Raw genomic sequence first — 57,671 nt, 5'->3', positions numbered from 1 at the left:
TTCCCCACTTGCGCTTCATTGGTGAGAGTGCCTGCTTCCAAATAGCCAAACCCAAAAGCGATTAAGGCTCTGAGCATGGAGATATTTTTATCAAAACCGGCGGCTAATCCTAAGGGGTTAGGGAAATGCAAGCCTAAAATTTCATTTTCAAGCTTTGGGTTTTTATAACCCCATTGAGAATCAATCAAACCACACAAAAAGGGCGATGAAGAAAGCATTTTTAAAATTTTACACACTTTTTCATGCGCGTCTTCAGCGTCTAGGCTAAAAAGATATTTTTTTAATAACGAATAAAGCATTTAAATCCTTATCTTTTATGATTTGAACGATAACCCTTAAAAGGTTTTAAGGGCTTGTTTTTCAAAATAATCCTGCGAATTTAAAGGATCGTTAGGGTTTGAAACTTTAATATAACGGCCTTTAGAATTTAACTCGTAGCGTTTTAGGGTGTCTTTCAATTGGATTTCTAAAATATGCAACAATTTATTAGCGATCTTTGGGTTTGTGGCCGGGACAAGCAATTCCACGCGCCTTTCTAAATTTCTGGGCATTAAATCCGCGCTAGAAAAATAGATATTCTCATGTTTAAAATAATAAATGCGCGCATGTTCTAAATATTTCCCCACAATAGAATACACCCTAATATTTTCACTCAATCCCTTGACTTGGGGCTTTAAACAGCAAATCCCTCTAATAATGAGATCAATTTTAACCCCTTTTTGAGAGGCTTGATAGAGCCATTCAATGATTTCGCTATCCACTAGGGCGTTGGCTTTTAAAATGATATAGCCTTCTTGTTGGTGATTCATTTCATTTTGAATGAGTTCAATGATTTTAGGCTTGATCTGTTTGGGCGCCATAAAAAGCGTTTCTAATGCGCTATTAGTGGCACTGCTAGTGAGCAAGGAATGGAAAAGCTTGATAATGTCGTTAGCGATTTCATTTTTAGCGCTAAAAAAACTCACATCGGTATAGACTTTAGCGCTCAAAGGGTTGTAATTGCCCGTGCTTAAATGAGTGAAATGGCGTAATTGGTTGTCCGCTTTTTTAGTGATCACGAGCATTTTGGCATGCACTTTGAGTTTGAAAACGCCATAAACGACTAACGCACCCGCCCTTTCTAAAGCTTTTGCCCAGTGCAGATTGCTTTCTTCATCAAAGCGCGCTTTTAATTCCACTAAAACGCTCACTTGAATCTTGCTCGCCGCTTCAATCAAGGCTTTGACAATGGGGGAATGCTTGCCCACACGATAAAGCGTCATTTTGATAGAAAGGGTGGTCGGATCGCTAGCGGCTTGCTCTATTAAATCAATTACAGGCTCAAAACTTTCATAAGGGTGGAATAGCAACAGATCTTGTTTTTCTATGGATTTGAAAAGATCGTTTTCATTGAAATGAGGGTGGATTTTGGGCGTGAAATTGGGCGATTTGAGCGCTTTAAAGTCGCTATGATTGACTAACTCCCACAAATCCCCTAAATTGAGCATGATTGCGCTTTTATAGACATGCATGCCGGTGAGCTTGTGCTTTTTGTAAGAGTGGGTTTGAAAACTCCTTAAAGACGCTAAAAGGGTTTTTAAAAGCTCTTGACTCCCTTTTTGGGTTTGCAAGCGCACGATTTCGCCTTGATTTCTTTTCCTCAAACTCTTACTCATCAAATCCGCATAATCATGCGCTTCATCTTCAGTGATGGCAATATCCGCATCGCAAGTTACCCTAAACGCCATGCAATCTAAAATCTCATGCTCTAAAAACAATTCTTCTAAATGCGCTTCTACGATTTCTTCAGCCAGCACAAACAAGCCTTTTTCTAACTCTACAAAACGGAAGATAAAAGAGGGGAGTTTGATGAGCGCATAGGAGGTGGTTTGGGTTTCTTTGTCTTTAATGCGGGCAAAAAGCGCGAAAGTCAAATTCGCTAAAGGCGGGAAAGTGTGCGAAGAATCCAACTTAAAAGGCAAGACTAACGCATAAAGTTGCTCTTTAAAATAAGTTTTAGCCTTCGCTTTTTGCTCTAAATTCAATTCATTATAGGGGGTGATACAAAGCCCTTTTTTAAAGAGTAGGGCTTGGATTTTTTGGAATTCTAACTCCCTTTCTTCAATTTCATGCGCTAAATAATGCTTGATTTTTTCTAGTTGCTCTTCAGGGCTTGTGCCATCAATGCCTTTAGAGGCGATTTTATGCTCATAGAGTTGTTTAAGCCCGGCCACTCTTATCATGTAAAATTCGTCTAAATTCGTGTCATAAATGGCTAAAAATTTCAAGCGTTCTAATAAAGGCAAGCTCTCATCTTTGGCTTCGTTTAAAACCCTTGTGTTAAAAGCTAACCATGAAAGCTCTCGGTTAAAGAAACGATTCAATAGAAATCCTTTCAATCATCATGTTTAAAAATTGATTTTGTTTAGTGTGATTATATAATGAATTGATAATGATTGAAGCTTTTTTAAAAAGTCATGGTCGGAGTAGCGGGATTCAAACCCACGACCTCACCCACCCCAAGGGTGCGCGCTAATCAGGCTGCGCCATACTCCGCAATCAAAAAGCGAGATTGTAGCACGAGTTTGCTTAGTTGTTGTTTAAAAACTCTTTTTTGTAAAACTTCATTTTTTGAATAAAACTTCATTTAACCCTAAAAGATCGCTTAAAATTTTTTTTAGCGTTTTTTGGGTTGATTGTTTCTATAATAAACGGACGCAATTAGTAATCTCTTGGTTTTCTCTTTGGTTGCGGTATTTGGAGTATGTTAGGGTTGGGGGTAACAGTGGGTGGTTACCTCAGAAAAGGAGATAACCTAACATGAGATTAGTAATCATAGTTTTAATGGCACTCGCAACGCCATTATACTAAAATTTTGGCTCTGGTGCAAGAGCGCTAGGGTCAAATCTTACTAGCGGATTTGACTCAAACTTTTAATTTTTGAAACTTCTTTTTCTTTAAAAAATTTCTTTTGATGACAAAACTTCTCTTTCTTGTAACAAGGGTTTTTACCCCTTAAAAAAGTTTTGTTCTAAAATTTTTCATTGGGGTTTGACTTGTTGCTTTAAAAGTAGGGGGAGTAGGAAGTCCCTGAGCGCGGTTAGGGTTTGGGTTGATTGCATGTTGGATACAAGTAATTTAATGATATTTTCGCATGTTTTTGAGTATTGCTTGATTATTTTATGGTTGAAAGGGATTTGAATTTTTAAAGTATCAATAGGGCTTAAATTTTGTTGAGATGATCCTATAGCGTTTCTCTGCAGTATGGCTGAGAATAGGGGATTTCTTATCAAAGAATAATAAAAGGGGTTTAGCTCTTTTTCTTTTGGTAAAACTACGCCGACACGCTGATTTAAAATACAATTTTTTGAAAACATTAATGCACAGCGTCCAATATGTCCTGTTAATGTGATTAAAATATTTGTTGGCTCTAATAGGCAATATTTGGGGAGTTTTTTCGGTAAAAATAAAAGGTTAGTTGTAATACTTAAATCAACTAATGAATGTTGAACATTTTTATTTGTGATTAAAATATAATCATTTTTGTTGTTGCTGTATGTATTTGATTGGAAAGAATAACCGCTAAAAATATCCACTAATTCCCCTAGCGTTTTAACTTCAAAATCGTTGGGGATAAGGCGGTTTAATTCTTTAGAGAATTTCATTTTCCCGCCGCTAGTTTGGTAGGGTTTGTTGTTTTCATCTAAAAAATCAAAACGAACGAAGTATTGCTCATAAAGAAGTTCTAGGATCTTGTGTAAAAGCTCATTGATTTTGTGGTTGTTTTCTATTTTTTGATCTAAAACAGAAAGCGTGCGAGCGATTTTTTGTTGTGTTTCTAGTGGGTAAAGTTTGATTTTAATATTAAGAAAATCTAAGGGCGCGATAGAGGGGTAGCTAGAAGTCCCACATTCTGCAATGCGTTGCAAGTAATGAATAATTTTATTGATTAAATTAAGGACTTGTTTATGTTTTTCTTCTTCTACGCATTCAAAAATCTTTTCTCTATATTTTCTTGCGGAAATTCTTTAGATAAATTCCAACCACTATTCAAGTATTGAGAGTCGTCCACCTTAGCATTACAGCTAGTCAGCGTATCTTCTTTGATATTGTGTAGTTTTACTCGTTTCAATAAGTCTTCATCGCTTAATAAAGGCTTTGCCATTAAGGGAGCAGTAGCACCTAGTAAAACCCCAGCTAATAAGCTTATTTTTAAAGTTTTATTCAAACCATTTAATTTAATCATTTTTCTATTCCTTTTAACTTAACTTGAATTGTAATCATTATAGCATAGAAATTTAAAGAAATACTAATAACAATTAAATATTAAGTTATTTTGTATGTATTTAGTAGAATTTGGTTATTTTAATTACTCACTATATATTATCTTAACAAGCAATAACAATCTTTTATAACTAATTTTGTTTGTGTTATAATTTGGTTTAACAATTATTTTAAGAGACACTATGCAAGATTTACAAGATTTCAAAAACGATATTACGCTCATTCTATCCAAAGACAGACTAGAGACTTATGACAACCTAGAGCAATACAAAGAAAATTTAAAGCTCATTAGTCTAATCACACCTAAAATCTCTAATTTAGAGATTTACTTACGCAACGCACTAGATTATTGCCTAACTCAAATTAAAGGGAATGAGTGGGTGTTTGATGAAGTTTCTTTAATCCCCTTAATAGAAGAATTGAAAGACAAGAAAAAAGAAATCACGCATTCTTTGGTCTTGTCTAAAATGTCTTTAGAAGCGGTGATTAAGCTTATCTTTTTTTACAAATTAGAGGGGGTAGCATTAGATTTGAGAGCCTATAGTCTTAAGGCTTATTACAAAGATAATAAGGATACTTTGCTTATTAAGGGTAGAAAACAACATCTTTCTAATTATGCTAAAGCCTATATTGCTTTAAACTTACTATGGACAATTAGAAATCGTGCGTATCATTGGGAAAATTTACTAAAGCTAAGGGCAAACAACCGCCCACGCATTACAACACGCTTTATCAGAGAATGAGAAAAGCCTACAAGTAAAAGTTTTAACTTTGGTATCATGCTTAACAAAATTGTTTCATTTTTAGATGATTTAATCAAAAGTATTGGAAACAAAGACTTGGAAAAACTAAGTAGTCTATAAGCTATAAGAAAGTGGGCTTCGGTCAGCCCTACGAATGTAGGCGTATTATAGCTAAACAATCATTATAAGTCAAACCAAAACCAACACAAAATTTGCTAAACTACAATCAAATCAATTTAGGGAGGATAAAAATGTCATTTGCCCCTATGTTATTAGCTACAATCAATAACTCTATTGGCAATAAAGATAAGCATGTGAGTTTAGAGTATCTTATAGGGCTTTTTATGGATAAAAAAACAACTAATCTAAGCAATACTGACAAGTATATTATAGGCACAATTCAAACAGAGGCACTAGAGCAAGAAATAGAATGGTTTTCACAAGACTATCACATTCCTATGGAGAATATTTTACATGTCCTTTCTATCAATCCCTATCAATGAAAGGAGCCTTAGTTTTATCAAAAACAACTTTCAAGCTCAAATTCAAGCCCTAGAACAATTTTATCCCATTATTAAAAATGCTTTGAATTTAGGGCTTAATCCTAGTAGTATTAAGTTTGGAGGAGGCACAGCTTTGAGCATGTATTACTTCCAGCATAGATTAAGCTTTGATATTGATTTGTTTGTCAATGATGCTCAATGTTTGGGATTTTTTAGCCCTAAATTATGGATAGATAATTGCAGTCATTTTGATAGCACAAGATACATAGACCAACATAATCATATAGGCGTAACGAATAAAGACAACATTAAAATAGATGTTTTAGTGGATTATGCTAGTAATGAGGGATATGTAGATAATTCTAAAAAGATTTTTGCTTTTGATATTTATATAGAAAGTTTAGAAAATATTATCGCTAAAAAGATTACTTTTAGAAAAACTGATAATAAAACAAGAGATATTTTTGATATAGCAGTGGCTTTGCATAATGACAATAATTTATTTGACAAGCTTTTAAGTTCTCAAAAAATAACTAAGCAAGACTTACTAACTCTTCAAAATTCTTTGCAAGAGTTAGATAAAAAGCGTTATAGCATAGAAATAGATATGGTAGAACCCATTTCACACTATAAAGACCTTTCTTTAAGTGCTTATGATTTTTTAATAGACAAAATAGACCAAATTAAAACAGCGACTTACTCAAATTCCCATGACAACGCAGATGATTTAGACAATTCCAATGAATACACCCCCACACCTAAGCGTAGACGATAAACAATCTTGTTAAGTAGGTATTTAATAGCTTTAGTTAATCTATCAGTATTTAATAGAATTTAGTTATTTATATTGTTAATCAAATATATTCTTAATGAGTAACAATAATCTATAATTACATTGTTTTTAGAATATTTTGTAATTTAAGCTAACTCTATAAAATCTCAATGATTTTAACAACCCTTATAAAACTAATCATTTTTAATTAGGAATAAAATATTAAATAGTTAATTAAAATTATCTAATGCTAGATTATTTATCTTAATAAGATTATTTAAACTAATTACACTAAACTACCTAATCAATTTTAACCACCTTACTTCTTGTTCTCTATCAAACTATCAAACACAAGAGCCACTTTCTTGTTATGCTCTTGTGTGGTATGAATATAAATCTTAGTAGAGAGTAAGGAGCTATGCCCTAACGCCCTTGAAGTTAAAACTAAGTCTTGGGTTTCTTGATAAATGAGTGTTGCAAAACTATGCCTAAATAGATGTAAGCCTGTGCCATATTGCTTATAGTGTTTGATTTGAGCTAATTTAAAGATTAAGGGGATAAAGTTATAAAGCGTTAAAGAATTTTGTGCTTTTTGTTTGTCTTTTTTAAAAAGATATGCCCCATTAAAATATTTTAGTCTATATTCATCACTAAGCCAAGCATTCAAGCTTGCTTCTAACAAACTCTTTTTAATATAAGCTTTTCTCTCTTTTCTACCTTTACCTTGAATTAAAATAGAGTAGTTTTGCTCTTCTACTTGAATGTGTTTTAATTCTATGTTTAACACTTCGCATTTTCTAAGTCCCCCAAGTATTACAATAAGTAGAATACACTTATTGCGTTTTTCAAAGCTTGTAGTTGGCTTATAGTCTAAGAGTGTTTTTAAAAAACTCTTTAAGTCTTTATCGTTTAAATGTCTGGGTAAGCTTTCTTTGGTCTTAGCAAAGGCTAGGTTTTTAAGCGTAAAATCAAAGCCATAACGCCTTTTTCTATCCAAATAATCAAAGAATTGTCTTAAATACATCACATACTTAGCCATAGAGCTGGGTTTTCTATTTTGAGCGAGTTCAAAGAGAAAGTTAATCACTTGCTCTTCGCTAAGCATTCTAAAACTTCTTAATTTGAGATTATCTTTAAAATAGTTAAAGAATAAAAACAAGCCTTGCATCATTATAGTGTGTTTAATGCCTTGATTATAAAGAATATGACAGAGTTGTTTTAATTGCTCTATATTATGACATTTTAAGATTTTATCTTGTGTGTCTAGGATTAAAGCCATATCCTTCACATCTTGAATGGGCGTGAAGTTTTTAGCCTTAGTGTATAAAAAGGCTTTGAGATTACAAAAGAGTTCTCTCTGAGATTTAGTGAGTTTGTTATGTGGCATATTGCTCCCTTATTAAAATATAAAAAGAAATCTTAAAGAATGAGAGTTTTATGTTTTTTAGTTTGTTAGGTTCTAAAAGCGGTATTTTTAAAAATTTTGCATGGCTCCTTAGAGATTTGAAATTCCGCCTTTAAATCTAAATCTCTAAAAAGTTCCGCTTTTAACTAAGGCATAAAAGCAAAATTTCGCCCCCTTAAAAGTAAATAATCAAATACATAGTTATTTGCATTACTCACTAAATACAAAAATTGAATTTATCAACGATTAAATAGTTTTTGAAAGTAAGCTTTAAGCGCTTTTTAAGGTTAAGAAGTGCGTGTTTATGGGTATTAGATATGAAAGCGGAACTTAAGTTCCGTATAGTTATAAAAATATTAAGGGAAAGAAAGGTTTACCTTTCTTTCCTAACCTATTGAGTAAACATGTTATTAGTAAATATCATGTCATGAGGGGGATTTCTTTTTTTTAAAAAACTTGATTAAATTAGACAACTAGGAACTTGCTAAAGGAAAAAAAGAAAAATCAAAAAAAAAGAACTTTTGATTAAAAGAGACAAACTGACTGAAAGAGCCATAAGGTTAGTTGTGGCTAGGTTTAGTTTAAGGAAAGTTTTTAATTTCTTTTATTAGTAAAAATAAGAACAAAATCAAAATAAAAGAAAAATAGGAATTACCTATCAATGACATGTTAGTTGTGGGAGGAATGATTAGTCAAGGCTTATGTTATTTAAGTTAGGTTGTAAGCGGTTTGTCTCATTAGCATTTAGGATTAGAAAGGTTTTTGTTTAGAGTGTGTAGGGTTAAGGTTTGTTTCTAGCTCTTAGTATTAAAAGAGTTAAGTTTGATTTGATAGTAGGTTCAAGGGTTAGGTTTAAACTTGCTTTATGATTATGTTTAAGAAAATTTTAAGGTTTTAAATTTTTGCGTGCTACTTAAGAAAAATTTAAGCTCTACAAGGCGTTTTAAAGCGTTTTTGTTTTTAGGTTAATAGTTTGTCTTATCTTATGGCTTTATTTTGATTGTGGGGCATTTTAGAGTGCTTTATTTGTATATCTGTTTAAATAAGCTAATTTGTGAAAAGAACAAGAATAAACCCCTTTAATCAAAGGGTATATTCTTTATTAAGAACATTAAAGGCAATCATCGCTTGAGAGCATTATCTATTACGCCCTTTAAAGTTTGTGTTGTCATTTTGTTTTAATCCAGCATGAGCTTTAGGGTCATCATCAAGCTCATTAGAGTGCAAGGTGTTAGCTTGTTGTTTGGCTAATTCTTTAGCTTTTTCTTTTTCTAGCATAGCTTGATAGTGTGCTTTAGCTCTAGCTTGTTCTTTTTTACCAAACTCAATCCAAGGCTCATCGTTATTAGGCTCTTTTGTGATAGCTTGAATTTCTTTTTGCTCTAGCTTAGTATCTTTAGCGTGTTCTAGAACTTTTTCAAGGTTTAGGTTGTCATAGTGGGTTAAAAACCTATTAGCTCCTATGATTTCATTACAAGTATAGAGAATATCCCTAGAAATTTTAGAAAATTGTTTAATTTGTTTGAGAAAGCCTTGTTTTTCTTTTGGAGACAATGAAGTTTCTCTATAATGTTTTGAAGATTTCACATAATGTTCTTTGGCTCTTTCAAACTCTTCTTCTTTTTGTTTTAAATCTTGTTCTAAAAAAAGTAATCTCTCTTTGGCTAATAAAAGCATGGTGTTTTGATAGTCTTGTAGTTGCTTACTCACTAGCTCATAAGTGTTATCATTAAGCTTGTAAGTGGGGTCATTTTGCTTAGTTTTAAAGCTCTCTAGCATGAATTGATATTTTCTAGCACTAAAATAAGCGTTTTTAAAAGTTTTGAGAGTGGGGCGTTTATCTTTAGAAAGTTCTAAGGCTTTGGCTAAAAGAATAGGATTAGTTAGAGTGTTGTATTGGGTGTTTTGCTTGGTTTTAACTTCATTTCTTAGCTGGGCTAATAGTAAGTGTGAGTTTTTATCTAAAAGGCGTTTGTCTAGGTGTTCAAGCTTATTTAAAAGCATTTCTTTTTTCTTTAAAACAGAATAGCCCTTAGTCTCTCTTTCAAAGTCTCTGTCTAAACCATTGAGAATAGCAAAATTCTTAAAGGCTGAATGGTTTTGTTTTTTATCTAATTCTTTTTGATAAAAGCCTAAGAGTTCGTATAGCTCGTGTTTGTTAGTGTTTTTTAAGTGTTCGCTTACTGGTTTTCTCTTATCTATCCTGTCAATATCTAGCTGTTCTTTTTCATCATCGCTTGTGTCTTTGTGATTAAACAGAGCGATTTTAAATTCAGAAATCTTTTGTTTTAAAGGGGTGCTGTGGTTATTTTGAATGTCTAGGGCTTTTGCTTTGTTTTTATTTTTGAGTTCTTGTAAATACTCGCTTTGTAAAGCCTTGTTTAAGTCCCACTCATCTTGTGGGGATTTGATTTGTTCTAAGGCTTTTTCTTCTTTTTCCAAGTCTTGTAATTGTTGTTTGATATTGTCTAGCTCTTTAAGTTTTGGCTCATTGACATACAAGTATTCTTCGCTCAATAAGTGGTCATTCAACCTATAAGCAAACTCACTTCTTAATTCATTAAAAAATTCTTTACAATCTTCATGCCCCTTAAAACGCAGTCTTCTTCGTGTGAGCTGATTAGTCTTATTGATAAAACAATGGATATGGGCATGGTCTTGATGAGCGTGTGGCACAAGGGCAAACTTGTATTCAGGCAATCTTATTTTTAAGCTCTCCCAAGTAGAATGTAAAAGCCCTTGCATTGTCTCTTCATCTGGCTTATCTTTGATAGAAAAAACTAAGTGCATAGTCTCGTTATAATCTTTAGTCAAATCAAAGTCATTGAGCCAACTCTCTAAGATGAATTGCTTATCGCATTCTAAAAACATTTCATTGTAAGCTGTTTCGCTATTTTCTAAAGCATAATTTAGGGCATTTTCTAAGTGGGAGCGTTTCATTTGCCCTATGTTTTTAATAAGCACAGGACTAGCTGTTTTTGTGCCAACTAGATTAGATTTAATAAACTTTGAGTTAGGGTTAAATTGATTGAACTTAATGAGCAATCTTTTATCTACTTTATCGCTATCACTAAATCTAGGCTTTTGCATATGCTTTAAAATATCATCTAAGAAAGATAAGTCCATAGGGCGACTATCTAGCTTAGTATCTAATATAGCCCTATCTAGCATACAAACCCTTTAAGACTTAACAATATTGCTAAATTTTTATCTAATTCGCACACTTTCAAGCTAAACTTCTTTCCCTTACTAACAAGGCATTTAAAACGCCCAAATTTTATTCAAGCTAACGCTAATTTAAGAGCTAGACTTTTGATTTTAAATCTAGCGATTTTTCAATTCTTTGTAGCATAGCACAAAGAATTGAAATTAGAACTAAATCAAAAAGGTGCAGGATAACACCATGTGTGCGTACACATATGGTTAAAACTTCATATTCAAGGGACTTGGAGCTAGATTTTTAAAAAATAAGGGTTTTTGCTAACTTTTTGCCTAAAAAGTTTTTAAAAAGTGCTTTGATAGATGAATTAAATTTTTAATCTAGTAAGAGAGAAAAATTTCATTCAAAAGCTTTAACCCCATTACTCAATTTTTTAGGCAAGGGATTGTTAGAAACGCTATAAAAACTTAGAGATTTTTATTGAAAGAACTTGTAGTCAAAACATTAAGAACTAGATAGCCATATGGTAAGAACTTAGTAGCCTATAGAATGAAAACTTTATAGCACAAGCAAAAGAACTTACAGCCTACCAATAAGAACTTGCAAGCTAAATGCTATGAACTGACAAGCAAGTAGTAAGAACTTGTAAGCAACAATTAGGGAACTAAGGGCTACACGATAAAAACTAAAAGCCACAAGTTAGAACCTAATAGCTCACATTAAGCAAAGAACTAAGGGGAAAATAGATTAAGAACTTATCTGCTCTAATGATATGAACTAGGTTGCTTGTATGATTAAGAACTAGGAGCAAAACACCATTAAAACTTACTAGCAACTCATATAAGAACTACCAGCCCATTTCATAAGAACTCACATCAATATTAAAGGAATGAAATTATTCTTTAAGCTTTTGTTTAAAAAATTTATGCTACATTTTCAATGATTTTTTAATTGACTTAGATTGAAACTTAGAGAACACTTAAAACTTACATTCTTTGCTTTCCTTAAACTCTATTTTAAAGTCTAAAAGAGCGATGAGGTCTTCTAAAACGATTAAATCGTTTGGGTTTTTAGGCTCATTGATATTTTTTAACGCATGGAGGTGTTTGGCTTTTTGATGAAGCATTGAAGAGATTTTGCTGATCTTTTCAATATCAATTTTTTCTTTTAAGGAAAGGATTTTTTTATCATTAGAAGTGCGGATTAAATTGTAGTTTATTTTAAGCGTGTTAATGGCACGTGAGACTTTTAAAAGCTCGTTCATTGCACTCATACTGACAATGGCGCTAGTCATGGCCTCTATATCATCAATGGGGTAATTAAAAAGATCATCATAGGCGTTTTTAATGTCTTTTTCTAAAGTCTCACGATCCGCAAACATGTCTTTGAGATTATCTTTGATATTAGAATCGCTTTGATTGAATTGGTTTAATTCTTCCAAGTAATCATCAGTCGTTTTGTCGTAATTTTCTTTAATGCCTACAAAATCTATAAGGTAGCCAAAAGACATGTTGTTATAGGAGCGATTCACTCTGGCTAGGGCTTGGAGCAAATTGTGATCTTTTAACTCTCTGTGGATACAAAGGCGTTTGAGATTGGGTAAATCAAAGCCGGTTAAAAGCATGTTAAACACAAAGACTATATCCGTATCTTTATGTTTAAAAGAATAAATCTTTTCTTTGACTTCTCGTTCGTCATGCAAAATCAGGCTGGATTGGAGTTTTTTTAAAATTTTCAGGTTAGGGTTTTCTTGTAAGACTTTTTCTTGGACTTCATTAAAAAGCAAATTGGCTAATTTGGCTTGTGCGCTTGAAAAACAAACCACCATAGCCTTTAAATTTTCATCATTATTTACACGCCTAAAATTCAATAAATCTCTGATGATATAAAAGAGCATTTCTTTAATGTATCTTTCATGATTAAAAATCGTTTCTTTTTTAACCTCTACATCTTCAATAGTGATGCTTTCTTGTAAAAGGCGATAGATTTCTTGTAGTTTTTCTTTGTAGCTTGTTTCAATGGTTTCTAACTGGAGTGTTAGGGTGTGTCTGTCTTTAATGGATTCTGTGTAAGAATAGGTGTGCAAGTAGTTGCCAAAAGTTTTTTTAGTGGCTTTATCTTGCGCGTTGTCTTCTAATAGGGGCGTGCCTGTGAGGGCGATTTTAATCGCTGTTTTGTCGCATTCTATCAAATTAGCATAAAAACAACCTTTAGGATCGTAGCTCCTGTGGGCTTCATCTATGATAAACACCCTTTGTAAATCGTGGCTGTTTTGAATGGATTTTTGCAAGTCTGTTTTAGAAATAATTTCTTTATGAGCGCTATCAGAAGAGTCTTCATTGGGGGCTTTGAATTTTTGGATATTCACAACGATGATTTCATCATTCCCTTGAGGGTTTTCAAACACGCTAGAGTTTTTTAATTTTTGGCTCAAATCCTCTTTATTTTCTGCCTCATGCGCTTGAAGGCCTCTTTTTAAAAACTCGTTTTTGGCTTGCTCTAATAAATCCAACCTATCCACAATAAAATAAAATTTAGTCTTTTTCCCTAGCGGGCTAAAAAAGTCTTTTATGAGTTTGGTTAAATGATAGGTTAAGGCGGTTTTACCGCTGCCTTGCGTGTGCCAAATGATGCCTTTTAGGGGGTCTTTGGGGTTATTTTGATAATGCTTTTGCAATTCTTTTAAAACATTCAAGCTCGCAAACATCTGCGCATAACGCCAAATGTGTTTTTTAAACTCTGATTTTTCTTTTAAGAAACTGATGCCGTATTTTAAGATAAAGCAAAGCCTTTTTGGGGAGCAAAACGAAGTTAAAAGGGCGTTTGTGGGGGTGTCTTTAGGGCTTTTTGGGCAGTCGGTGTTTTTAAGGTTAAATTCGTTTAAGACGCTTTTTTGAATTTCTTCAAGCGATTGATGGTTTTGATCATTTTGATCATTTTTTCGGGGGGGGGGGGTAATATCTAGCTTATCAGCTTCAACAAAGCGTTGGAAAATGGGCGAATAAGAAGCGCTATAAAACGCGCCTTGATCGGGGTTGTTTCCATCATAGGGCAAGTTATCGCTAAAGAGCCAAATTTGTGCAAGGTTATAAAAAATCTTGTTTTCAGGGTTTTCATAGCGTTTGATGTGGCGATCTCTTTCTTCTTTAATGCCTTGTCCGGCGTAAGGCTGTTTAACTTCTATATTCACCAAAGGCAAGCCATTGATAAAAAGGGTGGTGTCAGGCCTAAAGGATTTATAGGGTAATTCAGCCATCATTTCACAAAGATTGTTGTTAGGGTTATCAAAGTCTATGATTTGATTCTCGCTTTTGAGCAAGTATTCATAAAAGCTTTTGCCTAAATCATTATAATTCAAGCGTTTTTTCATTTCAGTAAGCGAATCTTGTGCGTTTTTAGTGGGGTTTAATCGCTCAAACGCTTGAGTGAAACTATCTGTTAAGATATTAGTGGCCGTGTCTAGGTTAGGCTTAGAATTGGTGGGGATAAAATCATAGCCCAACTTGGCTAAATGCATTAAGGCAGGGACTTGAACCCTTGTGATTTCATTGTGTGGCATGAGCACCCCTTTGATTGTTGGTTGTTATTATAATGTAAAAATAAAAATCATGGTTGTTTGAGTCGCATTTGCAATAACAAACAAGCTTTTTTAAGGAATTGTTTTAAGGTGTTTTGAGAGTGGTTGGTAAAATGCGTAAGCTCATTTTCGTTAAGATGCAATGAAACGATCAATACGCTTTGTAAGATATGAGCGATACTCCCTTCAAATAAAATGCCTATAGTGGGGGTTTTAGCGCTTGTTGTTTGGCAAAACCCATTCAAGCTATCCACCCATTCAAATATTTCTTGCTTGGTTTTGCAAGGCGTGTTTAAACGCATGAAAAAATCCTCTTTAAAACTGATCAGATTTTTTTGCAAATTTTTTAAATCTTTAGCATGGTTACTTTTAGGGCTAAACATGCTTTTAATGCGAGCGATAGCTTCTTGTTTGTTGGAATGTTTCAATTTTACTTGAGAATAATTGAGGCTAACGGCATGCTTGATTTTAGCCCCATAACTTAAATTATAGACTTTTTTAGGCTGGTAATAATTAAGGGCTTCTTCAATCCTTTCTTTAGAGAGCAAAAAAAGCGAGTCGCTAAAAGTTTCATAACCTTTAAAATTACCCTCTACGCTGATTAAAGACGAAGGGTCAATTTCTTTTTCATTTTCATAATAGGAATTTTGAGCGTGCTTTTTAAACCCTTTGATATAAGCGCAATCTAAAGCACACAGATAAATTTCATCGCTCATCAAACTCGCTAAAGCCACCCCGGCATTGCCCACAAAAGGCGCTGCGTATTCTATATTTAAAGGGCTTATATACGCGCAAGCGCTCCCCCCACGCATAAACATTAACGCTTCTTTGGCCACATTAAAAGCGTTAGGATTGAGCATGTTAGCCCCTATTAAGGGGGTGTCTTCTAGAGGGGCCTTTTCTAAAACCTCTTTAAGATAGTCTATGCGCTCCACCTCTATTTGAAAATCCACTTTGATGCCATGCGTTTTTAAAGGCTTTAAAGCGGTTCCGCATGAAAAAATAATGAAATGATCTTCATTTTCTTTTAAAAAATCCAACAATAAATCCAGGCTTGGCCCATTACCCACCACGCAAATGGGGGCGTTAATCTTTTTAGGTTTGGTTTTTAGAGTTTGGTATAAGGGTAAGTTTTTAAGCGTGTTTTTTAATCCTAGCAATTCATCTTCAAAACTCCCCCAACCCCTTAAAGCTTGTTTGTAATAGCTTTGAATGTTTTCTCGCATGCGTGAATTAAAAGCGCTTTTATAGGGCATGATTTCTAGCTTTAAAAAAGAATGCGTGATAGGGCGTTTCAAAAAATCCATTTTTAATTCATTGGGGTTAAAAAACCCTTGAATAAAGAGTTTAGCCCCTTTTATAATCAAATCTTCATAACGCGCAAAATAACAGCTGATTTTAAATAAATCTAAATTTTCTTCAAACAAATAAAGCGAATGGAAGCGGTAATTTTGAGCCTGTAAAATAGCCAAAAACAAGCCGTCTAAAACGCCATAAATCATGGTAGGGGGTAAAAATTTCTTTAAAGAGCAAGGCGTTTGATGGTTATTTAAAAAGTTTGAGATCGCATGCGTGGCTTTAAGGGTTAGGGGGAGTTGGTGGTTGTTTTGAGTTTTTAAATAATGTAAAGAGAGGCGGTTATTGTCTAATGACCATCTGGGATTATTCAGGGGGTTAGAAGCCATGTTAAAAGCGATTTCTATCATTTGATTTTTAGGGTAGCTTAAAGCGTTTGTGGGCGTGTGTAAGAGATTGAAGTGGTTTTTTTCAAAAAGCAATTGGTAATTTTTAAAAGGCGTATTGAGGGCGTTAAACAGATTGGGGTGATAGGATTTGAAAAAAATTAAATTGTCCCTAAAACGCTTTGAAATTTCTTTTTCTAAAAAGGGCGCATCAAAAGATTCTAGGGCTTTTAAAAAGGGCATTCAATAGCCTTTTTCATAAGACCCCTTAGGAGTCTTTTAAATCATTTTCTAAAAGTTGGGAAGCGAGGGCGATCTTTTTCAAAGAGGTAAAATCTTGTTCGCTGTAGCGTTTGTTGTCATTCATTTTATGGTAGTAGGGAGCACTTAAATCCAAGGCTTTTTCCTCTAAATCTTGCTTGGTTATATTGGTTTGGATTTCAAAAAGATTTTTTGCTTCTTCTAAAGACATAGGGATTTCTATTGAATTGAAGCGTTCAAAATTATCATAAAGATCGTTAAAATCTTGATTGTCTATCTGCAAAAACGCCCCCACATCTAAAAACAATTCTTTTTCTTTGCTATCCAAAATCCCATCAGCATAGGCTAATAACATAAGAAATTCCACTAATTTCAGGCGTTTGGTGTATTCCCCATGCGTGTGGTCGGCGATTTCTTGGCATAAGGATTCAAAATTTTCTTTTTTATCCACAGGCTCATTGAGAAGCTCTTTGGCTAAAGTTTGCTGCTCGCTGTTTAAGGGCTGCTCTAATTCATTGATAAAAAGCGTCCTTAAGGCGTTATCTAAAGCGTTTTTTTGAATGTCTAAAAACTTTAAAAGACGCATATACGCGCCCGTTTGGGTTTGCTTGAATTTGTCTAGGGGGCTAGATTGCACCAACAAATAGGGGTCATTTTTCAAGTCGTATTCTTCGGTTTTGGTTTTAGGGTTTAGGGGGTTTTTCAAATATTCTTTGAGGGTGTTGTAAAAATAAAACAACACAACCGCCGCAACAATTAATAAAATGATTTCCATTTTTTTCCTTTATGAGTATTTTTTCATTTGTTCTTTAAGGTCTTGTTTTTGCCTGCTCTCTCGCTCTTTTTTGGCTTGATAAAGACGCATTTGCTCTTCTTTTTGCTTGTCTTGTAAGATCATTTTCCTCTCATGGTTTTTTTTAAGCCGTTCTATGTATTCTTCTCGTTTTTCTGGGTCTTGAAAACTCACAGGGCGGATGAAAAAAACAAACAAAATCAATACAAAAATCCCTATGGCGACAATCTCAGAACCTTCGCCATTGAAAGCATACCAAAGCCCCCCATCAAAGAAGCGAGTGCGAGTTTTAAAAAAGCGTTCATCTTAAATGAAAGTAACCTTATGATAATGCGCATCAAGCCCTAAAGCTTGCGTGTTTTTTTCCCCCATAGCCATTAGCGCGATTTGAGGTAAAAATAAAGTGGGGGTGTTGTCATTATCTCTTTTATAAATCTTTGAAGCTTTTAAGCTTAAATTTTCAAAAGCGTGAAAAAGCCCTAAAGAATGTGCGATTAAAAAATCTGCCCCCAAATCAATCCCTAAATAGCGTAAATGCGCGCACTGGAGTAAACCGCTTATTTCATTGACTTCTAAAAGAGGGGCGTAATTTTGAAAGGACTCTAAAAAATGGGGGGCTTTTAAACGGATTTTATTGAAAAAATGATCGCTTTGTTTGATGCGAGAAAATTCAGCCCCTAAAAATGCATCAAAAGGGCTTTTCAATTCCCATGCCAAAAACTCATTAACCCACTCATTGAGGTAGGCCATCTCAATATCTTTTTCATAAACGAGTTGGTATTTTTTTAATTTTTCATTGACAGAATCGATGATTTCAGGGTTGTTGTCTAAAACTTCTTTAGCATGCAAGATATTCAAATACGCATCTTCTTCGCAAAAAATGAGCGAAACGCCATTGGCTTTGGCTAGAGCCAGATTATACGCACAGGCCGTGAGAAAATCATGCGTGCTTATGATCTTCCCATAATAACCCCCATCATAACAAAAAGGCAGATCGATGACTTTTTGCCCCATTTTTTCTAAATAGAGCTTAGCGCTTTTGAGGAGCGATTGCGCGTTTAAATGCTTCGCATAAGCGTTAAAGAGCGCGCAAGTTTTAGGGGGGTTGGGCGTTTTTGGGGGGTTAGAAGGGTATTGAAAAAGGCTTAAAAGGTTTTTAGAAAAATCTTTCCATGGCTTGATTTTAGAATTAGTGAGCATTTCTTGCAATTCATAGATTTCATGGTCAATATTATCATCGTTTTTATAAAGGTAACGCGCCACGCTTAAGAAATTCATCACGCCGCTTTCAGGTTGAGAAATCATCTCTAACAACCGGTTGCGCTCTGTGGGGTAGCGCTTCATTAGCCATTTAACATACAAGAAAAAGCCATCGCCCAGATATTTAGGGTTGGTTTGGGGGTTGATAAAATTGATTTGGATAAACTTTTCTAATTCTTCTTTTTCGCCTTTAGTGATGTAGGGGACTTGCTTGAAAAAATCTTCATAGTTTTTTAAAACCGCCTTTTCATCAATCATTAAATCTTTTAAAGCGTATCGTTTGGATAGGGGATCTAGCACCCATTCTTTAGAAAAAAACGCCACCAAATCGCTCACTTTAGCGTCTTCAAACACCGCAATTTGGTTGATTTTAAGCGCGATGTTTTCATTATAGCTCACGCCTTTGAGTTGCTTTAAAAGATCCAAAAGGTATTGATCTTCTTGGTATTCTAAAAAATAAGACTCATAAGCTGGATTGTAATCTTTGTTGGTTTCAAAACGAAAGACCTTTACATGCAATTTCAAAACGCTCATTCATTAATCCTTTAGCTTTTGTGCAGATTTTCTAAAATCGCACGGTTTTTGGAATTGGAAAAAAGAGCCTCTTTAGAATCCAACCATTCTTTAGACTCTCGCTCGTCCTTTTTTGGCTCTTGTGTGATTGGCTCTTCTTTTTGAAACAATTCAAGCGAATCGCAACGATTGAATAAAACGATATTTTCATTTTTTTCTTTGATAAGGATTTGAATGATGCCAGGAAGTTTTACTTGAACCACGCTGCCAATATTATTAGGGCCAAACCCGGCTTCAAACTGCACGCTTTGCGCGTCAATCATCAAACTCTCTAAGGTATATCCGGCTAAAACAAACAGCACCAACGAGCCGAATTTTTCATGGATTTCTTTAGGGAGCTTGGGGGAAAAATCAATCGCATCCCTTTCGCACAAAAGGTTAAAACTCAAATGGTTTTTGGACAGAAATTGCAAGTATTCAATGCAATGCTTGTTGTTTAAAAGCCTTAATTCTCTTTGCATGCGAGCAACCTTTCAAATTCTTCTAACAAATGACGCACCTCTTGCATGCCAATTTCCCAAAATTCCTTGCTATCAATGTCAAAGCCAAACATGGACACTAATTCTTTAGGGCTTTTTGACCCTCCTAAGCTCAAAAATTCCGTGTAAGTTTTGACAAACTCTTTAGCGTCGCTTTTTTTATAAAGCCCATAAAGCGCTAAAGTTAAAAGCTGCCCGTAACTATAAGCGTAGCAATAAAAAGGCGAATGGATAAAATGGGGGATATAGCTCCACCACAAATGGTAGTTTTTAGTGAGTTTCACGCTCTTTTCAAACATTCTTTGGTTTTCTTCAAACCAGATTCGATCAAAATCTTTAGTGTCTAATTCTCCATCCATTTCATGGATTCTTCTTTCAAAATTCGTCATCACCACTTGCCTAAAAAGGGTAGAAAAAATATCTTCTAGCTTGCCTGCCAGCATGAAAAGGAGTTCATCAGATTTTAAACCCTTTTTCAAATGCTCAAAAAACAGCATTTCAGAAAAGACAGAAGCGGTTTCTGCGGTGGTTAAGGGTGTATCCATGTTCAATACGCCTTGTTTTTTGGACAATTCTTGGTGGATCATATGCCCAAATTCATGAGCGATAGTGAAAGCGTCTCGGCGGTTTCCTGTGTAGTTTAATAGCACATAAGGGTGAGCGCTAGGCACCCCGCCATGGCTAAAGGCCCCGCCTTGCTTAAAGTCTTTGGGGTGTGAATCCACCCAACCCTCTTTGATCGCTTTAGAAGCGATTTTGTGAAATTCTGGGCTAAAGGCTTTAAGGGTTTTAAGCACTTCTTCTAAAGCTTGAGAGTAAGTCATGGTGGTATTTTCATCGCTTAAAGGGGCGTAGCGGTCGTAATCTTTGAGTTTATGCCCTAAAATTTGCGCTTTTTGATGGTAGTAACGATGCACTAAAGAAAAATTAGCGTTCACGATCTCTATCATGCTATCCACGCTCTCTTGCGAGATCTGGTTGTCAATGTGGCGGAAACTCTCTTTTTTGTCGTATTTTCTTAGCCTAGTTTCAATGAGTAAATCTTTACGCACCATGTTTAAAATGTAAGTGAGTAAAGGGCGGGATTTTTCTAACGCTTTGCTGAAAGCTTTTTGAGATTTTTTACGGATCTTGCGTTTGGGGTTGTGCAAGAGGGCTAAAATTTCTTCCTCGCTTAAATTTTGCTCTTCAAAAGGGATTTTCAAAGAAGAAAAATGCTCATCAAAAAGACGGCTAAACGCGCCCACTCCCACAGGTGAAAGGGCTAGGGCGATCTTTTCTTCATCTAAATTTAAGGTGTGCTTTTTCTTTTCTATGAGATTGTTTAGATAAAAAGCATGGTCTTTGCATTTTTTAATGAAAGCGAGTTGTTTTTTGGCGTCCAAATTTTTAAATTCAATTTCAAAGAATAAAAGGTGTTGTTGGATATTCGCGCAAGCCATTTCGCATTGCGAATAAAACCTCGCTTCTTTAGTGTTCCTAGCAAAGAGTAATTGAGCGTAAGCCATCACCCTAGAGATTTTTTCTGACAAATTTTCGTAATGTTTAAGAGCGTTGGCAAATCCTGTAGCGTCTAAATTCTTAAGGTTATTTTGATAAGCGTTTTCAAATTCTTGTGCTTCTGTTTGTAAGGTTTTTAAAAATTCTTCTGCGCTTTCTTTATTTTCAAATAAAGCGCTTAAATCCCATTCTTGCTCTTTCATGAAATCCCCTTTTTATATTAATTTGGAGTTAAAATATGCTTGTATTTTAACATAACACTGACAATACAAGCAAACTTATCATTTGGTTTTTGCGCCATTATTTTTTAGCCGGCTCATTTTCTTGGCTCTTTTGGTGCAAAATAAATTGAGCGATAGATTCTAGGTATTTTAAAATAAAAGGGGTTGCTAACATAGAAAAGACCACCATGAGAATAAGGAGTTGGTGGATGTCATTTTGAGCGACACTTAAGATATTTTTTTGGTGCAAAAAACCAAGAATCCCTTTTTTTTCTTGCAAATTAAAGAGCTGGTGCGAGCCTGAATTTAAAAAGATCACGAAAGAAAACTCCCCGATTTGCGCTAAAGAAAGAGCGGTTTTTATGGCAGTTTTAGCGTCTCTAAAAAAACGCAAAAGCGCATAAATGATAGCCGTCTTAAAACCCATCACTAAAATGAGTAAAAAGATGACGACAAAGAACTTCTCTATAAAGAAATTCACATTAATTTGCATCCCTATCGTAATGAAAAAAAGGGCTAAGAAGAGGTTTTTCAATTGCGCGAATTCTTCTTGGACATTGATTTTATAGCGCGATTTAGAAATGGCCATGCCCACAATGAACGCTCCTAATGACATAGAAAACCCAAAAAAATGGCTCAACCCCGCCGCGCTGCAAACAATCACTAAAATCGTGCCTATAAAAATTTCAGGCAAGCGCGTGTCTTTTGCTTGCTCTAAGATGAGATTAGCCCCTTTTTTTCCAGGCAATAACAAAAGAACTAAAATAATCCCTGCGGAAATAAGGGTTTTAAGAATGAGTAAATTAACATTAGAATCTTTACTGCCTAGAATAGTGAGAATTAAAAGCATGGGAATGGCGGCAATATCTTGGAAAATCAAAATCCCCACCGCGCTCTTTCCCATGGGCGTGCTAAGCTGTTTGGAATCTTCAAAGAATTTCAGCACAATAGCGGTTGAAGAGAGCGAAAGCCCCATGCCTAAAACAAGGGAAAAAATGGGTGAAAGACCCAAAACAAAATACCCCACTAAAAAAGCGATTAAAGCACACAAAACGACTTGTAAAAGCCCAAAAACCAGCACTTCTTGTTTGATGGATTTGAGCTTGTCAAAATTAAACTCAATGCCTATCATAAACATTAAAAAGACGATACCAAATTCACCAATATCAGACAACAAATTAAAATCATTAATTTTAAAAAAAGCCGCTAAGACCGTTCCTGTGCAAATGTAGCCAATGATAACCGGCATGTCTAATTTCTTTAAAAAGATTCCAAAGCCTACAGCAAGCCATAAGCCAGCAATAACAATATAAAGTGTGCTGTTTTCCATAAAAACCTTTCCCCGGTAGAATCAATTTGTTTTAAAGAAATAAAAGCGAAACTATCCTATTAAATTGAGCCATTAAATAACACTATTAAATAAAATAATATCTATCAAATATATATAAGCAATTTATTATTTAAATCTTACTAAACCCGCTTTCAAACGCCAACACCAAACACCCTATTGAGTAAAATAAAAATTGAAACGCTAGGATTATACTGCACTAAAACAAACTTTCTATTTATGAAAAAGATTTTTGAACCCCAACCTTTTAAGAGTTGGCTAGGGTTTGATTTGATGAAGAAGAGCGAATGAAAGAATAAAAATTAGAAAGTGAAGACATAATCCACATACCAAGAATAGTAGCGGATAAGCCCTACATCTTTGCTGCCCTGATTAACCATAGGGAATTTCACGCCCGCTTCAAACGCGCTGCGATCCCCAACACGCATTCTTCCGCCTAAATTCCATAAGAACTGGAATCTCGTTTGATTGACATCATAAGGGAACATCCAAGTGTTTCCGGCTAACTGAACGCCACCAATGAGACCTAGAGCGAATTTATCCAAAGGAATGAGATTGACGATCAAATCGCCACCGCCGCCATAGGTGAGCAAATTGGTTTTGGTGTGTTCAGTCCCTGAAGTGTTAAACCAATCTAAAAAGCCATACACCCTAGCCCCAAACCATTTATTGGCAAAGCCTACAAAACCTAATTTGAAATTCAAACCATAAAGATCATTGCCATGGCGCCAATCAGAGTAATTGCTGTTATAAGGACCATAACGACCTTGCTGATAACCCGCACCCATGAAAAACCCATTCACTTCGCCAGCCAGCACTAAACTCGCGCTCAAGCTTAAAATACAAGCAATTCTTTTAATCATAATAAATCCTTCTTGTTGAATTAAAGTTACACCCTAAAATCGGTTATTTTTCTAAAAGATTTAATTTTTTATCAAAGATGAGGGTTTTAGAGCGGAAATCTTGGTTAAATATTAATAAGTGGGATATACCTACAAAACCATCTCAAACTTTTAAAATACAAATTTTTAAGATACAAATAGGTATAATCAATAACTTCAATCATTTAATCAAAGGGAGTTCTATGAAAAATACTTTCAAAGCGTTTGTCTTTTTAATCGTATTTTTTTCAAGTGCTCTGTTGGCACAGGATTTAAAAATCGCTGCTGCTACTAATCTTACACGCGCTTTAAAAGCCCTTGTTAAAGAATTTCAAAAAGAACACCCAAAAGACGCTATTAATATTAGCTTTAATTCTTCAGGCAAACTCTACACTCAAATCGCTCAAAACGCCCCTTTTGATTTATTCATTTCAGCGGATATTACTAGACCCAAAAAGCTTTATGATGAAAAAATAACCCCTTTTAAAGAAGAAGTCTATGCTAAAGGCGTGTTGGTTTTGTGGAGTGAAAATCTAAAAATGGATTCTTTAGAGATTCTTAAAGACCCTAAAATTAAATATATCGCTATGGCTAATCCTAAACTAGCCCCCTATGGAAAAGCCAGTATGGAAGTCTTAGAGAATTTAAAACTCACTTCCAGTCTTAAATCTAAAATCATTTATGGCGCTTCTGTTTCTCAAGCCCATCAATTTGTCGCTACTAAAAACGCTCAAATAGGCTTTGGAGCGTTATCCTTGATGGATAAAAAAGATAAAAATCTCTCTTATTTCATCATTGATAAAGCCCTTTATAACCCTATTGAACAAGCCTTGATCATCACTAAAAATGGGGCTAATAACCCTTTAGCCAAAGTTTTTAAAGATTTTTTATTCAGCCCTAAAGCTAGAGCTGTCTTTAAAGAATACGGCTATATTGTGGATTAAAACGCATAAAAAAGGCGAGCAATGGATCATGAGTTTTTGATTACCATGCGTTTGAGCTTTTCTTTAGCTTTGATTACCACCCTTATTTTACTCCCTATAGGGATTTTTTTGGGCTATTTTTTAAGCCTTAAACGCAATCTTTTAACGAGCTTAACAGAAACGCTTGTGTATATGCCTTTAGTTTTACCCCCAAGCGTGCTAGGGTTTTATCTCCTTTTAATCTTTTCGCCCTCTTCTTTTTTGGGAGCGTTTTTACAAGATGTATTCAATGTGAAACTTGTTTTTAGTTTTCAAGGGCTTATTTTAGGGAGTGTGATTTTTTCCTTACCCTTTATGGTAAGCCCTATTAAAAGCGCGTTAATTTCCTTGCCCACTTCTTTAAAAGAAGCCAGTTATAGCTTGGGTAAGGGGGAATATTACACCCTTTTTTTTGTCCTGCTCCCTAACATCAAACCCAGTGTGTTGATGGCTATCATTACAACTTTTACGCACACTATAGGTGAATTTGGCGTGGTGATGATGCTTGGGGGTGATATATTAGGGGAAACAAGAGTGGCTAGCATTGCGATTTTTAACGAAACTGAAGTGCTCAATTATTCTAAAGCCCACCAATACGCCTTAACGCTCACGCTCATTAGTTTTAGCCTTTTATTTGTTACCCTATTTTTGAATAAAAAACAAAGCTCATTTTTATGATAAAAGCGCGGTTTAAAAAACGCCTTTTAGGATCTAGGGGCGCGTTTGATTTGAATATAGACTTAGAAATTAAAGAAGCAGAAGTTGTCGCTTTATTAGGAGAATCGGGAGCGGGTAAAAGCACGATTTTACGCATTTTAGCGGGGCTTGAAGCAGTGAGTAGCGGCTATATTGAAGTCAATCATTCAGTATGGCTAGACACTCAAAAAAAGATTTTTTTAAAACCGCAACAACGAAAAATCGGCTTTGTGTTTCAAGATTACGCTCTATTCCCTCATTTAAACGTGTATCAAAACATCGCCTTTGCTCACCCTAAAGATAAAAATAAAATCCACGAAGTGTTACGCTTAATGCGTTTAGAAAATCTAAGCCAGCAAAAAATCCTCAAACTCTCTGGCGGACAAGCCCAACGAGTCGCTTTAGCAAGAGCTTTAATCGCAGCCAAGAATTTATTGCTTTTAGATGAGCCTTTAAACGCTTTAGATAACGCCTTAAAAAACGAAGTGCAACAAGGTTTGCTTGATTTTATCAGGCGTGAAAATTTAAGCGTGTTATTGGTAAGCCATAACCCCAATGAAATAACCAAACTCGCGCGAACTTCCCTCTTTTTAAACAATGGCGTTATTGATCCTAATCAAGAAAATCTGCCTTTTTCAAACCGCTTATTGATAAAACCTCTCTTTGAAGATGAAAATTATTGCCATTATGAGGTTATTCCTCAAACGATCAGTTTGCCCAAAGATTGTCTGACCCCAACTTTTAAGCTTGATTTCAATCAGGGCAAAAAATTTTAGAAATATTTTCATTTTTCTCTTAAAACCCCTCTTATTTTTCAAAAAATACAAACTTTATGCACCCATTTTAGAGAGCCAATCTTTTAGTTTTTTAAAAACTCCTCTATTCTTTTGAGGCTCTCTGTTTTGCCTAAAATAAAAAGCGCTTCTTTAAGGCCTATCCCGCCCCCCTTACCCAAAAGGGCTAATCTTAAAGGCTGCATAAAATTACCCGCTTTAATCTTTTCTTCTTCAATGATTTTGTGCATGGCGTTTTCTAGCGTGCTTTCATCGTTGAAATTGGCTTTATTCAATTCTAGTTTAAACTTTTCTAACAAGGGCATAACGAGCGCTTGATTGAGCTTTTTAAAAACCTTTTCTTCATACTCCACAGGAGCGATTAAAACCTCATCTATCTTAAGGGCTAATTCTTTTAAGGTTTGAGATCTTTCTTTGAGAGCGTTTAACAAGCAATCCAATTGAGTGGGGTTTAAATGCGAGAGATCGCTAAAACTAAAAGGCTTTAAAAGTTCTAACAACTTTTGCGCGCTTTGGTTTTTTAAATAATGAGCGTTGAGCCAATTAAGCTTGTGCCAACTGAAGCAACTGGGCGAAGAATTTAAATCTTTAGGGTCAAACCATTCTAGTAATTCTTGCATGCTAAAAACCTCTTTATCGTGATAGCTCCACCCCAAACGCGCTAAAAAATTCACTAACGCTTCCTTAAGATAGCCCATTTCTTGATAGTCCATCACATTAGTGGCCCCATGGCGTTTGCTTAGTTTTTGCCCTTCTTCATTCAAAATCATCGGCACATGGAAAAAATTAGGGATTTTAAAATTTAAAGCCTTATAGAGAACGATTTGTTTAGGGGTGTTAGAAAGGTGATCATCGCCTCTAATCACATCAGTAATCCCCATTAAAGCGTCATCAATAATAACCACAAAGTTATAAGTGGGCGTTCCATCGCTCCTGGCGATAATAAAATCGTCTAATTCGTTAGTATTCACTTTCACTTCGCCTTTAACCCCGTCATTAAAACCAATGATTTCATTTTGTGGGACTTTAATCCTTACCACAGGCTCTATACCTTTAGGGGGCGTGCCTTTAAAATCACGATAACGATTGTCATAGCGTGGGGTTTCTTTCCTGGCCTTTTGCTCTTCTCTCAAAGCGTCCAACTCATCTTTACTCATGTAGCAATAATAGGCTTTGTCTTCATCTAAGAGTTTTTGGATATATTCTTTATAAATTCCAAAGCGTTTGGATTGGTAGAGGATTTCTCCATCGTGTTCTAGTCCTACCCATCTGAAAGCCTCTATAATGGCGTTAGCCGCTTCTATAGAGTTACGGCTCAAATCCGTGTCTTCAATGCGTAAAAAAAATTTTCCTTGATTGGCTCGTGCAAAAAGATAATTGAAAATGGCTGTTCTTAAGCCTCCTATGTGGAGATAGCCAGTGGGCGATGGAGCGAAGCGCGTAACGATCAAACTCATTATTCTAACCTTAAAAATAAAATACTCTTATTGTATTCAAAAATGGCTTAAAAATGGTTTCACTTTTTTCTATTAAAATTAGTGTATGATTGAGATTATTTTTGATTAGGATCAACCATGCAAAAAACCTTATTTTCTTTTTTATCTTTATCTTTATTTTTATCTTTTTGTATCGCTGAAGAAAATGGGGCGTATGCGAGCGTGGGGTTTGAATATTCCATTAGCCATGCAATCCAACACAATAACCCCTTTTTAAATCAAGAACGCATCCCAATCATTTCTAACGCTCAAAATAAGATTGATAAACTCAATCAAGTCAAAAATGAAATCACAAGCATGCCTAAAACCTTTGCATACATCAACAACGCTTTGAAAAACCATTCTAAATTAACCCCTACTGAAATGCAAGCTGAGAAATACTACCTCCAATCCAGCTTTGAAAATATTGAAAAAATCGTAATGCTTAGCGGTGGCGTTGCATCTAACCCCCAATTAGTCCAAGCGTTAGAAAAATACAAGAACCCACCACTAACCCTTTAGAATTTGAAGAAAACTTAAAAAATTTAGAATCGCAATTTATTCAATCTCAAAACCGCATGCTTTCTTCTTTATCTTCTCAGATCGCTCAAATTTCAAATTCCCTAAACGCGCTTGATCCTAACTCTTATTCTAAAAACATTTCAAGCATGTATGGGGTAGCTTTGAATGTGGGTTATAAGCATTTCTTTACCAAGAAAAAAAATCAAGGATTCCGCTATTATTTGTTCTATGACTATGGTTACACTAATTTTGGTTTTGTGGGTAATGGCTTTGATGGTTTGGGCAAAATGAATAACCACCTCTATGGGCTTGGAATAGACTATCTTTATAATTTCATTGATAATGCACAAAAACATTCTAGCGTGGGTTTTTATGCAGGCTTTGCTTTAGCGGGGAGTTCGTGGGTAGGGAGTGGTTTGAGCATGTGGGTGAGTGAAACGGATTTTATCAACAATTACTTGATTAATTATCAAGCTAAAATGCACACGAGTTTTTTCCAGATCCCTTTGAATTTTGGGGTTCGTGTGAATATGGACAGGCATAACGGCTTTGAAATGGGCTTAAAAATCCCTTTAGCGATCAATTCCTTTTATGAAACGCATGGCAAAGGGTTAAACACTTCCCTCTTTTTCAAACGCCTTGTGGTGTTTAATGTGAGTTACGTTTATAGTTTTTAGGAGGTTAAATGCCTTCAAACGCTCTTTGTATTGAAGAAATCGCTCGCCTAGTCAATGTTTCTCATAGCAGCGTGCATAACTGGATCAAAACCAATCTTTTAGAGAAACTAGAGATTGATCATAAAATTTATGTGAAAACGAGCTCTTTTTTAGATTTTTGCCGCAACCATTTAGGGAAAAACAAGCTCAACAAATACGCTAACAAATCCTTAAAAAGCGCACACAACCATCAAGAATTGATTTTAAAATACCTAGAAATGTTAGAAAATAGCTCTGATTTAGAAAAGTTGGGTTCTCATTATGAAGAAGAGCTTTCTAACACCACCAGAAATTTAGAAGGCATTTACTACACTCCTAATAAAATAGTAGAACAACTTTTCACTCTCCCTAAAGATTTTGATACCTCCCAAGCGATTTTTTGCGATCCGGCTGTGGGGAGTGGGAATTTTATCATGCATGCTTTAAAACTGGGTTTTAAGGTTGAAAATATCTATGGCTATGATACAGACGCTTTTGCTATCGCTTTGACTAAAAAGCGTATTAAAGAGCGTTATCATTTAGATTGCCCTAATATTATGCAAAAAGATTTTTTAAATTTAAAACACACCCCACAATTTGATTGCATTTTCACCAACCCGCCATGGGGTAAGAAATACAACCAAAACCAAAAAGAAAATTTCAAACAGCGATTCAACCTCTCTCAAAGCCTAGATAGCGCATCGCTCTTTTTTATAGCGAGTTTGAATTGTTTAAAAGAAAACGCTCATTTGGGGCTATTATTGCCCGAAAGTTGTTTGAATATTGATGCGTTTAGCAAAATGCGAGAAATGGCTTTAAAGTTTCAAATTAGAAGCCTGATTGATTTTGACAAACCCTTTAAAAATCTAATGACTAGGGCTGTGGGTTTGGTGCTTAAAAAAACCCCTAACAAGGATCAAAAAATCTCATGCTTTTATCAAAATAGCAAGTTCAAACGCTCGCCTTCTTCTTTTTTCAACAACCCTAAAAAGATTTTTAATATCCATTGCTCTCACCAAAAAAATAAAATTTTAGACCACCTTTTTTCCCTTCCTCATATCACTTTAAAAAATAACGCTCATTTTGCTTTAGGGATTGTTACAGGCAACAATAAAGAAAAATTACACTCCAAACAAGAAAAAAATACCATTCCTATTTTTAGGGGTTCAGATATTTTAAAAGACAGATTAAAAGCCACTAGCCAATTCATTAACGCTGATTTAAAAGACTGCCAGCAAGTCGCTCCCTTAAGCCTTTATCAGGCTAGAGAAAAAATCGTGTATAAATTCATTTCTTCAAAGCTTGTCTTTTTTTATGATAATAAGCAACGCCTTTTTTTAAACAGCGCGAACATGTTTGTTTTAAAAGAAAATTTCCCTATCAACGCTCATGCGTTAAAAGAATTGTTAAACAGCGATTTAATGCAATTCATTTTTGAATCGCTTTTTAAAACGCATAAAATCTTAAGAAAAGATTTGGAATGTTTGCCCCTATTTGCGCAATTTATTAACGATAATTTTGATGAAAAATTTTATTTAAAAAATTTAGGGATAGAAAAAAAAGACCCTAAACATTTCACCATCAGGAAAAACCATGCATGTTGCTTGTCTTTTGGCTTTAGGGGATAATCTCATCACGCTTAGCCTTTTAAAAGAAATCGCTTCCAAACAGCAACGACCCCTTAAAATCCTAGGCACTCGTTTGACTTTAAAAATCGCCAAGCTTTTAGAATGCGAAAAACATTTTGAAATCATTCCTGTTTTTGAAAATATCCCCGCTTTTTATGATCTTAAAAAACAAGGGGTTTTTTTGGCGATGAAGGATTTTTTATGGTTATTAAAAGCGCTTAAAAAGCACAAAATCAAACATTTGATTTTAGAAAAACAGGATTTTAGAAGCGCTCTTTTATCCAAATTTGTTTCCATAACCACTCCAAATAAAGAAATTAAAAACGTTTATCAAAACCGCCAGGAGTTGTTTTCTCAAATTTATGGGCATGTTTTTGATAACCCTTTATATCCCATGAATTTAAAAAACCCCAAAAAGATTTTAATCAACCCTTTCACAAGATCAATAGAGCGAAGTATCCCTTTAGAGCATTTGCAAATCGTTTTAAAACTCTTAAAACCCTTTTGTATTACGCTTTTAGATTTTGAAGAACGATACGCTTTTTTACAAAATGAAGCCGCTCATTATCGCGCTAAAACCAGTTTAGAAGAAGTTAAAAACCTGATTTTAGAAAGCGATTTGTATATAGGAGGGGATTCGTTTTTAATCCATTTGGCTTACTATTTAAAGAAAAATTATTTTATCTTTTTTTATAGAGATAATGACGATTTCATGCCTCCTAATGGTAAGAATGAAAATTTTCTAAAAGCCCATAAAAGCCATTCTATAGAACTAGATTTAGCCAAAAAATTCCGCCATTTGGGGCTATTATAATATTGTGTTATACTTCTAATTTCAATTTTGCTTGTTAGGACATTCATGAAAAATATTAGAAATATCGCTGTAATCGCGCATGTTGATCATGGGAAAACCACTTTAGTGGATGGCTTACTTTCTCAATCTGGCACATTTAGTGAGAGGGAAAAAGTGGATGAAAGGGTGATGGATAGCAACGATTTAGAAAGAGAAAGAGGGATCACTATCCTGTCTAAAAACACCGCTATTTATTACAAAGACACTAAAATCAATATCATTGACACTCCCGGGCATGCTGATTTTGGGGGCGAAGTGGAGCGCGTTTTAAAAATGGTGGATGGGGTGCTTCTCCTAGTGGATGCACAAGAAGGGGTCATGCCTCAAACTAAATTCGTGGTTAAAAAGGCTTTGAGTTTTGGGATTTGCCCTATTGTGGTGGTGAATAAAATTGATAAGCCTGCCGCTGAGCCGGACAGAGTGGTGGATGAAGTTTTTGACTTGTTCGTAGCGATGGGGGCTAGCGATAAGCAATTGGATTTTCCTGTGGTGTATGCCGCCGCACGAGATGGCTATGCGATGAAAAGTTTAGACGATGAAAAGAAAAATTTAGAGCCTTTGTTTGAAACGATTTTAGAGCATGTGCCAAGCCCTAGCGGGAGCGTTGATGAGCCTTTGCAAATGCAAATTTTTACGCTTGATTATGACAATTATGTAGGCAAAATCGGTATCGCTAGGGTGTTTAATGGCTCGGTTAAAAAGAATGAAAGCGTGCTGTTGATGAAAAGCGATGGGAGTAAAGAAAATGGCCGTATCACTAAGCTTATAGGTTTTTTAGGGCTAGCTAGGACGGAGATTGAAAACGCTTATGCGGGCGATATTGTAGCGATTGCCGGGTTTAATGCGATGGATGTGGGCGATAGCGTCGTTGATCCCACTAACCCCATGCCTTTAGATCCCATGCATTTAGAAGAGCCTACGATGAGCGTGTATTTTGCCGTCAATGATTCGCCCTTAGCCGGGTTAGAAGGAAAGCATGTTACCGCTAACAAATTGAAAGACAGGCTCTTAAAAGAAATGCAAACCAATATCGCTATGAAATGCGAAGAAATGGGCGAAGGCAAGTTTAAAGTGAGCGGGCGTGGGGAATTGCAAATCACTATTTTAGCTGAAAATTTGCGCCGTGAAGGGTTTGAATTTAGCATTTCACGCCCTGAAGTCATCATTAAAGAAGAAAATGGCGTTAAATGCGAGCCTTTTGAGCATTTGGTGATTGACACGCCCCAAGATTTTAGCGGGGCTATCATTGAAAGATTAGGCAAAAGAAAAGCCGAGATGAAAGCGATGAATCCCATGAGCGACGGCTATACAAGATTAGAATTTGAAATTCCTGCAAGGGGGCTTATCGGCTACAGGAGCGAGTTTTTAACCGACACTAAGGGCGAAGGCGTGATGAATCATAGCTTTTTGGAATTCCGCCCTTTTAGCGGGAGCGTGGAATCGCGCAAAAATGGGGCGCTAATCAGCATGGAAAATGGCGAAGCGACCGCTTTTTCCCTTTTCAATATCCAAGAAAGAGGCACGCTTTTTATCAACCCCCAAACGAAGGTTTATGTGGGCATGGTCATTGGCGAGCACAGCCGGGATAATGATTTAGATGTCAATCCTATCAAATCCAAGCATTTAACCAACATGAGAGCGAGCGGGAGCGATGATGCGATCAAACTCACCCCACCTAGGACTATGGTGTTAGAAAGGGCGTTAGAATGGATTGAAGAAGATGAGATTTTAGAAGTTACCCCCTTGAATTTAAGGATCAGAAAAAAAATTCTAGACCCCAACATGAGGAAAAGGGCGAAAAAATAGGTAATTTGTATAAAGTAGCCGATATTTTTTGTGGTGCTGGAGGATTGAGCTATGGCTTTTCTGTGCATTCTCATTTTGAATTAATATGGGCTAACGATATAGACAAGGACGCTATTTTAAGCTATCAAGCCAATCATAAAGAGGCACAAACCATTTTATGCGATATTGTGCAACTTCATTGCCACAACTTGCCATGCGTTCCAATTGATATTCTACTAGGCGGACCACCATGTCAGAGCTATTCTACCCTTGGCAAAAGAAAAATGGATGAAAAAGCGAATTTGTTTAAAGAATATTTGCGGCTTTTAGATTTAGTGAAACCAAAAATATTTGTTTTTGAAAATGTGGTGGGTTTAATGTCTATGCAAAAAGGGCAATTGTTCCAACAAATTTGTAACGCTTTTAAAGAGAGAGGTTATATTTTAGAGCATGCCATTTTAAACGCCCTAGATTATGGTGTGCCTCAAGTAAGAGAGAAAGTGATTTGAGTAGGTGTGCTTAAAAGTTTTAAACAAAAATTCCACTCCCCCAAACCCATAAAAACGCATTTTTGCAACCAATTATATTGATCCACCCTATCTTTTTTATTGCCTTCTGCTAAAAGTGATCCCATAAACTTCATTCCTGATTTGAAATAAGGGATCAGTAGGGGCTTCTACGCCTTTAGGGAGATCGGCTGGGAAATACACATCTTTATTGCAACCCATTCCTTCGTATTTTTCAACTTTCAAGGTCCCTACTAATAATTCCTTGTGTTTGCCCTTCCAAAGCGCGGTCGTGTCGTTGGTGGCATCATTTTGATTCGCAAACACCAGATACATTTGGTATTCTATGGGCTTAGTTTTAAGGTGTTGTTGGAATGAAGAAAGCAAATAATTTGAATCTTTTTGCTTTAATTCTTGGGGGTTAAGATACTTAATGCCGTCTTTAGGCACAAATTTCCATCTCGCAGATAATAATTTCTCTTTCTTATCTTTAAACTTGAACGCATGCACGCTATAATAAGGCGTGTTAGCCACGCTTGAGCTGATCCCTATCGTTTTGGTGTAAGCGGCAAAATTCCTATAAGAGGGGACTTCTTCATAAAGCTTTTTGATTCTTGATTCATCCACCTTGCCATTTTTAGGGATTCTCATCTCAAAAAATTGGGCGAATTCGTTAGGGTTTTTGGCAAAATTGATTTCTGTATTGAGCATCACCATTGTCCAGCTAGCGTTTTGATTTTCCAATTTTAACGCCATTCCCCTAACCTTGCTTTTATCGTCCATCGCCACGCCCCCTAAAGAATACCTTACAGACGCAGGGATTTCTTTTTCATTGAGTAGTGGCACATCTAAATCCTCTCTTGTTTGCGCATTAGGGAGGAACACGCCTTTAGCGCAAAATCCCTTAGTGTGGTTGATTTTCATTTTAGGCTCTTTGGCGTTGAGTTTGTAGAAAATGTCAGCGATCTCTTCAGCGCTCACTTCATGGGCTTTTAAAAAACCCAAACTCAAAACCAAACCCAAGCTCAAACCAATTTTTTTCATTTTTTTCCTTATTGTTATTTTTTATATAAAACAATGCCTTTAATTGTATCAGTAAATTCCCTATTGAGCCTTAAAAAAGCCTTTTTTTCAATATCTTATTAGGTCTTAAAAAATTATCCTATCCATTTGCATGCTCATTAGCAAGCTTTTAAGGATAAACTTGTGTTTTAAATTTTGTGATTTTTAAGAAAAATTAGCTTGATTTTAAACTAAATCTATATTCTTTTATGCTACAATTATTTCTACAGAGTAATTTATCTATTCTCAGGTAAAGTAAGGAAGAGGAATGAAATTAAAGAAACGAAAAGTTGCGGCTGCATTGCTAAAGCGTTTTACCTTGCCATTATTGTTCACTACGGGTTCATTAGGGGCGGTTACTTATGAAGTGCATGGAGATTTTATCAATTTTGCTAAAGTGGGTTTTAACCATTCGCCCATTAACCCTGTTAAAGGTATCTATCCTACAGAAACTTTTGTTAACCTTACAGGTAAGCTAGAGGGTTCTGTGCATTTAGGTAGGGGATGGACCGTGAATTTAGGCGGTGTTTTAGGCGGACAAGTTTATGATAGCACTAGGTATGATAGGTGGGCAAAGGATTTTACTCCCCCAAGCTATTGGGATAAAACTTCTTGCGGCACGGATTTTATGAGCCTTTGTATGAATGCGACTAAAATGTGGCAACAATCAGGGCCAGGTGGTATCATTAACCCTAGAGGTATTGGTTGGGAGTATATGGGTGAGTGGAACGGCTTGTTCCCTAACTACTATCCGGCTAACGCCTACTTGCCTGGTGGCTCAAGGCGTTATGAAGTTTATAAAGCGAATTTGACTTATGATAGCGACAGAGTCCATATGGTCATGGGGCGCTTTGACGTTACGGAGCAGGAGCAAATGGATTGGATTTACCAATTGTTCCAAGGGTTTTATGGGACTTTCAAGCTTACGAATAAGATGAAGTTCTTGCTCTTTAGCTCTTGGGGTCGTGGTATCGCTGATGGTCAGTGGTTGTTCCCTATCTATCGTGAAAAGCCTTGGGGTATTCATAAAGCGGGTATTATTTATCGCCCTACAAAGAATTTAATGATTCACCCTTATGTGTATCTCATCCCAGAGGTAGGTACATTGCCTGGTGCTAAAATAGAATACGATACCAATCCTGAGTTTAGCGGTATGGGCATGAGGAACAGAACGACTTTTTATGTGTTGTATGACTATCGTTGGAATAACGCTGAATACGGCCGTTACGCACCCGCTCGTTATAACACTTGGGATCCGTTCTTGGACAATGGTAAGTGGCGCGGTTTACAAGGTCCTGGTGGTGCGACGCTCTTTTTACGCCACCATATAGACATTAACAACTACTTCGTGGTTGGTGGTGCTTATCTCAACATCGGTAACCCTAACATGAACTTGGGTACTTGGGGTAACATCATCGCTGTGGATGGTATCGAACAATGGGTTGGCAGTATCTACAGCTTAGGGTTTGCAGGGATTGACAACATTACCGATGCTGACGCGTTCACTGAGTATGTTAAAGGTGGAGGTAAGCATGGTAAGTTCAGCTGGAGTCTCTACCAACGCTTCACTACCGCTCCAAGGGCATTGGAATATGGTATTGGTATGTATCTAGACTATCAATTCAGCAAACATGTTAAAGCGGGTCTCAAACTCGTGTGGTTAGAGTTCCAAATTCGTGCGGGTTACAACCCTGGAACCGGTTTCCTTGGGCCAAACGGTCAGCCGCTCAACTTGAATAATGGTTTGTTTGAGTCTTCTGCATTCGCGGAAGGTCCTCAAGACATGGGTGGCATTAAAAAGAGTATTACCCAAGACAGGAGCCATTTGATGACACACATTAGTTATAGTTTCTAAGGGAGTTCCCCTATCTCTTAGATATGCCTTTTTTGCATTTTTATTTTAATATCTTTGGGAGTTAGGGTTTTGGAAATTAAGAAATATTTTCTTTACACTCTCTTTTTTTTGCTTTTTTCTGGTCTTTTTTTATCCAAACTTCAAGCTTATAAATTCAACATGAGCATTGTTGGAAAGGTGAGCAGCTATACCAAGTTTGGCTTTAACAACCAAAGATACCAGCCTTCTAAAGACATTTATCCTACAGGTAGCTACACTTCTTTGCTCGGCGAATTGAATTTGAGCATGGGGTTATACAAGGGTTTGAGGGCAGAAGTGGGGGCGATGATGGTAGCACTTCCCTATGACTCTACCGCCTATCAAGGCAATAATATCCCTAATGGCCAGCCCGGCTCTAGGACGGATCCTTTTGGGGCGGGTATCTTTTGGCAATATATTGGTTGGTATGCGGGACATAGTGGTTTGCAAGTGCAAAAACCTCGTTTAGCCATGGTGCATAACGCTTTTTTGAGCTACAACTACAAAAAAGACAAATTCAGTTTTGGCGTGAAAGGGGGGCGTTATGATGCTGAAGAGTATGATTGGTTCACTTCTTACACTCAAGGGGTTGAAGGCTTTGTCAAATACAAAGACACCAGATTCAGAGTGATGTATTCAGACGCTAGAGCTTCAGCGTCAAGCGACTGGTTTTGGTATTTTGGGCGTTACTATACAAGCGGTAAGGCTCTAATGATTGCTGATTTGAAATACGAAAAAGACAACCTAAAAATCAACCCTTATTTTTATGCGATTTTTCAAAGAATGTATGCACCAGGCATTAATATCACTTATGACACCAACCCTAATTTCAACAATAAGGGCTTTCGTTTTGTAGGCACTTTCGTGGGGTTTTTCCCCATTTTTGCCACTCCGGCTAATCAAAATGATATTATCCTCTTCCAACAAGTGCCATTAGGCAAGAGCGGGCAAACTTATTTCTTCCGCACCCGTTTTTACTATAATAAGTGGCAATTCGGGGGTAGTGTCTATAAAAATATCGGTAACGCTAATGGTGATATAGGTATTTATGGGGATCCTTTGGGGTATAACATTTGGACGAATAGTATTTATGACGCAGAAATTAACAATATCGTTGGCGCTGATGTTATTAACGGGTTTTTATATGTAGGCTCACAATATAGAGGGTTTAGTTGGAAAATTTTAGGCCGTTGGACGGATAGCCCAAGGGCTGATGAAAGGAGTCTCGCGCTCTTTTTGAGTTATTTTTCTAATAAGTATAATATTAGAATGGATTTGAAACTAGAATATTATGGCAATATCACCAAAAAAGGCTATTGTATTGGGTATTGTGGCATGTATGTTCCAGTTGATCCTAATGGGCCTGGCACGCAACCTTTAACGCACAACGTGTATTCTGACAGGAGTCATATCATGTTTAACATTACTTATGGTTTTAGGATTTACTAGCCTTTTATCCTTATATTTTTGATTGGCCTTTTTAAAATATTGAAAGGCTTCGCTCCAATCAAATATTAATACTCAAAAAGTTTTATTTAACTTTATTATTAAATATTTAATATACTAGAACAAAACACCACACTCCGCGCAGTTTTTCAATAAGCTAAACGAGTTTAAGAGCGATGTTTTTACCACACCCAAGGCTAAAGAATACATTGACATAGCGAGCGGTTTTCATAAGCTTTTTAAAAACGACGCTAAGATCGCCGAGAGCTTAAAGCCAGCCACAACGAAAAATTTAAGCCAAGGTTTAGCGACCACTTTAAGCGGAGCGTTAAAATACCAATGGACTAAATTTACGCTAGGGACTTTATACCGCAACGCGCCCGATCGCATTCTAGGCGTGAAGTTACCTAAAGCTTTAAACGAAGCCACCGCAGGTGCAGCCTTAAAGTATCACCTAAAAAGAGCGCTTGAGAGAAGCCACTCTATAAGCGAGTTTAGCAAGCAGTTAGAACTAAGCGTGCAAAAATCACACTTTAGCAACAACACGCTTAAAATCATTGAAGAGCTTAACAATGGCGTCAAGCAAGCGAGCGAAGAAATCAAAGAAGCAAGCAAAAAGAGCGCAGAAATTAAACGAGATTTTAGCGATACGAAATTAAGTAATGATGAAATCAAAGAGCTATTAAATAACGCAGAAATCCCTACAAGCGGGAGAGATGCGATCACTTTTGGAACTAATAACCTAAACCCTGAAATGGTTGAATTTCTACACAAAAACAACAAGAAAATGATTATAGAAAAAGCCTCTAACAAAGAATTAGAACTTTTAAAAGATGCTAACTTTAAGCAAAACATAAGAGCGAGTTTAGATCATGATGCTATCGCTCACATACTCAAAAGGCATGGCGTTAATTCTGTTAATGTTAGAAATGGAGAAATCCCTGTTACGAACGAAGATATAGCGAATTATAGATATATCGTTAATAACGCTGATGCAATTCTTAGGACTTTAGACAAATACGATAAAGAAGCTATAACGGCGTTTAAACAAGTTAATGGCTATGCGGTAGTGGTAGAGCAAGCGATCAATAAGAAAAATGAATTAGCTTTAAAAACAATGTATAAGAACAATGGGAGTTATAAAAATAATGAAGTTTATAAAGAATTTTCAAGCACCTCACTCGACGCTGATGCGAAGGTGCGCCATAGGTTGAGTTCCTATAGTGGTGCTGCAGAGAATAATACACCAAAACCGCTAACAGATCAAGAGGATTTATTAAAAACAAGCGAAAATTTAAACCAAACCACACAAGAAGTTAAAAATTTAAGCCCACTAGAGCAAGCCAACGCCGAAAAGTTAGCGAAATTAGAAAGCGAACAATTAGCGAGCGAACAAGAATTTTTAAAAGCTAAAGAGCAAGAAAACAAGCGTAAGGAAGCGTTAAAAAAGAAATTAGAACACGAGCGAGGCAATGCAGGCAACATTGAAAGCCAGACTAAAATAGAAGTAGGAGAAGATATACCTACACAAACACAAGAGCAACTACCAAAAAGCCGAGTAAGGCTAAACGAACGAGAGATTTACGATCTAGATTATGCGATCGTCAAAGCGAAAGACTTGAAGCCTAGTTTTACCACAGGCGGGACGCAAAAACGCACCGACATGAACGAAGAGCAGATTAAAAGCATCGCTGAAAATTTTGATCCTAAAAAGATATTTGGGAGCGGAGGGTTTGAGGATTTACCCATCATTCTGCATGATGGGCAAGTGATCGCAGGCAACCACCGCATCCAAGGCATGCTGAACTTCACGCCTAAAAGCCGTTACATTTACCACAAAGCGATCCAAGAATACTACAACATAGATTTACAACCGGACGAGTTGTTAGTTAGAGTGCCACACAACCGACTAAATAATACCGAGATTAACAATTTAGCGGCTTCAAGCAATCAAGGAAGATTCAACAGCGAGAGCGATCATGCAATAGCGGTTTTAAGCCACTATGAAGCGAAATTGAAAGAATTAGACCAAAAATTAGACGCTGATAGCATCTATTCACTTAAAAACATCGTTGCGAAAAACCTTAATTTTGACAAGGCCACTCACCCTAATGTAGGAGATAGCAATTTAGCGCTTTTAATGTTTAACATGCCACGAACCAAGACGCAAGGGATAGAATTACTCAACCGTTGGCAAAAAGAATTTTCAAACGATATTAAAAGCTATGAAAAAGTAAAAAAAATGTTTGTAGATAACGCCGGAAGCTTTCACAATTTAATCCATGACATGAATTTTCCTAACGTGAGCCTTAACGCTTATTTAAGCGATATCATGGATCGCAGTTTTGCTAACTTAAAGAATTACCAAACTACAAGCGAGAGCTTAAAAGATTTGAGCGAAAAATTCTATAAAACGAGTTCTTTAGAGATGTTTGAAAAGAGCGAACAAGGATCGAGCGATATCAGCGAGATTTTAGGAGGTGCGATCGCCAGGTTTGCGAGGTTTGATGATCCTTCTAAGGCGTTATTTGAAGCTTTAAAGAGCGATAACATTAAAAAAGGCTTGAAAGAATTTAAGATCGCTGATGTTACAAAAGACATGTTTAACCCTGATAGTAAAGAGTTTAAGGACATTGATATTTACGATTTCACGCATTACCTTTTAATGGCCAATAGAGAGCCAAATGAAAATAATCCCGTATTAAAACGCTTGATAGAAGCTATAAAGGATATGCAAAAAGAGAGCGAGAAAGGGATAAAAGAACAAAAGCTTGAAATACCTAGCGAATGGGGACACAATTATAGCGAGTTTAAGGGCGATGGATTAGGCGCGATTAACAAGCTATTAGAAACTAAAAAAGGTTTTGTAGCGGGAGCGTTTTATAAGGAAGGTTTAGGGGATATTGATTTGGTTTGGGGTAATAAAGATTACGGGTTAGAACACATTTTGAAACGCCGAGAGAAGCAAGCGCTTAACAATGGAATAAACGAAGCAGAAGCTAAAGAATACGCCATGAGCGTAGTTAAAACGATACCGGAAGTTATAGAGAAAGGTATCAAAGATAATGATTATGTAGGGCATGTGACTATAAGACATAATGGTATTGAAGTAGGTTTAAGTAGTCAAAAAGGAGATACTCCTTTAAAAAATCATTACATGATTACAAGTTTTGAAACAGATGAAAAGGTTTTAAGGGAGTTAGAGACCATTGGGACACTCTCTAACGATTACAGAGACGGCATCAACTATAGCGCCTCAAACCTTAATAAACCTAATCCTACCACAAAAAATTAAATAAGGATTAAACAAATGAATTACCCTAATTTGCCTAATAGCGCGTTAGAAATAACCGAACAGCCCGAAGTGAAAGAAATCACTAACGAGCTATTAAAGCAATTACAAAACGCTTTAAAGAGTAACGCGCTTTTTACGGATCAAGTGGAATTAAGCCTTAAAGGGATTGTTAGGATTTTAGAAGTGCTTTTGAGTTTGGATTTTTTCAAAAATGCGAATGAAATTGATAGCAGTTTGAGAAATTCTATTGAATGGCTAAGTAACGCCGGTGAAAGCTTAAAAAACAAAATGAAAGAATACGAGGGCTTTTTTAGCGATTTTAATACGAGCATGCATGCTAACGAGCAAGAAGTAACGAGCATTTTAAACGCTAACACCGAAAACATTAAAAGCGAGATTAAAAAGCTAGAAAATCAATTGATAGAAACCATTACAAGGCTTTTAACGAGCTATCAAATCTTTTTAAATAACGCTAGAGAAAACGCTAATAATCAAATCACGGCTAACAAAACCGCAAGCCTTGAAGCCCTAAACCAAGCTAAAGAAAGCGCTACAACGCAAATAACCGCTAATCAAACGCAAGCGATAAGTAACATTAACGAAGCCAAAACGAACGCTAACAATGAAATAACCGCCAATAAAACGCAAGCGATAACTAACATTAACGAAGCAAAAGTTAGCGCTACAAATCAAATTAACACCAATAAGCAAGAAGTTTTAAATAATATCACGCAAGAAAAAAACCAAGCCACAAGCGAGATCACCGAAGCGAAAAAAACCGCATTTAACGAACTTTTAGAAACCTTAAAGCCGAAGTTTAGCGGCTTGTTTTTAGGCGTTTATTATATCCGCAATGTGATCTATATCCAAGGCGGATGGGAGCAAAAAGTCAAGGATTTAAGCGATTATCCGCTAGAGAAAAGCAAGAAAGGAGAGTGAAATTTTAAATTGAGAAATTGATGAAGATTTATTTTGCGCGGAATTTAGGGCAACGCTTCAAAAATGCGAAGAGAATGAGCATGATAAATAAATCACAGGACAAATTAAAACATGGTTTAAAAAAGTTCAAGAATCCTTTTAACAAAGAGGGCTTTAAAAGGGTTATAACATTAACTCTCATTGAGTGTATGGGTGTGAGAAAAATAAGCCTCAAATCCGTTTAAGTCTTGGATCGGTTCTCATCAAACATGAATGGCTAAAGCTTTTTGGCTAACACCAAGCTCTTTGCTATGGATTGTAAAAAATGTTTTTAGCATTTTAGATTTTATTATTCATATTTGATGAGAGCCAAGCCTTTTTTATTTAAAAAGGGCTGTATCAATCACAAGGAAATGTAATCCACTTCTTTGGGTCTTTGATGGTTGGCAATGAGTTGCTTACAGGTCGCAACGCCTTCTGAAGTGCCAACCATTAATAGTTTGGATTCGCTTGCAATAATCGTTTCTCCATCAGGCATGGGGATGTATTTGCCATCTTTTTGAGTGATACCAATCACAAACGCTTTAGCGATCTCTCTAAAATGGGCTTCTTTTAATTTCCTTAACACAAGCCAGCTGGTTTTGGGGACAATCACTTCTTCTAAGTCTAAAAGCGTGTCTTTTTTATTGATAAAACGCTCTAAGATATTTTCCATATCCGGACGCACCGCCATCGCGCTCACTCTCTGCGCCATGAGTTTTGTAGGGGAAACCACCATATCAGCCCCTAATTTTTTTAATTTTTCTAAGCCTTCATCGCTATGCGCGCTCGCAATGATGTAGTAAGGTTTGCGCTTTAATTCCTTTTCAAACAAGCGCACGCTCACCATTAACGCCACATTCACCGGTAAAATCTTAGACAAAGCCACAACACCCCTAGCGCTGCTTAAGTGGGTTTTTAGCATGGCTAAATTGGTGTGCGGATCGCCTATGATATAGTAGGGGTATTTGTGCTTAATGGCTTCTTCTTCAAAACTAGGGTCATTATCCACGACCACAAAAGGGATTTGAGCGGAGCGGAACTGCTTGCTCAATTCAATGGTGTATTCATTGTGGTAACAAATCACATAATGATCCTTAAGGCGTGCGATTTTATAAATCATACCTTTCTCCTTAATCAATCTGGTAAGCGTGCCTTTATTGACCACACTAACTAAAATAGCCACGCTAAAGGCAATGATTCCTGCCCCAAAAAACATTAAAATGGAAGTTAAAAAAATACTTATAGGCCCAAACTGGCTTTCATTTAAAGCGCCAAACCCTGTAGCTGTCATGGTGTAAGTCGTTTGGAAGAAAGCTTGCATAAGGCTATAATTTTCTAGGGCGAAGTATCCCAGAGTGCCTAAAAGCACAAGCAATTGGATTAAAATAAGCGGGAGTCTAAAGACCTTAAATTGCTCATAGATTTCAGAATTTAAATTGACTTCTGGTTGATTTTCATCGTCTTTTTTGATTTTAAAAAATTTCAACTTTTCAAACAAAACCAATTCCTAGATCAAAATAAATTCTTTTGAAAGCGTTCACCTCTAAATTTAATCAAAACGCTAAACCTAAGCTGTGTTTTAATCTCAAAAAGAAGTTTAGTTTTAAGGGGAGTTTTAAAAAGGTTATCAAAAACACCAAAACCACCCTTACAATCAAAATGGATAGAAATTCTAAAAACTAAGCCCCTTTACGCATGGTTCTTAAAGTGGAAGCAGCCACTTTAATGCGTTTAGTCGTGCCGTCGTCTAATTGGATCTTAATCGATCGCAAGTTAGGGAGTAAGCGGCGTTTATTTTTGTTGTTCGCATGACTGACATGATTGCCTATCATAGGCCCTTTGAAAGTTAAAGTGCATCTTTTTGCCATTGTGTATCCTTAAATATTGAAATGAGTTTGACATTATACTTAAAATAGCCTTTAAAAAGACTGATTTTAAGGCTAATTTTTAAATGGTTCGTTTAAGAACTACTTTTTTTGAGGCATAGAACTTTTAAAGCCTTTCATTCTATCAATAGCGTCTCGGTATTTGGCGATATTTTCTTCTGTAAGTTCTGTTACAGCTTTTTTCATGACAACCGCATACATTCTGTTTAAGATCTTATGTATCGCATCTTCTTTATTCTTTTCCAAATCTTCATGGATAATGCTGTCTGAAGAATCAAACCCTCCAGAATTACTGTGTTTGTAAGTATAGGTCATTGCCTGAAAAGTTCCTACTTCCACAGCAAAATCATGGACGACACGATTGCTTTCTGGCTCATAAAAATTAAACCATACAGAGCCTGAACTTTGATCCACTAGCGTGTCTAAATTGGGGTTATTGGGATCTTTTAAATTCATTTTCAAATCTTCTAAGATTCCTACCCACCCTTTCAAATCCAAAACGCAAAAAATCTTTCTCTTATCTTGCGCATTCAAAGCTTTTTCATCTTGAAAACGCAACACTTGATAGCCTCTTTTTTCAAAAATAGTTTGGATTTGATTGACTAAAGCGTCTTGAAACTTATCAATATAGGGTTTTAGATTATCGCTCACTTGAATGCGTGGCGCTAAAATACCTACAACATGATGGTTTTGTGGGGCTTGAGCAATATGTATCGGATAATTAAAATCTAGCGGCGTAACATGTTCAGAGCTTGTTTGTATTCTTTCATGAGTTTGAACTTGATTTTTGGCGTTATTTGGTGTTTTTGTCTCAGCGCTTGGATTCATCGCGCAACCGATCAACACGCCTGAAAGCCCTAAAGCCACTAACATTTTAGAATAAACTCTAACTTTTTTAAAAATAAGCGAACGCTCCACAAAAGACTCCTAAAAATAAAAATTGAGACCATAATTATACTATTTTTAAGTAAATCAATTTGCGCTACAATTTTATTTTTCTAATTTCAAGCATGGCGATTTTAGGGGATTTTATGCTCTATTCTTTACTATATGGCTATTTCAATATCAATCTTTTCCAGTATTTGACTTTTAGAGCAGGGTTAGGGTTTTTCATAGCCTTTTTCCTCACGCTTTTTTTAATGCCTAGATTCATTCTATGGGCCAAGGCTAAAAAGGCTAACCAGCCCATTTCTAGCTTCGTGCCAAGCCACCAAAATAAAAAAGATACCCCTACAATGGGGGGGATTGTGTTTGTTTTTGCAACCATTGTTGCGAGCGTGTTGTGCGCGTCTTTGGGTAATCTTTATGTGTTGTTAGGGATAATCGTGTTAGTGGGCTTTAGTTTTGTGGGTTTTAGAGACGATTACACTAAAATCAACCAACAAAATAACGCCGGGATGAGCTCGAAAATGAAATTTGGCATGCTGTTTGTCCTTTCGCTTGTGGTGTCTGTTTTATTGAGCCTTAAGGGGTTGGATACTTTTTTATACGCGCCTTTTTTGAAAAACCCTTTGTTTGAAATGCCCACGGTGTTAGCGGTTGGTTTTTGGGTGTTGGTTTTTTTATCCACGAGCAATGCAGTGAATTTAACCGACGGCTTAGACGGCTTAGCGAGCGTGCCTAGCATTTTCACCCTCTTAAGCCTTTCTATCTTTGTGTATGTGGCAGGGAATGCGGAATTTTCTAAATACTTGCTCTATCCTAAAGTCATAGATGTGGGGGAATTGTTTGTTGTCTCGTTAGCGTTAGTGGGATCGCTCTTTGGCTTTTTGTGGTATAACTGCAACCCGGCAAGCGTGTTTATGGGCGATAGCGGGAGCTTGGCTTTGGGGGGGTTTATCGCTTATAACGCTATCGTTTCGCATAATGAAATCTTACTCGTTTTAATGGGATCGATTTTTGTAATAGAAACTTTGTCGGTGATCTTGCAAGTAGGGAGTTATAAAACCCGTAAAAAACGCCTTTTTTTAATGGCGCCCATCCACCATCATTTTGAGCAAAAGGGTTGGGCAGAAAATAAGGTGATCGTGCGTTTTTGGATCATTTCTATGTTGAGCAATTTAGTCGCTCTTTTAAGCTTAAAGGTGCGTTAAAATGAAAATCTCTTTATTGGGGCATGGCAAAACCACTCTAGCCCTAGCGCGTTTTTTTAAAAAAAACCATAACGAAGTCAAATTTTTTGATGACCAATTCACTTCATTTCATAAGGATAGCGAGGGTTTTCTTTGCTACCCCAGTAAGGATTTTAACCCTAATGATTCCCAATTAGAGGTAGTCAGCCCTGGTATTAGTTTCACGCACCCTTTAGTCATAAAATCCAAGCATTTAGTGAGCGAATACGATTATATTGACAGCTTGTTTGATTCGGTTTTCACGCCTACTATAATCAGTATTAGCGGCACTAACGGGAAAACCACCACGACAGAAATGCTCACCATGCTTTTAGAAGATTTTAAGGCTGTGAGTGGGGGGAATATCGGCACGCCCTTGATTGAATTGTTTGAAAAACAATCGCCCTTGTGGGTGCTAGAAACAAGCTCCTTTTCTTTGCATTACACGAATAAGGCTTACCCTTTAATCTACTTGCTCATCAATGTGGAAGCCGATCACTTGACTTGGCATTGCAATTTTGAAAATTATTTGGACGCTAAACTCAAGGTTTTAACATTGATGCCTAAAACTTCGCTCGCTATCCTCCCTTTAAAATTCAAAGAACACCCTATTATTCAAAACTCGCAAGCGCAAAAAATCTTTTTTGACACAAGCGAAGAGGTTTTAGAGTGTTTAAAAATCCCTTCTAACGCTCTTTTTTTTAAGGGAGCGTTTTTATTGGACGCTGCCTTAGCTCTTTTAGTTTATGAGCAATTTTTAAAAATAAAGAATTTAAAATGGCAAGATTATAAAGAAAACGCCCTTAAAAGGTTGAACGCTTTTAAAATCGGCTCGCATAAAATGGAAGAATTTAGGGATAAACAAGGGCGTTTGTGGGTAGATGACAGCAAAGCCACGAACATTGATGCCACCTTACAAGCTCTAAAAACCTTTAAAAACCAAAAAATCCATTTGATTTTAGGGGGCGATATTAAAGGGGTCAATTTAACCCCCCTTTTTGAAGAGTTTAAAAACTATAAAATAAGCCTTTATGCGATAGGATCAAGCGCTTTTATCGTCCAAGCCTTAGCGTTAGAATTTAATGTTTCTTGTCAAGTTTGTTTAAAGTTAGAAAAAGCGGTTCAAGAAATTAAAAGCGTTTTATTACAAAATGAAGTCGCTTTGCTTTCACCCAGCGCGGCCAGTTTGGATCAATTTTCTTCGTATAAAGAAAGGGGTGAAAAATTCAAGGCGTTTGTTTTAAAAGATTAAAGCGCATGCGCCACGACTTCTAATTGTGAAATTTTTTGAAAAATCTCATTCCGTTCTGCTTCGTTTGAAACTTCCATAGAAACATTAAAGCTATAAAATTTAGCGTTTTTAGAAGTGTTTTTAAATTCCAATTTAAAGGGGCGTTGGTAGGTTTCTAAAAGCTCTTTTAACGCGCTTGTATCGTTAGTGGTCATAATCACCCTATAATCCCAAAGGCAAGGGTAAATAATGGTGGGTTTTTCTAAATCAGACGGCACTAAGAAGCTCCTTAAACAATTTAGGAATGGCAATAGGGCTGTATGTAGAGCGGTTGACAAAGCCAAACTTGATTTCTGAAGCAAAGACTTTAAAGGGCTTCATAGGCTCTAAAGAAGCGTTTTGGATACAATAAATTTCTTGAAAAAGCACCACAAAAACCTTTCTTAATTCTTTAATTTGCGTTCTTATTTCTAAGACCTGGCCAAGGCTTGCGGGGGTGAAAAAATCCGCTTTGATAGAGCGGATGACAAACACGCCTTCTTCATTTTCGGGCAAGACATTTTGTTTAAAAAAAAACTCGCTCCTAGCCCTTTCGCAATATTTCAAATAATTCGCATGATAGACCACGCCTTCAGAGTCGGTATCTTCGTAATATACCCTACAGCGCATTAATTCCCCTTACTTAAATAATGAAATTTTCTTAAAATTATACAATATGTAACTTAACTATAGTATAATCTAGGGGCGTTGCTCTATATTTTTTAGGTATTTTTAAAGTGGGTTTTTTCTTAAATCTTAAGATCTCTGAAGATTTCAAAAAATTAATACAGCAATAGTTGGGCGATTAAGGACATAGCTCTTTAATTTTAATCATTGACAAGGAGTTTGGTAGTTAAGAATGGGTAATCATTTTTCTAAATTAGGATTTGTTTTAGCGGCTTTAGGGAGCGCGATAGGTTTAGGGCATATCTGGCGTTTCCCCTATATGACTGGGGTGAGCGGTGGGGGTGCTTTTGTTTTATTGTTTTTATTTTTATCTTTAAGCGTTGGTGCAGCGATGTTTATCGCTGAAATGCTATTAGGACAAAGCACGCAAAAAAATGTAACAGAAGCTTTTAAAGAGCTTGACCTTAACCCTAAAAAACGCTGGAAATACGCAGGGATTTTGCTTATTTCTGGGCCATTAATACTGACTTTTTACGGCACGATTTTAGGCTGGGTGCTTTATTATTTGGTGAGTGTTAGTTTTAATTTGCCTAACAATATCCAAGAATCTGAACAAATTTTTACTCAAACTTTGCAGTCTATAGGGCTACAATCCATAGGGCTTTTTAGCGTTTTATTCATAACCGGATGGATTGTTTCTAGAGGGATTAAAGAAGGCATTGAAAAACTCAATCTAGTCTTAATGCCCTTACTCTTTGCCACTTTTTTTGGTTTGCTTTTTTATGCGATGAGCATGGATTCTTTTTCTAAAGCTTTCCATTTCATGTTTGATTTCAAACCAAAAGATTTGACTTCTCAAGTGTTCACTTATTCCTTGGGGCAGGTTTTCTTTTCCTTAAGCATCGGTTTAGGGATCAATATCACTTATGCTGCGGTTACGGATAAAACGCAGAATTTGCTTAAAAGCACGATTTGGGTGGTTTTATCAGGGATTTTAATTTCTCTTGTGGCAGGGCTTATGATTTTCACTTTTGTGTTTGAATATGGGGCGAATGTCTCACAAGGCACAGGGTTAATCTTCACTTCTTTACCGGTGGTTTTTGGCCAAATGGGAGCGATAGGCGTTCTTGTTTCAATTCTTTTCTTGCTCGCGCTCGCTTTTGCTGGCATCACTTCTACGGTGGCTTTATTAGAGCCAAGCGTGATGTATCTTACCGAAAAGTATCAATACTCTCGTTTTAAGGTTACTTGGGGTCTTGTAGCGCTAATTTTTGTGGTAGGCGTGGTGTTGATTTTCTCGCTCCATAAGGATTATAAAGATTACCTCACTTTCTTTGAAAAAAGTCTTTTTGATTGGTTGGATTTTGCCTCAAGCACCATTATCATGCCTTTAGGCGGGATGGCAACCTTTATTTTTATGGGCTGGGTTTTGAAAAAAGAAAAATTGCGTCTTTTAAGCACGCACTTTTTAGGCCCTAAATTGTTTGCAACTTGGTATTTCTTGCTTAAATACATCACCCCTTTAATTGTGTTTTCCATTTGGTTGAGCAAGATTTATTAAAATATTTGGCATGGGAAAATTTTCTAAATTAGGCTTTATTTTAGCCACTTTGGGTAGCTCTATCGGTTTAGGGCATATTTGGCGCTTTCCTTATATGGTGGGTCATAATGGGGGGAGTGCGTTTGTGCTTTTATACCTGGTGCTAACCTTGAGTTTAGGCATTGCTATGCTTTTAGTGGAAATGCTGATTGGGAATTTGGGTAAAAAAGATGTTGTTTCTAATTATCAAATCTTAGATCCTAAAAGGAAAAAATATTACCCTTTCACTTCTTTTTTTATTTTAGGCGGCCCTCTCATTTTATCCTTTTATGCGGTGGTGTTAGGCTGGGTGCTTTACTATCTTTTTGTAGTAACTTTTGATTTGCCTAAAGATTTAGAGCAAGCTAAAATGCAATTTAGCATGCTCCAAAATGGCAGTTTAATCTGGCCTGTTATTGGCTTTAGCGCATGTTTATTGCCGACAATATGGTTTGTTTCTAGGGGGATTGAAGAGGGGATTGAAAAATTAAATGTCGTGCTGATGCCGTTATTGTTTGTGATTTTCATAGGGCTTTTAATCTATGCGATGACCTTAGAAAGCATGCCTAAGGCTTTGCACTTTTTGTTTAATTTTGAGATTCAAAAGATTGATTTTAAGGTTGTTATGGACGCTTTAGGGCAGATGTTCTTTTCTTTGAGTTTGGGGGTAGGCACGATTATTACCTATTCAGCTTTCACGCCCAAAAAAGAAAATCTATTCAAAAGCTCTTTATTGATTGTCTTGCCCGGTATTTTAATCTCTTTGATTGCTGGGGTGATGATTTTCACCTTTGTGCTTGAATACCATGCAGATGTGTCTCAAGGGCCAGGGCTTGTTTTTATTTCCTTACCTTTGACTTTCGCTAAAATGGGCATGAGCGGGCAGATCGTTTCGCTCTTTTTCTTTATAGCCCTTGTTTTTGCCGGGATCACTTCCATGGTTTCTTTGGTAGAGCCTTTAGCGCTTTATCTCATCAATCGTTTTAATTTTTCGCGCACTCAAGCGTCGCTATGGATAGGGGTTGTTGTGTATGTTTTAGGCGTTTTAGTCATTCTTTCTATGAATGAACGATACGCTAAGTTTTTGAGTTTTGCTCATAAGAGCGTGTTTGGGTGGCTGGATTTCATCACTTCTTCGTTTTTAATGCCTTTGGGAGGCTTGTTTTCAGTCTTATTTGTGGGATGGATTTTAAATAAAAAGCACTCTTTTTTAGCCACGAAGCATTTCTTTAACGCAAACGCTTTTAAAGCGTGGCATTTTAGCGTTCGTTTTATCGCGCCTGTAGTGATTTTAGCGATTTTCATCTTGCAATTTAAGTGAAATAAAGATACTTGATGAAAAGCATTTTGCTCTTTATGATTTTTGTAGTTTGTCAGTTAGAGGGCAAAAAATTTTTGCAAGATAATTTTAAGGTGGATTATAACTACTATTTGCGCAAACAGGATTTGCACATCATTAAAACGCAAAACGATTTGTCCAATTCTTGGTATCTCCCTCCACAAAAAGCCCCCAAAGAACATTCTTGGGTGGATTTTGCTAAAAAATATTTAAACATGATGGATTATCTAGGCACTTATTTTCTGCCTTTTTATCATAGTTTCACCCCCATTTTTCAATGGTATCATCCTAATATCAACCCCTATCAACGCAATGAGTTTAAGTTCCAAATTAGTTTTAGAGTGCCTGTATTTAGGCATATTCTTTGGACTAAAGGCACGCTTTATTTGGCTTATACCCAAACTGACTGGTTTCAAATTTACAATGACCCCCAATCCGCTCCCATGCGAATGATGAATTTCATGCCTGAACTCATCTATGTTTATCCTATTAATTTTAAACCTTTTGGGGGTAAAATAGGGAATTTTTCTGAAATTTGGATAGGTTGGCAGCACATTTCTAATGGCGTGGGGGGCGCGCAATGCTATCAGCCTTTTAAAGACGGTAATCCTGAAAACCAATTCCCAGGAGGGCCTGTAATCGTTAAAGATTATAACGGGCAAAAAGACGTGCGCTGGGGGGGTGCCGCTCGGTGAGCGCGGGGCAACGCCCTGTGTTTCGTTTGGTTTGGGAAAAGGGAGGTTTGAAAATCATGGTCGCTTATTGGCCCTATGTCCCTTATGATCAATCCAACCCTAATTTGATTGATTATATGGGGTATGGTAACGCTAAAGTTGATTACAGGAGAGGGCGCCACCATTTTGAATTGCAACTTTATGATATTTTCACGCAATACTGGCGTTATGATCGCTGGCATGGGGCTTTCCGCTTAGGCTATACCTACCGCATTAACCCTTTTGTAGGGATTTATGCGCAATGGTTTAACGGCTATGGCGATGGCTTGTATGAATACGATGTTTTTCCAATCGTATAGGGGTAGGAATACGCTTAAACCCTTAAAAAAGCGTTCTTTTATGCTATAATTAAGACCAAAAATTCAAGGGGATTATTCAGCTATGAAAATCAGTGTTAGTAAAAACGATTTAGAAAATACTTTGCGCTACTTGCAAGCTTTTTTGGATAAAAAGGACGCTTCTTCTATCGCTTCACACATCCATTTAGAAGTCATTAAAGAAAAGCTTTTTTTAAAAGCGAGCGATTCCGATATTGGACTAAAAAGCTATATTTCTACGCAATCTACCGATAAAGAGGGCGTTGGCACGATCAATGGGAAAAAGTTTTTGGATATTATCTCATGTTTAAAAGACTCTAATATTATTTTAGAAACTAAAGATGATAGCTTGGTGATCAAACAAAATAAAAGCTCTTTCAAACTCCCCATGTTTGACGCTGATGAGTTCCCTGAATTCCCTGTTATTGATCCCAAAGTGAGTTTAGAAGTCAATACCCCCTTTTTAGTGGACGCGTTTAAAAAGATCGCTCCTGTGATTGAGCAAACCAGCCACAAAAGGGAATTAGCCGGTATTTTAATGCAATTTGATCAAAAACATCAAACCCTTTCAGTAGTAGGCACGGATACCAAACGGCTCTCTTACACGCAGTTAGAAAAAGTCTCTATAACTTCCACTGAAGAAGACATCTCTTGCATTTTACCTAAAAGGGCTTTATTAGAAATCCTTAAGCTTTTTTATGAAAATTTCAGTTTTAAAAGCGATGGCATGTTAGCGGTAATTGAAAACGAAACGCACGCTTTTTTCACCAAGCTCATTGATGGGAATTACCCTGATTATCAAAAAATCCTCCCCAAAGAATACCTTTCTTCTTTCACTTTAGGCAAGGAAGAATTTAAAGAGAGCATTAAATTGTGCAGTTCTTTAAGCTCCACTATTAAACTCACTTTAGAAAAAAACAACGCTTTGTTTGAATCTTTGGATTCTGAGCATAGCGAAACGGCTAAAACCTCTGTTGAGATTGAAAAAGGTTTGGATATTGAAAAAGCCTTTCATTTGGGCGTGAACGCGAAATTTTTCCTTGAAGCCTTGAACGCTTTAGGGACAACGCAATTTGTTTTAAAATGCAATGAGCCTTCATCGCCTTTTTTGATCCAAGAACCCCTTGATGAAAAGCAAAGCCACTTGAGCGCTAAAATTTCCACTTTAATGATGCCAATCACATTATAAAGGCCGATTTGAATGCAAAATTACCAGAGCCATAGTATTAAGGTTTTAAAGGGCTTAGAGGGGGTTAGGAAACGCCCTGGAATGTATGTTGGCGATACCAATATAGGCGGGTTGCACCACATGGTGTATGAAGTCGTGGATAACGCTGTAGATGAGAGCATGGCGGGCTTTTGCGATAAGATTAATATCACTTTGACTAGTGAGGGGTCATGCATTGTAGAAGATAACGGGCGAGGCATTCCTGTAGATATCCACCCTACGGAAAAAATCCCCGCTTGCACCGTGGTTTTAACGATTTTGCATGCGGGGGGCAAGTTTGATAATGATACTTATAAAGTTTCAGGCGGTTTGCATGGCGTGGGCGTTTCGGTTGTAAACGCTTTAAGCAAACGCTTGATTATGACCATTAAAAAAGAGGGTCAAATCTATCGCCAAGAGTTTGAAAAGGGTATCCCCATTAGCGATCTTGAAATCATTGGAAAAACCAAAAGCGCTAAGGAAAGCGGCACGACTATTGAATTTTTCCCTGATGAAAGCGTGATGGAAGTCGTTGAATTTCAAGCGGGTATTTTGCAAAAACGCTTCAAAGAAATGGCGTATCTTAACGACGGCTTAAAAATTTCTTTCAAAGAAGAAAAAACCCAACTGCAAGAGACTTATTTCTATGAAGACGGCTTGAAACAATTCGTGAAAGACAGCGCTAAAAAAGAATTGCTCACCCCCATTATTGCGTTTAAAAGCATGGATGAAGAAACGCGCACTTCTATAGAAGTCGCTTTAGCGTATGCTGATGATTACAATGAAAACACTTTAAGCTTTGTGAATAACATTAAAACTTCTGAGGGTGGCACGCATGAGGCGGGCTTTAAAATGGGCTTGTCTAAGGCGATTTTACAATATATTGACAATAACATTAAAACCAAAGAGTCGCGCCCCATTTCTGAAGACATTAAAGAGGGCTTGATCGCTGTTGTGAGCTTGAAAATGAGCGAGCCTTTATTTGAAGGGCAGACTAAATCCAAACTCGGCAGTTCGTATGCACGTGCGTTGGTTTCAAAATTAGTCTATGATAAAATCCATCAGTTTTTAGAAGAAAACCCTAACGAAGCCAAAATCATCGCTAATAAAGCCCTACTAGCCGCAAAAGCCAGAGAAGCCAGCAAGAAAGCCAGAGAGCTTACAAGGAAAAAAGATAATTTGAGTGTCGGCACTTTGCCTGGAAAATTAGCCGATTGCCAGAGCAAAGACCCCTTAGAGAGTGAAATCTTTTTAGTGGAGGGCGATAGCGCGGGCGGGAGTGCTAAACAAGGGCGCGATAGGGTTTTTCAAGCGATCTTGCCCTTAAAGGGTAAGATTTTAAATGTGGAAAAAAGCCATTTGTCAAAGATCCTAAAATCAGAAGAAATTAAAAACATGATCACGGCTTTTGGGTGTGGCATTCAAGAGAGTTTTGATATAGAAAGATTGCGCTATCATAAAATCATTATCATGACCGATGCTGATGTGGATGGGAGCCATATCCAAACCTTGCTGATGACTTTTTTCTATCGTTATTTACGCCCGCTGATTGAACAAGGGCATGTTTATATCGCTCAAGCCCCTCTTTACAAATACAAGAAGGGCAAGACAGAAATCTATCTTAAAGACAGCGTCGCTTTGGATCATTTTTTAATTGAGCATGGCATCAATTCGGTGGATATTGAAGGGATTGGCAAGAACGATTTGATGAATTTGTTAAAAGTGGCGCGCCATTACCGCTATGCACTTTTGGAATTAGAAAAACGCTACAACTTGCTAGAAATTTTACGCTTTTTGATTGAGACTAAGGACGCCTTAAGCCTTGATATGAAAGTTTTAGAAAAAAGCATTTTAGAAAAATTAGAGGGCTTGAATTATCAGATCTTACGCTCTTTTGCCACTGAAGAAAGCTTGCATTTGCACACGCAAACCCCTAAGGGCTTGGTGGAATTTAATTTAGATGACAACCTCTTTAAAGAAGTGTTGTTTGAAGAAGCGCATTACACCTATCAAAAGCTTATGGAATATAATTTAGATTTCTTAGGAAATAAGGATATTTTGGCGTTTTTAGAAGAAGTGGAAAATCACGCTAAAAAGGGAGCGAATATCCAGCGCTATAAGGGGCTAGGCGAGATGAACCCTAATGATTTGTGGGAAACGACCATGCATAAAGAAAACCGCAGCTTGATCAAACTCAAAATTGAAGATTTGGAAAAAACCGATGCAGTCTTTTCGCTTTGCATGGGCGATGAAGTAGAGCCTAGAAGAGCCTTTATCCAAGCGCATGCTAAAGACGTGAAACAGCTAGATGTGTAAGGGATTTTAATCGCCACTCCTAAACATTTAACCAAACAAGAGAGCGTGAATTTAGGGGCTTACTACACGCCTTGTTATTGAGTGCAGGAAACCGCTAGGCGATCATACCCCTTGATCGCAAGATACCCCTAGAGTATTCATCGGTGGGTTCGTAACCGCTTTCTAAAAGTTTGGTTGTGTATTGCTTGTTGTAGATAAAGGCAAATACTATATTGGATAGACCAAAAGTAAAGAGCGCAGCAACCACCATGACTATCGCCCATTTTACATCGCCTCTGATAATTGGCACAAAGAAACCAAAGAAAAAAGTTGTCCAAGAAAACCCCACCAATCCTTTTTTAATGAGATTATCTTTTTTTAAACTGATAGTTTTGTAGCCACCATGCCTCCTTTTAATATTTGTTACATTATACGAGAGAGAGAAGTCAAGGGGTTTGATCAAAAAAAGGCTTTATTTTGATTGAATAAAATTATCGCTTGCTCACACAAGCTTTTTGGTTATTGGATTGTAAAAAATACTAAAAAGCATTTTTTAACTTTTAGAAATGCTTAAAATTTTTGGACTTTTAAGCCAAGTGCACCATAACGATGTGTTAAAGATTTTAGAAAAAATACTTCAAAATTAATAATGATACGGATTGATTAAAAAGAAAATATCCAGTGCTATAATGTCTAGGCGAGGTAAACCCGTTTATGGGGAATAACCATGCATCAATAAAATGCGCTTCATAAAGCTATAAAAACAAGGCCAGGCTTTAAACTTGTGTCGTTTTTCTTTAATGGCTTATGTTATACTAATAAAATACAGATTCAATTGAAGGCATTAAACAACTGCATGGTATTTTTTCATAAGAAAATTATTTTAAATTTTATCTATTCTTTAATGGTTGCTTTTTTATCCCATGGGGTTCTTTTAAAAGCCGATGGAATGGCTAAAAAGCAAACTTTATTGGTGGGTGAAAGGCTTGTGTGGGATAAGCTCACGCTGTTAGGGTTTTTAGAAAAAAACCATATCCCTCAAAAACTCTACTACAATTTGAGTTCTCAAGATAAAGAATTGAGTGCTGAAATCCAAAGCAATGTTACCTACTACACCTTAAGAGACGCTAACAACACGCTCATTCAAGCCCTTATCCCTATAAGCCAGGATTTGCAAATCCATATTTATAAAAAAGGGGAGGATTATTTTTTAGACTTTATCCCCATTATCTTCACTCGTAAAGAAAAAACTTTGCTTCTTTCCTTACAAACTTCGCCCTATCAAGATATTGTCAAAGCCACCAATGACCCCCTTTTAGCCAACCAATTGATGAACGCGTATAAAAAAAGCGTGCCTTTTAAACGCTTAGCAAAAAACGATAAAATCGCTATCGTTTATACAAGAGATTATCGTGTGGGGCAAGCGTTTGGCCAACCAACCATTAAAATAGCCATGATTAGCTCTCGCTCTAACCAATACTATCTCTTTTCCCATTCAAACGGGCGTTATTACGATTCAAAAGCGCAAGAAGTGGCAGGGTTTTTACTAGGAACCCCGGTGAAATACACCCGCATTTCTTCGCCTTTTTCGTATGGGAGGTTCCATCCTGTCTTAAAAGTCAGACGGCCTCATTACGGCGTGGATTATGCGGCTAAACATGGCAGTTTGATCCATTCTGCATCAGATGGTCGTGTGGGTTTTATAGGGGTTAAGGTGGGGTATGGGAAGGTGGTTGAAATCCATTTGAATGAATTGCGCTTGGTGTATGCTCACATGAGCATGTTTGCTAAGGGGTTGAAAAAAGGATCGTTCGTTAAAAAAGGGCAAATCATAGGCAAAGTGGGAAGCACCGGTTTTAGCACCGGGCCGCATTTGCATTTTGGCGTGTATAAAAACTCCCGCCCCATTAATCCTTTAGGCTATATCCGCACCGCTAAAAGCAAATTACACGGCAAGCAAAGAGAGGTTTTTTTAGAAAAAGCTCAGCATTCTAAGCAAAAATTAGAAGAACTTCTTAAAACCCATTCCTTTGAAAAAAATTCATTTTATCTTTTAGAGGGTTTTTAATGTCTTATTTTAAGAATGCTTTCAACCAAAAATCTTTAATAGATGATTCTAGTGTGTATTTAGAGCCTTGTTCTAGCTCTAATTTCATAGAATTAAAACGCATGCATTATAATGAAGAGAATACTAAGAAAACATGGGATATTATTAAGTCTTTAGACAGCGTGGCGGTTTTACTCTATGAAAAAGAATCCGATTGCTTTGTGATTGTGAAACAATTCCGCCCAGCCATTTATGCGCGCCATTTTCATTTTAAGTGCGATCAAGA

General features: G+C 36.5%; 43 protein-coding genes, 1 tRNA gene and 8 pseudogenes (2 of these 52 only partly in view). 27 read left to right on the top strand and 25 right to left on the bottom strand.

Annotated features, from left to right (window positions below; genetic code table 11):
* From D2C78_06800 to D2C78_06785, 4 genes are all read right to left on the bottom strand, one after another.
* Nucleotides 1-299: the 5' end (the start) of a quinone-dependent dihydroorotate dehydrogenase gene (locus D2C78_06800; protein QEF35578.1), read on the bottom strand. 757 nt of this gene lie to the left of the window's left edge; the window shows 299 of its 1,056 coding nt (coding positions 1-299); its start codon is at nt 297-299; its stop codon lies off the left edge, out of view.
* Nucleotides 300-335: 36 nt separating this feature from the next.
* Nucleotides 336-2,363 carry an RNA degradosome polyphosphate kinase gene (locus tag D2C78_06795; protein ID QEF35577.1) on the bottom strand — a complete coding sequence of 676 codons (2,028 nt, stop codon included), beginning with the start codon at nt 2,361-2,363 and terminating at the stop codon, nt 336-338.
* A gap of 94 nt (nt 2,364-2,457) precedes the next feature.
* Nucleotides 2,458-2,535 (bottom strand) — tRNA-Pro (locus D2C78_06790).
* Between the two features lie 485 nt (nt 2,536-3,020).
* The gene (locus D2C78_06785; GenBank protein ID QEF35835.1) at nt 3,021-3,929 is read right to left on the bottom strand and encodes a restriction endonuclease subunit S; all 909 of its coding nucleotides are present in this window, start codon (nt 3,927-3,929) and stop codon (nt 3,021-3,023) included.
* Nucleotides 3,930-4,445: 516 nt separating this feature from the next.
* On the opposite strand from D2C78_06785, the pseudogene D2C78_06780 reads away from it, so the two are divergent.
* From D2C78_06780 to D2C78_06770, 3 genes and pseudogenes are all read left to right on the top strand, one after another.
* A pseudogene (locus D2C78_06780) lies at nt 4,446-5,126 on the top strand (CAAX protease).
* A 131-nt stretch (nt 5,127-5,257) separates the two neighbouring features.
* Nucleotides 5,258-5,509 (top strand): hypothetical protein, encoded by a 252-nt coding sequence (locus D2C78_06775; protein ID QEF35576.1) that lies wholly within the window; start codon nt 5,258-5,260, stop codon nt 5,507-5,509.
* Nucleotides 5,481-6,284: a hypothetical protein gene (locus D2C78_06770; protein QEF35575.1), complete on the top strand. Its 804-nt coding sequence runs from the start codon at nt 5,481-5,483 to the stop codon at nt 6,282-6,284. The genes D2C78_06775 and D2C78_06770 overlap by 29 nt, the downstream gene beginning before the upstream one ends.
* A 316-nt stretch (nt 6,285-6,600) precedes the next feature.
* Here the strand turns inward: D2C78_06770 and D2C78_06765 are convergent, their stop codons facing one another.
* The 12 genes and pseudogenes from D2C78_06765 to D2C78_06710 all read right to left on the bottom strand — a co-directional run bounded on the left by D2C78_06765 (nt 6,601) and on the right by D2C78_06710 (nt 23,606).
* The gene (locus D2C78_06765) at nt 6,601-7,668 is read right to left on the bottom strand and encodes a site-specific integrase (protein QEF35574.1); all 1,068 of its coding nucleotides are present in this window, start codon (nt 7,666-7,668) and stop codon (nt 6,601-6,603) included.
* 1,155 nt (nt 7,669-8,823) lie between these two features.
* Nucleotides 8,824-10,857, bottom strand: coding sequence for a relaxase (locus D2C78_06760; GenBank protein QEF35573.1), 2,034 nt, complete (start codon nt 10,855-10,857; stop codon nt 8,824-8,826).
* Nucleotides 10,858-11,828: 971 nt separating this feature from the next.
* Nucleotides 11,829-14,405: pseudogene (locus tag D2C78_06755) on the bottom strand (type I restriction endonuclease subunit R).
* 47 nt (nt 14,406-14,452) lie between these two features.
* Complete coding sequence (locus D2C78_06750) at nt 14,453-16,348, bottom strand: DUF115 domain-containing protein (protein QEF35572.1); 1,896 nt, start codon at nt 16,346-16,348, stop codon at nt 14,453-14,455.
* Nucleotides 16,349-16,373: 25 nt separating this feature from the next.
* Nucleotides 16,374-17,141, bottom strand: coding sequence for a tellurite resistance TerB family protein (locus D2C78_06745; protein QEF35571.1), 768 nt, complete (start codon nt 17,139-17,141; stop codon nt 16,374-16,376).
* A 9-nt stretch (nt 17,142-17,150) separates the two neighbouring features.
* A pseudogene (locus tag D2C78_06740) lies at nt 17,151-17,497 on the bottom strand (hypothetical protein).
* Nucleotides 17,466-18,953, bottom strand: coding sequence for a hypothetical protein (locus D2C78_06735; protein ID QEF35570.1), 1,488 nt, complete (start codon nt 18,951-18,953; stop codon nt 17,466-17,468). Before D2C78_06735 ends, D2C78_06740 begins: the two are co-directional and overlap by 32 nt.
* An 11-nt stretch (nt 18,954-18,964) precedes the next feature.
* The gene (locus tag D2C78_06730) at nt 18,965-19,453 is read right to left on the bottom strand and encodes a hypothetical protein (protein QEF35569.1); all 489 of its coding nucleotides are present in this window, start codon (nt 19,451-19,453) and stop codon (nt 18,965-18,967) included.
* Complete coding sequence (locus D2C78_06725; protein QEF35568.1) at nt 19,438-21,174, bottom strand: M3 family oligoendopeptidase; 1,737 nt, start codon at nt 21,172-21,174, stop codon at nt 19,438-19,440. Before D2C78_06725 ends, D2C78_06730 begins: the two co-directional genes overlap by 16 nt.
* Nucleotides 21,175-21,271: 97 nt before the next feature.
* Nucleotides 21,272-22,522: a cation:proton antiporter gene (locus D2C78_06720; protein QEF35567.1), complete on the bottom strand. Its 1,251-nt coding sequence runs from the start codon at nt 22,520-22,522 to the stop codon at nt 21,272-21,274.
* Between the two features lie 320 nt (nt 22,523-22,842).
* The gene (locus D2C78_06715; protein QEF35566.1) at nt 22,843-23,403 is read right to left on the bottom strand and encodes an outer membrane beta-barrel protein; all 561 of its coding nucleotides are present in this window, start codon (nt 23,401-23,403) and stop codon (nt 22,843-22,845) included.
* 43 nt (nt 23,404-23,446) lie between these two features.
* A pseudogene (locus tag D2C78_06710) lies at nt 23,447-23,606 on the bottom strand (orotate phosphoribosyltransferase).
* A gap of 18 nt (nt 23,607-23,624) precedes the next feature.
* Between D2C78_06710 and modA the strand changes: the two are divergent.
* Genes modA through D2C78_06695 form a run of 3 tightly spaced genes read left to right on the top strand, consistent with a single transcriptional unit; the run spans nt 23,625 to nt 25,855 of the window.
* Nucleotides 23,625-24,365, top strand: coding sequence for a molybdate ABC transporter substrate-binding protein (modA, locus tag D2C78_06705; protein QEF35565.1), 741 nt, complete (start codon nt 23,625-23,627; stop codon nt 24,363-24,365).
* Nucleotides 24,366-24,386: 21 nt separating this feature from the next.
* Nucleotides 24,387-25,061: a molybdate ABC transporter permease subunit gene (gene modB, locus D2C78_06700; GenBank protein ID QEF35564.1), complete on the top strand. Its 675-nt coding sequence runs from the start codon at nt 24,387-24,389 to the stop codon at nt 25,059-25,061.
* Entirely contained in the window at nt 25,058-25,855 is a 798-nt protein-coding gene (locus D2C78_06695) for an ATP-binding cassette domain-containing protein (protein ID QEF35563.1), read from the top strand. Before modB ends, D2C78_06695 begins: the two co-directional genes overlap by 4 nt.
* 83 nt (nt 25,856-25,938) lie before the next feature.
* Here D2C78_06695 and D2C78_06690 read toward each other — a convergent pair whose 3' ends face one another.
* A complete protein-coding gene (locus tag D2C78_06690; GenBank protein ID QEF35562.1) occupies nt 25,939-27,330 on the bottom strand; it encodes a glutamate--tRNA ligase in 1,392 nt (463 codons plus the stop codon).
* A 117-nt stretch (nt 27,331-27,447) separates the two neighbouring features.
* On the opposite strand from D2C78_06690, the pseudogene D2C78_06685 reads away from it, so the two are divergent.
* The 5 genes and pseudogenes from D2C78_06685 (at nt 27,448) to D2C78_06665 (ending at nt 33,340) form a co-directional block, all read left to right on the top strand.
* A pseudogene (locus tag D2C78_06685) lies at nt 27,448-28,547 on the top strand (outer membrane protein).
* 8 nt (nt 28,548-28,555) lie between these two features.
* Complete coding sequence (locus D2C78_06680) at nt 28,556-30,193, top strand: class I SAM-dependent methyltransferase (GenBank protein ID QEF35561.1); 1,638 nt, start codon at nt 28,556-28,558, stop codon at nt 30,191-30,193.
* Entirely contained in the window at nt 30,159-31,007 is an 849-nt protein-coding gene (locus tag D2C78_06675; protein ID QEF35560.1) for a lipopolysaccharide heptosyltransferase family protein, read from the top strand. Before D2C78_06680 ends, D2C78_06675 begins: the two co-directional genes overlap by 35 nt.
* 45 nt (nt 31,008-31,052) lie before the next feature.
* On the top strand, nt 31,053-32,852 hold the full coding sequence (gene typA, locus D2C78_06670; protein ID QEF35559.1) for a translational GTPase TypA: 1,800 nt from the start codon (nt 31,053-31,055) through the stop codon (nt 32,850-32,852).
* Nucleotides 32,853-32,857: 5 nt separating this feature from the next.
* Nucleotides 32,858-33,340: a DNA cytosine methyltransferase gene (locus D2C78_06665; GenBank protein QEF35558.1), complete on the top strand. Its 483-nt coding sequence runs from the start codon at nt 32,858-32,860 to the stop codon at nt 33,338-33,340.
* A gap of 96 nt (nt 33,341-33,436) precedes the next feature.
* Here D2C78_06665 and D2C78_06660 read toward each other — a convergent pair whose 3' ends face one another.
* The gene (locus tag D2C78_06660; protein ID QEF35557.1) at nt 33,437-34,381 is read right to left on the bottom strand and encodes a catalase; all 945 of its coding nucleotides are present in this window, start codon (nt 34,379-34,381) and stop codon (nt 33,437-33,439) included.
* Nucleotides 34,382-34,667: 286 nt separating this feature from the next.
* Between D2C78_06660 and hofC the strand changes: the two genes are divergently transcribed.
* Both hofC and hofD read left to right on the top strand, forming a co-directional pair.
* Nucleotides 34,668-36,254, top strand: coding sequence for an outer membrane beta-barrel protein HofC (hofC, locus tag D2C78_06655; GenBank protein QEF35556.1), 1,587 nt, complete (start codon nt 34,668-34,670; stop codon nt 36,252-36,254).
* Nucleotides 36,255-36,275: 21 nt separating this feature from the next.
* The gene (hofD, locus tag D2C78_06650; protein ID QEF35555.1) at nt 36,276-37,721 is read left to right on the top strand and encodes an outer membrane beta-barrel protein HofD; all 1,446 of its coding nucleotides are present in this window, start codon (nt 36,276-36,278) and stop codon (nt 37,719-37,721) included.
* 225 nt (nt 37,722-37,946) lie between these two features.
* Here hofD and D2C78_06645 read toward each other — a convergent pair whose 3' ends face one another.
* Nucleotides 37,947-38,147: a hypothetical protein gene (locus tag D2C78_06645; GenBank protein ID QEF35554.1), complete on the bottom strand. Its 201-nt coding sequence runs from the start codon at nt 38,145-38,147 to the stop codon at nt 37,947-37,949.
* On the opposite strand from D2C78_06645, the gene D2C78_06640 reads away from it, so the two are divergent.
* The 3 genes from D2C78_06640 to D2C78_06630 are packed head-to-tail and all read left to right on the top strand — an operon-like array spanning nt 38,116 to nt 42,176.
* Nucleotides 38,116-41,013 carry a DUF3519 domain-containing protein gene (locus D2C78_06640; protein ID QEF35553.1) on the top strand — a complete coding sequence of 966 codons (2,898 nt, stop codon included), beginning with the start codon at nt 38,116-38,118 and terminating at the stop codon, nt 41,011-41,013. The two genes, D2C78_06645 and D2C78_06640, sit on opposite strands and share 32 nt — an antisense overlap.
* A gap of 15 nt (nt 41,014-41,028) precedes the next feature.
* On the top strand, nt 41,029-41,952 hold the full coding sequence (locus D2C78_06635) for a hypothetical protein (GenBank protein ID QEF35552.1): 924 nt from the start codon (nt 41,029-41,031) through the stop codon (nt 41,950-41,952).
* A gap of 20 nt (nt 41,953-41,972) precedes the next feature.
* Nucleotides 41,973-42,176: a hypothetical protein gene (locus D2C78_06630; protein QEF35551.1), complete on the top strand. Its 204-nt coding sequence runs from the start codon at nt 41,973-41,975 to the stop codon at nt 42,174-42,176.
* A 158-nt stretch (nt 42,177-42,334) separates the two neighbouring features.
* On the opposite strand, the gene D2C78_06625 is transcribed toward D2C78_06630, so the two are convergent.
* Entirely contained in the window at nt 42,335-43,471 is a 1,137-nt protein-coding gene (locus D2C78_06625; protein QEF35550.1) for a potassium channel protein, read from the bottom strand.
* A gap of 29 nt (nt 43,472-43,500) precedes the next feature.
* Here D2C78_06625 and D2C78_06620 point away from each other — a divergent pair.
* A pseudogene (locus D2C78_06620) lies at nt 43,501-43,699 on the top strand (hypothetical protein).
* On the opposite strand, the gene rpmB reads toward D2C78_06620, so the two are convergent.
* Complete coding sequence (gene rpmB / locus D2C78_06615) at nt 43,653-43,841, bottom strand: 50S ribosomal protein L28 (GenBank protein ID QEF35549.1); 189 nt, start codon at nt 43,839-43,841, stop codon at nt 43,653-43,655. The pseudogene D2C78_06620 and the gene rpmB sit on opposite strands and share 47 nt — an antisense overlap.
* A gap of 99 nt (nt 43,842-43,940) precedes the next feature.
* A complete protein-coding gene (locus D2C78_06610; GenBank protein ID QEF35548.1) occupies nt 43,941-44,777 on the bottom strand; it encodes a neuraminyllactose-binding hemagglutinin in 837 nt (278 codons plus the stop codon).
* A 113-nt stretch (nt 44,778-44,890) separates the two neighbouring features.
* Between D2C78_06610 and D2C78_06605 the strand changes: the two genes are divergently transcribed.
* Entirely contained in the window at nt 44,891-45,952 is a 1,062-nt protein-coding gene (locus tag D2C78_06605; GenBank protein QEF35547.1) for a phospho-N-acetylmuramoyl-pentapeptide-transferase, read from the top strand.
* Nucleotide 45,953: 1 nt separating this feature from the next.
* On the top strand, nt 45,954-47,222 hold the full coding sequence (locus tag D2C78_06600) for a UDP-N-acetylmuramoyl-L-alanine--D-glutamate ligase (protein ID QEF35546.1): 1,269 nt from the start codon (nt 45,954-45,956) through the stop codon (nt 47,220-47,222).
* Here D2C78_06600 and D2C78_06595 read toward each other — a convergent pair.
* Together D2C78_06595 and D2C78_06590 are read right to left on the bottom strand one after the other, a co-directional pair.
* Nucleotides 47,219-47,479 carry a DUF493 domain-containing protein gene (locus tag D2C78_06595; GenBank protein QEF35545.1) on the bottom strand — a complete coding sequence of 87 codons (261 nt, stop codon included), beginning with the start codon at nt 47,477-47,479 and terminating at the stop codon, nt 47,219-47,221. The genes D2C78_06600 and D2C78_06595 overlap by 4 nt on opposite strands.
* Complete coding sequence (locus D2C78_06590; protein ID QEF35544.1) at nt 47,469-47,870, bottom strand: acyl-CoA thioesterase YbgC; 402 nt, start codon at nt 47,868-47,870, stop codon at nt 47,469-47,471. Before D2C78_06590 ends, D2C78_06595 begins: the two co-directional genes overlap by 11 nt.
* A gap of 229 nt (nt 47,871-48,099) precedes the next feature.
* Here D2C78_06590 and D2C78_06585 point away from each other — a divergent pair, with 229 nt between their 5' ends.
* The 5 genes and pseudogenes from D2C78_06585 to gyrB all read left to right on the top strand — a co-directional run bounded on the left by D2C78_06585 (nt 48,100) and on the right by gyrB (nt 55,359).
* The gene (locus D2C78_06585) at nt 48,100-49,428 is read left to right on the top strand and encodes a sodium-dependent transporter (protein QEF35543.1); all 1,329 of its coding nucleotides are present in this window, start codon (nt 48,100-48,102) and stop codon (nt 49,426-49,428) included.
* A 10-nt stretch (nt 49,429-49,438) separates the two neighbouring features.
* Entirely contained in the window at nt 49,439-50,767 is a 1,329-nt protein-coding gene (locus D2C78_06580) for a sodium-dependent transporter (protein ID QEF35542.1), read from the top strand.
* Nucleotides 50,768-50,781: 14 nt separating this feature from the next.
* Nucleotides 50,782-51,844 (top strand): annotated as a pseudogene (locus D2C78_06575) (phospholipase).
* A 56-nt stretch (nt 51,845-51,900) separates the two neighbouring features.
* Nucleotides 51,901-53,025, top strand: a complete 1,125-nt coding sequence (locus D2C78_06570) for a DNA polymerase III subunit beta (GenBank protein QEF35541.1) — start codon at nt 51,901-51,903, stop codon at nt 53,023-53,025.
* A 12-nt stretch (nt 53,026-53,037) separates the two neighbouring features.
* Nucleotides 53,038-55,359 carry a DNA topoisomerase (ATP-hydrolyzing) subunit B gene (gene gyrB / locus D2C78_06565; GenBank protein ID QEF35540.1) on the top strand — a complete coding sequence of 774 codons (2,322 nt, stop codon included), beginning with the start codon at nt 53,038-53,040 and terminating at the stop codon, nt 55,357-55,359.
* 94 nt (nt 55,360-55,453) lie between these two features.
* On the opposite strand, the gene D2C78_06560 is transcribed toward gyrB, so the two are convergent.
* Nucleotides 55,454-55,687, bottom strand: a complete 234-nt coding sequence (locus tag D2C78_06560) for an HrgC protein (GenBank protein QEF35539.1) — start codon at nt 55,685-55,687, stop codon at nt 55,454-55,456.
* A gap of 211 nt (nt 55,688-55,898) precedes the next feature.
* On the opposite strand from D2C78_06560, the pseudogene D2C78_06555 reads away from it, so the two are divergent.
* From D2C78_06555 to D2C78_06545, 3 genes and pseudogenes are all read left to right on the top strand, one after another.
* A pseudogene (locus D2C78_06555) lies at nt 55,899-55,985 on the top strand (R.Pab1 family restriction endonuclease).
* 209 nt (nt 55,986-56,194) lie between these two features.
* Complete coding sequence (locus D2C78_06550; protein ID QEF35538.1) at nt 56,195-57,406, top strand: M23 family peptidase; 1,212 nt, start codon at nt 56,195-56,197, stop codon at nt 57,404-57,406.
* A protein-coding gene (locus tag D2C78_06545; GenBank protein QEF35537.1) for an NUDIX hydrolase crosses the window boundary here: on the top strand, nt 57,406-57,671 show its start. It continues 373 nt past the right edge of the window; the window shows 266 of its 639 coding nt (coding positions 1-266); it begins with the start codon at nt 57,406-57,408; its stop codon lies beyond the right edge, outside the window. Before D2C78_06550 ends, D2C78_06545 begins: the two co-directional genes overlap by 1 nt.

The organism is Helicobacter pylori, assembly GCA_008032935.1.
Lineage (GTDB): Bacteria > Campylobacterota > Campylobacteria > Campylobacterales > Helicobacteraceae > Helicobacter > Helicobacter pylori_CX.
Note: the sequence above shows the minus strand (reverse complement) of the source record. Positions and strands in the feature narration are given on the sequence as shown.

Excerpts from the sequence above, each read along its gene's own strand:
- D2C78_06775 (QEF35576.1), top strand. The coding sequence starts at position 5,258 with ATGTCATTTGCCCCTATGTTATTAGCTACAATCAATAACTCTATTGGC.
- D2C78_06770 (QEF35575.1), top strand. The coding sequence starts at position 5,481 with ATGTCCTTTCTATCAATCCCTATCAATGAAAGGAGCCTTAGTTTTATC.
- D2C78_06765 (QEF35574.1), bottom strand. The coding sequence starts at position 7,668 with ATGCCACATAACAAACTCACTAAATCTCAGAGAGAACTCTTTTGTAAT.
- D2C78_06760 (QEF35573.1), bottom strand. The coding sequence starts at position 10,857 with ATGCTAGATAGGGCTATATTAGATACTAAGCTAGATAGTCGCCCTATG.
- D2C78_06750 (QEF35572.1), bottom strand. The coding sequence starts at position 16,348 with ATGCCCTTTTTAAAAGCCCTAGAATCTTTTGATGCGCCCTTTTTAGAA.
- D2C78_06745 (QEF35571.1), bottom strand. The coding sequence starts at position 17,141 with ATGGAAATCATTTTATTAATTGTTGCGGCGGTTGTGTTGTTTTATTTT.
- D2C78_06735 (QEF35570.1), bottom strand. The coding sequence starts at position 18,953 with ATGAGCGTTTTGAAATTGCATGTAAAGGTCTTTCGTTTTGAAACCAAC.
- D2C78_06730 (QEF35569.1), bottom strand. The coding sequence starts at position 19,453 with ATGCAAAGAGAATTAAGGCTTTTAAACAACAAGCATTGCATTGAATAC.
- D2C78_06725 (QEF35568.1), bottom strand. The coding sequence starts at position 21,174 with ATGAAAGAGCAAGAATGGGATTTAAGCGCTTTATTTGAAAATAAAGAA.
- D2C78_06720 (QEF35567.1), bottom strand. The coding sequence starts at position 22,522 with ATGGAAAACAGCACACTTTATATTGTTATTGCTGGCTTATGGCTTGCT.
- D2C78_06715 (QEF35566.1), bottom strand. The coding sequence starts at position 23,403 with ATGATTAAAAGAATTGCTTGTATTTTAAGCTTGAGCGCGAGTTTAGTG.
- modA (QEF35565.1), top strand. The coding sequence starts at position 23,625 with ATGAAAAATACTTTCAAAGCGTTTGTCTTTTTAATCGTATTTTTTTCA.
- modB (QEF35564.1), top strand. The coding sequence starts at position 24,387 with ATGGATCATGAGTTTTTGATTACCATGCGTTTGAGCTTTTCTTTAGCT.
- D2C78_06695 (QEF35563.1), top strand. The coding sequence starts at position 25,058 with ATGATAAAAGCGCGGTTTAAAAAACGCCTTTTAGGATCTAGGGGCGCG.
- D2C78_06690 (QEF35562.1), bottom strand. The coding sequence starts at position 27,330 with ATGAGTTTGATCGTTACGCGCTTCGCTCCATCGCCCACTGGCTATCTC.
- D2C78_06680 (QEF35561.1), top strand. The coding sequence starts at position 28,556 with ATGCCTTCAAACGCTCTTTGTATTGAAGAAATCGCTCGCCTAGTCAAT.
- D2C78_06675 (QEF35560.1), top strand. The coding sequence starts at position 30,159 with ATGCATGTTGCTTGTCTTTTGGCTTTAGGGGATAATCTCATCACGCTT.
- typA (QEF35559.1), top strand. The coding sequence starts at position 31,053 with ATGAAAAATATTAGAAATATCGCTGTAATCGCGCATGTTGATCATGGG.
- D2C78_06660 (QEF35557.1), bottom strand. The coding sequence starts at position 34,381 with ATGAAAAAAATTGGTTTGAGCTTGGGTTTGGTTTTGAGTTTGGGTTTT.
- hofC (QEF35556.1), top strand. The coding sequence starts at position 34,668 with ATGAAATTAAAGAAACGAAAAGTTGCGGCTGCATTGCTAAAGCGTTTT.
- D2C78_06635 (QEF35552.1), top strand. The coding sequence starts at position 41,029 with ATGAATTACCCTAATTTGCCTAATAGCGCGTTAGAAATAACCGAACAG.
- D2C78_06630 (QEF35551.1), top strand. The coding sequence starts at position 41,973 with ATGAAGATTTATTTTGCGCGGAATTTAGGGCAACGCTTCAAAAATGCG.
- rpmB (QEF35549.1), bottom strand. The coding sequence starts at position 43,841 with ATGGCAAAAAGATGCACTTTAACTTTCAAAGGGCCTATGATAGGCAAT.
- D2C78_06605 (QEF35547.1), top strand. The coding sequence starts at position 44,891 with ATGCTCTATTCTTTACTATATGGCTATTTCAATATCAATCTTTTCCAG.
- D2C78_06600 (QEF35546.1), top strand. The coding sequence starts at position 45,954 with ATGAAAATCTCTTTATTGGGGCATGGCAAAACCACTCTAGCCCTAGCG.
- D2C78_06590 (QEF35544.1), bottom strand. The coding sequence starts at position 47,870 with ATGCGCTGTAGGGTATATTACGAAGATACCGACTCTGAAGGCGTGGTC.
- D2C78_06585 (QEF35543.1), top strand. The coding sequence starts at position 48,100 with ATGGGTAATCATTTTTCTAAATTAGGATTTGTTTTAGCGGCTTTAGGG.
- D2C78_06580 (QEF35542.1), top strand. The coding sequence starts at position 49,439 with ATGGGAAAATTTTCTAAATTAGGCTTTATTTTAGCCACTTTGGGTAGC.
- D2C78_06570 (QEF35541.1), top strand. The coding sequence starts at position 51,901 with ATGAAAATCAGTGTTAGTAAAAACGATTTAGAAAATACTTTGCGCTAC.
- gyrB (QEF35540.1), top strand. The coding sequence starts at position 53,038 with ATGCAAAATTACCAGAGCCATAGTATTAAGGTTTTAAAGGGCTTAGAG.
- D2C78_06550 (QEF35538.1), top strand. The coding sequence starts at position 56,195 with ATGGTATTTTTTCATAAGAAAATTATTTTAAATTTTATCTATTCTTTA.